The sequence below is a fragment of the Streptomyces telluris genome (assembly GCF_024519335.1).
In the GTDB taxonomy this organism is placed as follows: Bacteria; Actinomycetota; Actinomycetes; order Streptomycetales; family Streptomycetaceae; genus Streptomyces; species Streptomyces telluris.
In genome coordinates this window covers 55,029-111,021 of the sequence record NZ_JANIID010000014.1, presented here as the reverse complement: position 1 = coordinate 111,021, position 55,993 = coordinate 55,029, and the positions used below count along the sequence as shown (strand labels likewise).

The following is a 55,993-nucleotide window of genomic DNA, read 5'->3' as shown; positions in this document are numbered from 1 at the left end:
GGCCGTTGTCATGCGGACCGTCAGGGTGAAGCCGGGGGGTACAGCCCCCGCGGCAGGCGGGACGCCGCCGTCGCGTCGAGCAGCCACAGCGTGCGGCTGCGTCCGTACGCCCCGGCGGCCGGCGCCTGGATCTCGCCCGCACCGCTCAGCGCGAGCGCAACCGCGTTGGCCTTGTCCTCGCCCGCGGCGAGGAGCCAGACCTCCCGGGCCGCCCGGATCGCCGGCAGCGTCAGGGAGACGCGGGTCGGCGGCGGCTTCGGCGCGCCGTGGACGCCCACGACCGTGCGCTCGGTCTCCCGGACGCCCGGGAGCTCGGGGAAGAGCGAGGCGACGTGGGTGTCCGGGCCGACGCCCAGCAGGAGGACGTCGAAGGACGGCACGGGACCGTGGTCCTCCGGGCGCGCGGCCGCGGCCAGCTCCGCCGCGTAGGCCTCGGCCGCCGCGTCCGCGTCGTCGTGCCTCCCGTCCGCCGCGGGCATGTAGTGCACCCGCGCCGGGTCGAGGTCCACGGCGTCCAGCAGGGCCTCGCGGGCCTGCGTGGCGTTGCGCTCGGGGTCGCCCTCGGGCAGGAAGCGCTCGTCCCCCCACCACAGGTCGAGCCGGGACCAGTCGACCGCGTCCCGGGCGGGCGCGGCGGCGAGGGCCGCGAGCAGCCCGTTGCCGTTGCGCCCGCCGGTGAGGACGACGGAGGCCGAGCCGCGGGCGGACTGGGCGTCCACGATCTTCGTGATCAGCCGGGCCGCCGCGGCGCGGGCCATCAACTCCTTGTCCCGGTGGACGACAATCTGCGGGGTGCTCACTTGCCGGCCGCCTTCTTGCCGCCGGTCTTCTTGGCGGCGGCCGGAGCGGACTTCTCCCCGGCCTCCGGCGCCTCGGAGGCGGCCGGCGCATCGGCGGCGGCCGGCGCATCGGCGGCGGCCGGAGCCTCGGCGGCCTCGGCGGCCGGGGCCTTCGCGGCCGGCGCCGTGGCCGGCGCGTCGTTCAGCCGGTCCACGCCGTACTTCAGCGCCGCCTCGTAGATGTCGTCCGGGTCGAGCCGCCGCAGCTCCTCCGCGAGGAGCTCCGCCGTCTCGCGCCGCTGGAGCGCGACGGCGCGGTCGGGCTGGCCGGGCATGGAGAGCGTGGCCAGGGAGCCGTCCGGGCGGTCCAGGACGACGGGGCCGTTCTTGGTCTCCAGGCGGACGGCGGTGAGGCCGGGGCCGTCGGAGACGGTGCGCCGTACCGGGACGCCGAGGCGGTCGGCGAGCCAGAGGGCGAGGAGTTCGGCGCTGGGGTTGTAGCCCTCGCCCTCGACCTCCGCGGAGACGACGTCGGCGTGCTGCTGGTCCAGGGCGGCCGCGAGCATGGAGCGCCACGGCGTGATCCTGGCCCAGGCGAGGTCGGTGTCGCCGGGCGTGTAGTGCGCCGAGCGGGCCGCGATCTCCTTGACCGGGTCCTCGGCGGCGTACGCGTCGGTGACGCGGCGCTGGCCGAGCGCGCCCAGCGGGTCCTTGTCGGGGGCGACCGGGGAGCCGACCGGCCACCAGACCACCACGGGGGCGTCGGGCAGCAGCAGCGGCAGGACGACCGACTGGGCGTGGTCTATCACCTCGCCGTACAGCCGCAGCACGACGGTCTCGCCGGTGCCCGCGGAGGTGCCGACCCGGACCTCGGCGTCGAGGCGGGCCTTGGCGCGGTCGCGCGGGGAGCGGCTGACGCGCTTGATGACGACGAGCTTGCGCGAGGGGTGCTCGCGGGACGCCTCGTTGGCGGCCTTGAGCGCGTCGTAGGCGTGCTCCTCGTCGGTGACGATGACCAGGGTGAGGACCATGCCGATGGCGGGGGTGCCGATGGCGCGGCGGCCCTGGACCAGCGCGTTGTTGATCTTGCTGGAGGTGGTGTCCGTAAGGTCGATCTTCATGGCCGGCGCCAGCTCCGTCCGTCTCGTGCGAGCATCTCGTCCGCCTCGACCGGGCCCCAGGTGCCGGCCGGGTAGGACGCGGGCTTGCCGTTGCTCTCCCAGTACTGCTCGATCGGGTCGAGGATCTGCCAGGAGAGCTCGACCTCCTTCAGGCGCGGGAAGAGGTTGGCGTCGCCCAGCAGCACATCGAGGATGAGCCGCTCGTAGGCCTCGGGGCTGGACTCGGTGAAGGACTCGCCGTAGGCGAAGTCCATCGAGACGTCCCGGACCTCCATCTGGGTGCCGGGCACCTTGGAGCCGAACCGCAGGGTGACGCCCTCGTCCGGCTGCACCCGGATGACCAGGGCGTTCTGCCCCAGCTCCTCGGTCGCGGTGTGGTCGAAGGGGGAGTGCGGGGCGCGCTGGAAGACGACCGCGATCTCGGTGACGCGGCGGCCCAGGCGCTTGCCGGTGCGCAGGTAGAAGGGGACGCCCGCCCAGCGGCGGTTGTCGATCTCCAGCTTGATCGCGGCGTAGGTGTCGGTCTTGGAGTTGGGGTCGATGCCCTCCTCCTCCAGGTAGCCGACGACCTCTTCGCCGCCCTGCCAGCCGTGCGCGTACTGGCCGCGGACGGTCTCCTTGCCGAGGTCCTTGGGCAGCCGCACGGCGCCCAGCACCTTGGTCTTCTCGGCGACCAGCGCGTCCGCGTCGAAGGAGGCGGGCTCCTCCATGGCGGTCAGCGCGAGCAGCTGGAGCAGGTGGTTCTGGATGACGTCACGGGCGGCGCCGATGCCGTCGTAGTAGCCGGCGCGGCCGCCGATGCCGATGTCCTCGGCCATGGTGATCTGCACGTGGTCGACGTAGGACCGGTTCCAGATCGGCTCGAAGAGGGTGTTGGCGAAGCGGAGCGCCAGGATGTTCTGGACGGTCTCCTTGCCCAGGTAGTGGTCGATCCGGAAGACCTCTTCGGTCGGGAAGACCTCGTGGACGACCTTGTTGAGCTCCTGGGCGCTGGCCAGGTCGTGGCCGAAGGGCTTCTCGATGACGGCGCGCCGCCAGGAGCCCTCCTTCTGGTCGGCCAGCCCGTGCTTCTTCAGCTGCTGGACGACCTTGGGGAACCACTTGGGCGGCACCGAGAGGTAGAAGGCGAAGTTGCCGCCGGTGCCCTGCTGCTTGTCGAGCTCCTGGATGGTGCTCTTGAGCGTCTCGAACGCGGCGTCGTCGTCGAAGTCGCCCTGCACGAAGCGGCAGCCCTGCACCAGCTGCTGCCAGACCTCCTCGCGGAAGGGTGTGCGGGAGTGCTCCTTGACCGCGTCGTGGACGATCTGGGCGAAGTCCTCGTTCTCCCAGTCGCGGCGCGCGAAGCCGATGAGCGAGAAGCCCGGCGGCAGCAGCCCGCGGTTGGCGAGGTCGTAGACCGCCGGCATCAGCTTTTTCCTGGACAAATCGCCCGTGACGCCAAAGATGACCAGGCCCGACGGCCCCGCGATACGCGGGAGCCGTCGGTCCAGAGCGTCACGCAGCGGATTGCTGCTTGTGCTCAATTCACGCCTCCGGAGCGAGGCGCTTGAGCTCCGCCTCGGTGGACTTCAGCAGGTCGTTCCAGGACTGCTCGAACTTGTCGACGCCCTCGTCCTCCAGGAGCTGCACGACGTCGTCGTACGAGATCCCGACCTTGGCGATCGCGTCGAGCTCGGCCTTGGCCTGCTCGTACGTGCCGCGCACCGTGTCACCGGTGATCTGCCCGTGGTCGGCCGTGGCCTCCAGGGTGGCCTCCGGCATGGTGTTGACCGTGTTCGGGGCGACCAGGTCGTCCACGTACAGCGTGTCCTTGTAGGCCGGGTCCTTGACGCCGGTCGAGGCCCACAGCGCACGCTGCTTGTTGGCGCCGGCCTTCTCCAGGGCGGCCCAGCGGTCCGAGGAGAAGACCTCCTCGTACGCCTGGTAGGCCAGGCGGGCGTTGGCGAGGGCGGCCTTGCCGCGCAGCGCCTTGGCCTCGTCGGTGCCCAGGGCGTCCAGGCGCTTGTCGATCTCGGTGTCCACGCGGGACACGAAGAAGGACGCGACCGAGTGGATCAGGGACAGGTCCAGGCCCGCGGCCTTGGCCTGCTCCAGACCGGTCAGGTAGGCGTCCATGACCGCGCGGTAGCGCTCGAGGGAGAAGATCAGCGTGACGTTGACGCTGATGCCCAGGCCGATCACGTCGGCGATGGCCGGCAGGCCCGCCTTGGTGGCCGGGATCTTGATCAGCGTGTTGGGGCGGTCCACCAGCCACGCCAGCTGCTTGGCCTCGGCGACGGTGGCGGCGGTGTTGTGCGCGAGGCGCGGGTCGACCTCGATGGAGACCCGGCCGTCCTGGCCGTCCGTCGCGTCGAAGACCGGGCGCAGGATGTCGGCGGCGTCGCGGACGTCCGCCGTGGTGATCATGCGGATGGCCTCGTCCACGGTGACCTTGCGGGCCGCGAGGTCGGCGAGCTGCGCCTCGTAGCCGTCGCCGCCCGAGATCGCCTTCTGGAAGATCGACGGGTTGGTCGTGACGCCCACGACGTGGCTCTGGTCGATCAGCTCGGCCAGGTTGCCGGACGTGATGCGCTTGCGGGACAGGTCGTCCAGCCAGATCGCGACGCCTTCGTCGGAGAGGCGCTTGAGTGCGTCTGTCATGGGTTCTGCATCTCCTACTTGCTCGTAAAGGGGCGTCAGCGGCGGTTGGCGTCGGCGTGCTCGATCGACTCGCGCGCGGCCGCGACGACGGCCTCGGTGGTCAGACCGAACTCGCGGTAGAGCACCTTGTAGTCGGCGGAGGCGCCGAAGTGCTCCAGCGACACGATGCGGCCGGCCTCGCCGACGTAGCGGTGCCAGGTCAGGCCGATGCCGGCCTCGACGGCCACGCGGGCCTTGACGTCCGGCAGCAGCACGCCGTCGCGGTACGCCTGGTCCTGCTCCTCGAACCACTCGACGGACGGCATGGAGACCACGCGGGTCGGGATGCCCTCGCTCTGGAGCTGCTCGCGGGCCTCGACGGCCAGCTGGACCTCGGAGCCGGTGCCGATCAGGATCACCTGCGGACGGCCGCCCTCGGCCTCGAACAGGACGTAGCCGCCCTTGGCGGCGCCCTCGTTCGCCTCGTACGTCGGGACGTTCTGGCGGGTGAGGGCCAGACCGTGCGGCGCGGGCTTGACGGTGTGGCGCTTGGTGATCTCGCGCCAGGCGATCGCCGTCTCGTTGGCGTCGGCCGGGCGGACCATGTTCAGGCCCGGGATGGCGCGCAGGGCGGCCATGTGCTCGACCGGCTGGTGGGTCGGGCCGTCCTCGCCGAGGCCGATGGAGTCGTGCGTCCACACGTAGGTGACCGGCAGCTTCATCAGGGCGGCCAGACGCACGGCCGGGCGCATGTAGTCGGAGAACACCAGGAAGGTGCCGCCGTAGACGCGGGTGTTGCCGTGCAGCGCGATGCCGTTCATGGTCGAGCCCATGGCGTGCTCGCGGATGCCGAAGTGGATCGTGCGGCCGTAGGGGTTCGCCTCCGGCAGCGGGTTGCCCTTCGGCAGGAAGGACGACGACGGGTCGATCGTGGTGTTGTTCGAGCCGGCGAGGTCGGCGGAGCCGCCCCACAGCTCGGGGATCACGCCGCCCAGCGCCTTGAGGACCTCGCCCGACGCCTTGCGGGTCGCGACGTCCTTGCCGGCCGGGAAGACCGGGAGGGCCTTCTCCCAGCCGTCGGGCAGCTCGCCCGAGGCGATGCGGTCGAACTCCGCGGCGCGCTCCGGGTTGGCCTCGCGCCACTCCTGGATGCGCTTGTCCCACGTGGCGTGCGCCTCGCGGCCGCGGTCGACGACCTTGCGGACGTGGCTGAAGACGTCGTCCTCGACCTGGAAGTCCTGCTCCGGGTCGAAGCCCATGACGCGCTTGGTCGCGGCGACCTCCTCGGCGCCCAGCGCCGAGCCGTGCGAGGCCTCGGTGTTCTGGGCGTTCGGGGCCGGCCAGGCGATGATCGTGCGCGCGGCGATGAGCGAGGGGCGCTCGGTCTCCTCCTGCGCGGCCTTCAGCGCGGCGTGCAGGGCGTGGACGTCGAAGTCGCCGTTGGCGGCCTGCTCGATGCGCTGGACGTGCCAGCCGTAGGCCTCGTAGCGCTTGAGGACGTCCTCGGAGAAGGCGGTCTCGGTGTCGCCCTCGATCGAGATGTGGTTGTCGTCGTAGAGCGCGACGATGTTGCCGAGCTTCTGGTGGCCGGCGAGCGAGGAGGCCTCCGCGGAGATGCCCTCCTCCAGGTCGCCGTCGGAGACGATCGCCCAGATGGTGTGGTCGAACGGGGAGGTCCCCTCGGGGGCCTCCGGGTCGAACAGACCGCGCTCGTAGCGGGCGGCCATGGCCATGCCCACGGCGTTGGCGATGCCCTGGCCCAGCGGGCCGGTCGTCGTCTCGACGCCACGGGTGTGACCGTGCTCCGGGTGGCCGGGGGTCTTGCTGTCCCAGGTGCGGAAGGACTTCAGGTCCGACAGCTCCAGGCCGTAGCCCGCCATGAACAGCTGGACGTACAGCGTCAGGCTGGTGTGGCCGGGGGAGAGGACGAACCGGTCGCGGCCGGTCCAGTCGGCGTCACTGGGGTCGTGGCGCATCATCTTCTGGAACAGCAGATAGGCGGCGGGGGCCAGGCTCATGGCCGTGCCCGGATGGCCGTTGCCGACCTTCTGCACGGAGTCCATGGCCAGGACGCGGGCGGTATCGACGGCCCGCTGGTCCAGTTCGGTCCATTCGAGGTCTGTGGTGGTCGGCTTGGTGCTCACCCTTGGATCAGGGCTCCTCTCCACATGGTCTTATCTGCCGGGGGCGGTATGTTCCGCCACGACGCGGCGTGGTCGAGCCTACCCCTGCGGGGACGTGCATCTTTTCGACGTACAGTCGGCTGCCCGCTTACGGGCAGCCGAATCGCGGCGGCAGGGATTCCCGCCGCGGGTGCGGCGCCCTGTTCACAGCCTGCCGGGCGGGGCGGCCGCCCGCCTCCCGAACGCGACCGTTCCGTCATGTCCGGGGGCTCCGCGGTCGCGTCCGGGTGGTGCGGGGGCGCTTTCTTGATCCCTTCGGTGCGCCCTCAACACGACCCACCCCGGCGGAGGCCGCGCCATGCCCTGCGTCTAAAGTGGCGTGGTACGCGCAAGTCTTTACCGGGCTTTCCGTCCCGGATGTGCTTGCTGGCCTTATCTCTGTCAGGGGTGTGCGTGACGGCCGTCGAATCCCGTCCTGCGGGGGTGCTTACCGAAAGCCCCGGTCACCGGCCGTTCGGAGCCCGTGCCAAGGCGTTCGTGGCGCTGACCAAGCCGCGTGTCATCGAGCTGCTGCTGATGACGACCGTGCCGGTGATGTTCCTCGCGGCCGAGGGCGTGCCCGACCTGTGGCTGGTCCTGGCCACCTGCATCGGCGGCTACCTGTCCGCGGGCGGCGCCGGTGCGTTCAACATGTGGTACGACCGCGACATCGACGCCCTGATGGACCGCACGTCCCAGCGCCCGGTGGTGACCGGCATGGTCTCGCCGCGCGAGTGCCTGGCCTTCGCCACCGCGCTGACCGTGGGCTCGACCCTGTGGTTCTGGTTCCTGGTCAACCCGCTGTCGGCGGTGCTCTCCCTGGGTGCCAACGCCTTCTACGTCGTCGTCTACACGATGATCCTCAAGCGCCGCACCGCGCAGAACATCGTCTGGGGCGGCATCGCGGGCTGCATGCCGGTCATCATCGGCTGGTCGGCCGTCACGAACTCCGTCTCCTGGGCCGCACTCGTCCTCTTCCTGGTCATCTTCTTCTGGACGCCGCCGCACTACTGGCCGCTGTCGATGAAGGTCAAGGACGACTACGAGCGCGTCGGCGTGCCGATGCTCCCCGTCATCGCGGGCAACAAGGCCGTCGCCAAGCAGATCGTCGTCTACAGCTGGGTGATGGTCGCCGTCTCCCTCGCGCTGCAGCCGCTCGGCTACACCGGCTGGTTCTACACGGTGGTGGCGGCCGCGCTCGGCGGCTTCTGGCTGAAGGAGGCCCACGCCCTGCAGGCCCGGGCCAAGGCCGGCATCACGGGTGCGAAGCTCAAGGAGATGCGGCTGTTCCACTGGTCCATCACCTATGTGTCGCTGCTGTTCGTGGCGGTGGCCGTGGATCCCTTCCTTCGCTAATTACTGGTGGGTAGCATCTGCGGTATGGCAGATGACACCACCCCGCAGGACGGCCCGGCCGAGAAGGCCGCGCCCTCGGACGCCCGGGCGGACCGCAAGGCCGCCCGGCTCGAACGCCGGCTCGCTCAGCAGATGAGGGACTTCGCCAAGAGTCACGGCGGCTCCGCCGAGGGCCAGCTGGCCCACATCGCCCGTGGCACCGCCCGCATCGCCCTGGTGGGCGCCAACGGCGAGTGGGGCAACCTCGTCGCCCCCTCCATGGACATCGCCCGCAAGGCCGCCGAGAAGGCCGGGCTCACCCTCCACGACGACTTCGACGGCGAGCTCGCCGCCAAGGTCCGCACCGGCCCGTACGAGTGGTCGCGCATGGCCGGCATCCAGATCGGCGGCCCGGCCAACCCCGCCGATAACTGACGGGCCCCTCGGCCGTTAGACCCGCGGGGAGCGGCCGCACACGCGCCGCTCGGGGGGTACGGCACGAGGGGGGCGGATGGACGGCTTGCCGCTGCTCGTCGACCAGCACAGTCACGGCGCGGTCCACGCGGAGCTGGGCCTCGGCGGGTTCGAGGCGCACCTGGCCGCGGCCGCCGGGGCCGCGGGCCCCGCGCCGCCCGGCACCACCTTCTTCGACAGCCGCACCGGGCTCGCCCTGCGGCGCTGGTGCCCGCCCCTGCTGGGCCTGGACCCGCACTGCCCGCCCGTGCGCTACCTGGCCCGCCGCCGCGAGCTGGGCGCCTACCGAGCGGGGCGGCTGCTGCTGCGCGGCGCGGGCATCGGCACCTTCCTGCTGGAGACCGGGGAGCCGAGCGGCCTCACCTCGGCCGCCGAGCTCGCCGGGGCCGCGGACGGCAGCGCCTACGAGGTCGTCCGGCTCGAACCGCTCGCCGAGCAGGTCGCCGACACCTCCGGAAGCGCGGACTCCTTCACGGCCAACCTGGCCGAGGCGCTCTACGCGGCCGCTCTGAGCGCCACCGCGTTCGCCTGCGGCGTCCCCTTCTGCGACGGCAGCCCGCCGGGTCTCGCGGAGGTGCGCAAGGCCGCGGGCCACTGGCTGCGGACGCGCCGCCCGGGCGGCCGGCTGGACGATCCGGTGCTCGCCCGCCATCTGCTGTGGAGCGCGCTCGCCGCCGGGCTGCCCGTCCAGCTGCACTGCCCCGACCCGCTGCGGCTCTCCCGCTTCCTGCGGGCCACCGCGGGCCTGGGCGCCGATCTGGTGCTGCTGCCGGACCCGTGGCACCACCGGGAGGCCGCGCAGCTCGCGGGGGCCTTCCCGCACGTGTACGCGGACGTGGGCGCCCGGCCCGAGGTGACGCTGCGCGAGGCGCCCTTCGGCAAGCTGCTGTTCTCCAGCGGCGCGCGCGGCCCGGCCGAGCTCTACGTGGTCGCCGCCCGCTCGTTCTCGCAGGCCATGAACCGGCTGATGAACGACTGGGTCGCCGACGGCTGGTGCCGGTGGGCGGACGCGCGCAGGATCGCCTCGCTCGTCGCCTCCGGCACCGCCCGCAGGGTCTACCGGCTGGACGCGGAGGCGGTCTGAAGCGCCTCGTGCTCGCCCGAGGGAGCGGGCAGGGCGGCCGCCTCGCCCCGCTCCCGCAGCGACAGGGAGACCCGCAGCACGGCGATCCACACCAGGCAGGAGCCGAACATGTGGGCGCCGACGACCAGCTCCGGCTCGTCGTTGAAGTACTGCACGTAGCCGATGACGCCCTGGAACATCAGCACGGCGAACAGCTCGGCCACGCGGCGGCGCGGCACGGCCGGGGCCTTCACGGCCCGCAGTACGAACCACAGGGCGATGGTCAGGCCGACCACGATGTAGACGAAGTCGACGTGCAGCTGGGTGACCTCGCGCCAGTCCAGCGGGATGCGGTGGACGTCCTTCTTGGCGTCTCCGGCGTGCCGCCCGGAGCCGGTCACCACCGTGCCGACGAGGATCAGCAGGACGGTCGCCCCGACCAGCACCCAGCTGAGCTGCCGCACCGGACGCGCCACCAGGTCGCGCGGCTCGTCGTCGCCCTCGGCCGAGCGGTGCCACATCACCACGGCCACCGTCAGCAGCGCGGTCGCGGCGAGGAAGTGCAGGGCCACGATGTACGGGTTGAGGCCCGTCAGGACGGTGATGCCGCCGATGATGCCGTTGCTCGCGATGAGCCAGAACTGGGCCCAGCCCAGACGCGTGAGGGAGCGGCGTCGCGGGGTACGCGCGCGTGCCGCCACGATCGCGACGCCGACGAACACGCACAGCACGTACGTCAGCATGCGGTTGGTGAACTCGATGACGCCGTTGATGCCCATCTCCGGGGTCGGCGTCAGGCTGTCCTCGGTGCAGGTGGGCCACGTCGGGCAGCCGAGCCCGGACTGGGTGAGCCGGACCGCGCCGCCCGTGACCACGATGACCACGGCCATCACCACGGCGGCGAGGGCCGCCCGCCGGACGAAGCGCGCGGAGGGCTGCCAGCGGTCGGCGGCGATCTGGAGGGGGTTCAGCGTTTTCGGCACGGGCTCATCGTAAAGGGGAGCTTGTGCACGGATTCACGAGGGGGCGGCGTGACGTGCATTCATGCAGCTCACCGCGCTCGCTTCCGGCAGGGCGCTCATTCCCAGCGGAAGAGCTTCGCCGCCGCTCCGAGGCCCAGCACCGCCCACACGGCGAGGATGGCGAGGTCGCGCCACGGCATGCCCGCGCCGTCCTGCAGCACGTCCCGCAGGCCGTCCGAGAGCGCCGAGATCGGCAGCAGCTCCAGCACCGCCCGCACCCCGCCGGGGAACTTCTCCAGCGGCACGATCACTCCGCCGCCGACCAGCAGCAGGAGGAAGACCAGGTTCGCCGCGGCCAGCGTCACCTCGGCCTTGAGCGTGCCGGCCATCAGCAGCCCGAGCCCGGAGAAGGCCGCCGTGCCCAGGACGAGCAGCAGCAGGACCGCGAAGGGGTTGCCCTGCGGCGACCAGCCCAGCGCGAAGGCGATCACGGTCAGCAGCACGATCTGCAGCACCTCGGTGACCAGCACCGAGCAGGTCTTCGCCGTCATCAGCGCCCAGCGCGGCAGCGGCGTGGCGCCGAGGCGCTTGAGCACGCCGTAGCGGCGCTCGAAGCCGGTGGCGATGGCCTGGCCGGTGAACGCCGTGGACATCACGGCCAGCGCCAGCACGCCCGGGGCCAGGAAGTCGACGGCCTTCCCTTCGCCCGTGTCCACGATGTCGACGGCGCTGAAGAGGACGAGCAGCAGCGTGGGGATGACGACGGTCAGCAGGAGCTGCTCGCCGTTGCGCAGCAGCATGCGCGTCTCCAGCGCGGCCTGCGCGCGGATCATCCGGGAGAGGGGCGCGGCGCCGGGCCGCGGGGCGAACGTCCCGTTGCCCGTCGAGGTCACATCGCTCATGCCCGCAGCTCCTTACCGGTCAGCTCCAGAAAAACGTCCTCCAGCGTGTGCCGCTCGACCGCGATGCGGTCCGGCATGACGCCGTTCTGCGCGCACCACGTGGTCACCGTGGCGAGCAGCTGCGGGTCGATGCGGCCGCCGACGCGGTACGTGCCCGGGGTGAGCTCCGCCGCCGTCGAGTCGGCGGGAAGGGCCTTCAGGAGCGAGTTGAGGTCCAGCCCGGGCCGGCCGCTGAAGCGCAGGGTGTTCTCCGCGCCGCCGCGGCACAGCTCCTCGGGGCTGCCCTGGGCGATGACCCTGCCGCTGTCGATGATGGCGACGTCGTCGGCCAGGGCCTCGGCCTCGTCCATGTAGTGCGTGGTGAGGACGACGGTGACGCCGTCGGCGCGCAGCTCGCGCACCAGGTCCCAGGTGGCGTGCCGGGCCTGCGGGTCGAGGCCGGCCGTCGGCTCGTCGAGGAAGACCAGCTTGGGGCGGCCGACGACGGCCATGGCGAGCGCCAGGCGCTGCTGCTGGCCGCCGGACAGCCGCCGGTAGGCCGTGCGGCCGCAGCCGCCCAGGCCCAGCCTGTCTATGAGGGAGGGAACGTCGAGGGGGTGGGCGTGCAGGGAGGCGACGTGGCGCAGCATCTCCTCCGCGCGCGCCCCCGCGTACACCCCTCCGCTCTGCAGCATCACGCCGACGCGGGGCCGCAGGGCCGCGGAGTCGGCGACGGGGTCGAGCCCGAGGACGCGGACGGTGCCGGCGTCGGGGCGGCGGTAGCCCTCGCAGGTCTCGATCGTGGTGGTCTTGCCGGCTCCGTTGGGGCCGAGGACGGCGGTGAGGCCGCCGCGGGCGACGGACAGGTCGAGCCCGTCCACCGCGGCCTTCTGTCCGTACCGCTTCACCAGCCCGCGGACCTCGACCGCGGGCGGGCCGGGGGCCTCGGGGGTGTCCCCCGGGAAGACGCTGCGCATGGCGGGAAGTCTACGAAGCCCGGCGTGTCCCCGGGTGCCCCGGGGTGGAACCCGCTTCCGGACGGGCGGCCTCCGACCGGGGAAAACCAAGATCGACGGGTGGCGGTTAGGTAACCCTTAGTGATCGAGGACACCGCCGAGTGGGCCCGACCGGGCTTGTCCGGCTCCCGGCAATTACGCAACAATGGTGTTGTGAAATACCCGCGCGAGGTCCCGCAGGGCCCCGCGGCCAGTACGGACGGATCCGTGGCCGCCGGGCCGCAGCAGGCTGCGCCCGCGCCCGCCCGCACCGACGAGCGAGGTCACGACGAGCAGCGCGGCACCCGCAATCGCGTCGCCCGCTCCATCCTCGATCACGGTCCGTCCACCGCGGCCGACCTGGCCGTGCGCCTGGAGCTCACCCAGGCCGCCGTCCGCCGCCACCTCGACACCCTCGTCGCCGAGGGCGTCGTCGAGCCCCGCGAGAAGAGGGTCTACGGCGCGCGCGGCCGCGGCCGCCCCGCCAAGGTCTTCGCCCTGACCGACTGCGGCCGGGACGCCTTCGACCAGGCCTACGACCAGCTCGCCGGGGACGCCCTGCGCTGGATCGCGCAGGCCGCCGGGGGCGGGGAGATGGGCGAGGCCGCCGTCGCCGCCTTCGCCCGGGCCCGCATGGCCGCCCAGGCCGAGGGCTACCGCAAGGCGCTCGAGGCCGCCGCGCCCGAGTCGCGCACCGAGGCCCTTGCCAGGGCATTGACCGCGGACGGGTACGCTGCTACGGCGCGTAGCGCGCCGGTCGGCGAACAGCTTTGCCAGCACCACTGCCCGGTCGCCCATGTCGCCGAGCAGTTCCCGCAGCTGTGCGAGGCGGAGACCGAGGTCTTCTCCCGCCTGCTCGGGACTCATGTGCAGCGTCTTGCCACCATCGCCCACGGCGACGGGGTGTGCACGACGTTCATCCCGAAGAGCAAGACCAAGACCACCACAGCATCCGCCAGCACGGCCGGGAGGAACCCCGCATGACTCTCCCCACGGAGACTGCCCACCCTGAGCTCGAAGGCCTGGGCACGTACGAATACGGCTGGGCCGACTCCGACGTGGCCGGTGCCGCCGCCAAGCGCGGCCTCTCCGAGGCGGTCGTCCGCGACATCTCGGCCAAGAAGTCCGAGCCGGAGTGGATGCTCAAGCTGCGCCTGAAGGGCCTGAAGCTCTTCGACAAGAAGCCCATGCCGACCTGGGGCTCCGACCTCTCCGGCATCGACTTCGACAACATCAAGTACTTCGTCCGTTCCACGGAGAAGCAGGCCGCCACCTGGGAGGACCTGCCCGAGGACATCAAGAACACCTACGACAAGCTGGGCATCCCGGAGGCCGAGAAGCAGCGCCTGGTCGCCGGTGTCGCCGCGCAGTACGAGTCGGAGGTCGTCTACCACCAGATCCGTGAGGATCTGGAGGAGCAGGGCGTCATCTTCCTGGACACCGACACGGCCCTGAAGGAGCACCCCGAGCTCTTCCAGGAGTACTTCGGCACGGTCATCCCGGTCGGTGACAACAAGTTCGCCTCGCTGAACTCCGCCGTGTGGTCCGGCGGCTCCTTCATCTACGTCCCGAAGGGTGTCCACGTCGACATCCCGCTGCAGGCCTACTTCCGTATCAACACGGAGAACATGGGCCAGTTCGAGCGGACGCTGATCATCGTCGACGAGGACGCCTACGTCCACTACGTCGAGGGCTGCACCGCCCCGATCTACTCCTCGGACTCGCTGCACAGCGCCGTCGTGGAGATCATCGTCAAGAAGGGCGGCCGCTGCCGCTACACGACCATCCAGAACTGGTCGAACAACGTCTACAACCTGGTCACCAAGCGGGCCGTGGCCTACGAGGGCGCGACCATGGAGTGGGTCGACGGCAACATCGGCTCCAAGGTGACGATGAAGTACCCGGCCGTGTACCTGATGGGCGAGCACGCCAAGGGCGAGACGCTCTCCATCGCCTTCTCCGGCCAGGGCCAGCACCAGGACGCCGGCGCCAAGATGGTCCACATGGCGCCGAACACCTCCTCCAACATCGTCTCCAAGTCGGTGGCGCGGGGCGGCGGCCGTACCTCCTACCGCGGTCTGATCGAGATCGGCGAGGGCGCCCACGGCTCCAAGTCGAACGTGCTCTGCGACGCCCTGCTCGTGGACACCATCTCCCGCTCGGACACCTACCCCTACGTCGACGTCCGTGAGGACGACGTCTCCATGGGCCACGAGGCGACCGTCTCCAAGGTGAGCGACGACCAGCTCTTCTACCTGATGAGCCGCGGCCTCTCCGAGGACGAGGCGATGGCGATGATCGTGCGCGGCTTCGTCGAGCCGATCGCCCGCGAGCTGCCCATGGAGTACGCGCTGGAGCTCAACCGGCTGATCGAGCTGCAGATGGAAGGCTCCGTCGGCTGACCCTCCCCCCGCCCCGGAGGCGGGGGAGGGGCACGGACGCCCCCGACCGCAGCAGCGAACCCTTTGTGACAGGAAGAGAGCACGACGACAGCCATGGCTGACAACACCCCCGCCGGCAGCACGACCGACGGCGCCATCCAGGTGGGCGGGCCCCGCCAGCCCATCGACGCGCGCGTGAGCGCCCCCGCCTCGTACGACGTGGCGGACTTCCCCGTGCCGCACGGCCGCGAGGAGGAGTGGCGCTTCACCCCGCTGGAGCGCCTGCGCGGTCTGCACGACGGCACCGCCGTTGCGAACGGCGGCGGCGTCAAGGTCGAGGTCAGCGCCCCCGCGGGCGTCACCGTCGAGACCGTCGGCCGGGACGACGCCCGCCTCGGCCGCTCCGGCAAGCCGGTCGACCGCGTCGCCGCCCAGGCCTACACCTCCTTCGAGAAGGCCTCGGTCGTCTCGATCCCCAAAGACACCGTCCTCACCGAGCCCGTCACGATCTCCGTGCAGGGCGAGGGCGGCGTGGCCTTCGGCCACCAGGTGATCGAGGTCGGCGCCTTCGCCGAGGCCGTCGTCGTCCTCGACCACACCGGTGACACCACGCTCGCCGCCAACGTCGAGTTCCTCATCGGCGACGGCGCCAAGCTCACCGTCGTCTCCGTCCAGGACTGGGACGCCACCGCCGTGCACGCCGCCCAGCACACCGCGCTGGTCGGCCGCGACGCCTCCTTCAAGTCCGTGATCGTCACCTTCGGCGGCGACCTGGTCCGCCTCCACCCCCGGGTCGTCTACGGCGCCCCCGGCGGCGAGGCCGAGCTCTACGGCCTGTACTTCACGGACAAGGGCCAGCACCAGGAGCACCGCCTCTTCGTCGACCACGACACCCCGCACTGCCGCAGCAACGTCGCCTACAAGGGCGCGCTGCAGGGCCAGGACGCCCACGCCGTCTGGATCGGCGACGTCCTCATCCGCGCGGAGGCCGAGGGCACCGACACCTACGAGCTCAACCGCAACCTCGTCCTCACCGACGGCGCCCGCGTCGACTCCGTGCCCAACCTGGAGATCGAGACCGGCGAGATCGTCGGCGCCGGCCACGCCTCGGCGACCGGCCGCTTCGACGACGAGCAGCTGTTCTACCTGATGGCCCGCGGCATCCCGGCCGACGAAGCCCGCCGCCTGGTGGTCCGCGGCTTCTTCGCCGAGCTGGTCCAGCAGATCGGCATCCCGGAACTCGAGGAGCGCCTCATCGCCAAGATCGAGGCCGAGCTGGAGGCGTCGGTGGCATGAGCGAGACCCCGTACATCCGCGCGGCCGCGCTGAGCGACCTGGAGGAGGACACCCCCAAGCGGGTCGAGATCGACGGCGTCCCCGTCTCCCTCGTCCGCACCGAGGGGGAGGTCTTCGCCATCAACGACATCTGCTCGCACGCGAACGTCTCGCTCTCCGAGGGCGAGGTGGAGGACTGCGCCATCGAGTGCTGGCTGCACGGCTCCAGCTTCGACCTGCGCACCGGCAAGCCCTCCGGCCTGCCCGCCACGCGCCCCGTCCCCGTATACCCCGTCAAGATCGAAGGGGACGACGTGCTCGTCTCCGTCACCCAGGAGTCCTGAGTTCCCCATGGCAACGCTTGAGATCCACGACCTGCACGTCTCCGTCGAAGCCGAGAACGGCCCGCGCGAGATCCTCAAGGGCGTCGACCTGACCGTGAAGCAGGGCGAGACCCACGCCATCATGGGCCCCAACGGCTCCGGCAAGTCGACCCTGGCGTACTCCCTCGCGGGTCACCCCAAGTACACGATCACCGGCGGCACCGTCACCCTCGACGGCGAGGACGTCCTGGAGATGTCCGTCGACGAGCGCGCCCGCGCCGGCGTCTTCCTCGCCATGCAGTACCCCGTCGAGGTGCCCGGCGTCTCGGTCTCCAACTTCCTGCGCACCTCCGCCACCGCCATCCGCGGCGAGGCCCCCAAGCTGCGCACCTGGGTGAAGGAGGTCAAGGAGGCCATGGAGCGCCTCAACATGGACCCCGCCTTCGCCGAGCGCAACGTCAACGAGGGCTTCTCCGGCGGTGAGAAGAAGCGCCACGAGATCCTCCAGCTCGAGCTCCTCAAGCCGAAGATCGCGATCCTCGACGAGACCGACTCCGGCCTCGACGTCGACGCCCTGCGCCAGGTCTCCGAGGGCGTCAACCGCGTCCGCGAGACCGGTGAGGTCGGCACCCTGCTGATCACGCACTACACGCGCATCCTGCGCTACATCAAGCCGGACTTCGTCCACGTCTTCTCGGGCGGCCGCATCGTCGAGTCCGGTGGCGCCGAGCTCGCCGACAAGCTCGAGGCCGAGGGCTACGAGGCCTACCAGACGAAGGGTGGCGTAACCGCGTGACCATACTGCCGGGCCTCCTCGACACCGAGGCGATTCGCAAGGACTTCCCCATCCTGGACCGCACGGTCCACGACGGTAAGAAGATCGTCTACCTGGACTCCGCGGCCACCTCCCAGAAGCCGCGCCAGGTGCTCGACGCGCTCAACGCGTACTACGAGCGGCACAACGCCAACGTCCACCGCGGCGTCTACACCATCGCCGAGGAGGCCACGGCGCTGTACGAGGGCGCGCGCGACAAGGTCGCCGCCTTCATCAACGCCCCCAGCCGCGACGAGGTGATCTTCACCAAGAACGCCTCCGAGTCGCTCAACCTCGTGGCCAACATGCTCGGCTGGGCCGACGAGCCCTACCGGGTCGACCACGACACCGAGATCGTCATCACCGAGATGGAGCACCACTCCAACATCGTGCCGTGGCAGCTGCTCTCGCAGCGCACCGGCGCGAAGCTGAAGTGGTTCGGCCTCACCGACGACGGCCGGCTCGACCTGTCCAACATCGACGAGATCATCACCGAGAAGACCAAGGTCGTCTCGTTCGTGCTGGTCTCCAACATCATGGGCACCGTCAACCCCGTCGAGACCATCGTCCGGCGCGCCCAGGAGGTCGGTGCGCTCGTCGTCATCGACGCCTCCCAGGCCGCCCCGCACATGGTGCTGGACGTCCAGGCCCTCCAGGCCGACTTCGTGGCCTTCACCGGCCACAAGATGTGCGGCCCGACGGGCATCGGCGTCCTGTGGGGCCGCCAGGAGCTGCTGGAGGACCTCCCGCCGTTCCTCGGCGGCGGCGAGATGATCGAGACCGTCTCGATGCACTCCTCCACCTACGCCCCCGCGCCGCACAAGTTCGAGGCCGGGACGCCCCCGATCGCCCAGGCCGTCGGCCTCGGCGCAGCGGTGGACTACCTGTCGTCGATCGGCATGGAGAACATCGCCCGGCACGAGCACGCCATCACGCAGTACGCCGTGCGCCGCCTCCAGGAGGTGCCGGACCTGCGCATCATCGGCCCCACCACGGCCGAGGACCGCGGCGCCACGATCTCCTTCACGCTCGGTGACATCCACCCGCACGACGTGGGCCAGGTCCTCGACGAGCAGGGCATCGCGGTGCGCGTGGGCCACCACTGCGCGCGGCCCGTCTGCCTCCGGTACGGAATTCCTGCGACCACGCGGGCGTCGTTCTATCTGTACTCCACCCCCGGTGAGGTCGACGCCTTGGTCGAGGGTCTGGAGCACGTCCGGAACTTCTTCGGCTGAGAGCTGCTGACTGTGAAGCTTGATTCGATGTACCAGGACGTCATCCTGGACCACTACAAGCACCCGCACGGCCGGGGCTTGCGGGACGGCGACGCCGAGGTGCACCACGTCAACCCGACCTGCGGCGACGAGATCACGCTGCGGGTGCGCATGGCCGGCGACACCATCGAGGACGTCTCGTACGAGGGCCAGGGCTGCTCCATCAGCCAGGCCAGCGCTTCCGTGCTCAACGAGCTGCTGGTCGGCAAGGAGCTGGAGCAGGCGCAGAAGATCCAGGAGACCTTCCTGGAGCTGATGCAGTCCAAGGGCCGTATCGAGCCGGACGACGCGATGGAGGAGGTGCTGGAGGACGCGGTCGCGTTCGCCGGCGTCTCCAAGTACCCGGCGCGCGTGAAGTGTGCTCTGCTGAGCTGGATGGCGTGGAAGGACGCGACCGCCCAGGCAGTGGGCGAGGGCGCTGAAAGGAAGACCGCATGAGTGACAACGCAGAGGTGACCACCAAGCCGGCCACGGAGGAAGAGGTCCGCGAGGCCCTCTACGACGTGGTCGACCCCGAGCTGGGCATCGACGTCGTCAACCTCGGCCTGATCTACGGCATCCACATCGACGACGCCAACATCGCCACCCTCGACATGACCCTGACGTCCGCGGCCTGCCCGCTGACCGACGTCATCGAGGACCAGGCGAAGTCGGCCACCGAGGGCATCGTCAACGAGCTCCGGATCAACTGGGTCTGGATGCCGCCGTGGGGCCCGGACAAGATCACGGACGAGGGCCGCGAGCAGCTCCGGGCGCTCGGCTTCAACGTCTGAGCCGCACCCCGTACGAGCCGTACGACCCCGTACGACAGCAGCAGCCCGCCCCCTGACCCCCGGTCAGGGGGCGGGCTGCTGCTGTGTGGCGCAGTGGATGCCGCCACCGCCCTCCGCCAGGTCGTGGATCTCCACCTGGCGGACCGTGCGGCCGGGGTGGAGGTCGCGCAGGAGGGACGCCGCGTGGTCGTCGGCGCAGCGGTCGCCGAAGCGGGGGACGAGCACGGCGCCGTTCGCCACGTAGTAGTTGGCGTAGCAGCCGAGGAAGTCCTCGCCGCGCCTGCCGAGCTCCGCCGGGTCCGGCTCGGGGAGGTCCACGATCTCCAGGCGGCGGCCGTGGGCGTCGGTGGCCGCTTCCAGAGCGGCGCGCGCCTGTTCGTACACGCGCGTCCAGACGTCCGGCCGGGCCCCGGGCGGCGGGCTGCTCAGCAGGACCGTGCCGGGGGCGGCGAAGCGGGCCAGGGCGTCGACGTGGCAGTCGGTGACGTCCTCGCCGCGCACGCCCTCCAGCCAGATCACCTTGCGGACGCCGAGCAGCTCCCGCAGGGCCTTCTCGATGTCGTCGCGCGAGCGGCCCGGGTTGCGGTTGTCGTTCACCAGCGAGCTCTCGGTGACCAGCAGCGTGCCCTCTCCGTCGGTCTCCAGCGAGCCGCCCTCGGCGACGACCGGCGCCTCGGTGCGGGGCACCCCGAAGGCCTCCAGCACCCGGCGCGCGACCAGGCCGTCCCGGGGGTGCTCCTGCTTGCCGCCCCAGCCGTTGAAGCCGAAGTCCACGCCCGCGGCCGCCCCGCCGGGCCCGGTGACGAAGACGGGGCCGGAGTCGCGCAGCCAGAGGTCGTCGACGGGCAGGGGGACGACCTCGACGCCCCCGCCGCACGCCTTCCGCGCCGCCGCGGCGTCCTCGGGGGCCGCGAGCAGCACCACGGGCTCGTACTCCGCGATCGTCCGGGCGACCGCGGCGACGTCCCTGCGCACCGCGGCGGTGTACCGGCCCCAGACGGAACCGGCCGGCGGCCAGCCCATGAAGGTGCGCAGGTGGGGCTGTGACTCGGCGGGCATCTGATGCATCGACGGGATTCCTCGGAGCTGCTCGGACGGATGGACTGCGGGGACCGCGGCCAGGGTTTCTCCACCACCATGACGCGGAAATCGCCGTCGGCGTTGAGGGTGGCGCGGTGCCTCGTGGCCATGAACGCCGGAACGGCCTACGCCATCCGGTCCTGCGCCGGCACCACCGCCGTGGCCGCCGCGAGGGCGACCGGTTCGCCTTGAGAGGGCCGGTCCGGTTAGGTTTTCGAGCATGACCGATGCTGTTGCCCCCCGTACCACCGGCGCCGTCGCCGCCGGCCTTGCCACGATCACCGAGGACGGGACCGTCCTCGACACCTGGTTCCCCGCCCCGGAGCTCACCGAGGCCGCCGGCCCGGCCGGCACCGAGCGGCTGAGCGCCGAGCGCGCCGCCGAGCTGCTCGGCGAGAACGCCCTCAAGGCCGTCGGCCCGGACCCGCGCCGGGGTGTCGAGGTCGTGGCCGTCCGTACGGTCATCGCCTCGCTGGACGACAAGCCGCTCGACGCGCACGACGTCTACCTGCGCCTGCACCTGCTCTCCCACCGTCTGGTCAAGCCGCACGGCCAGAACCTGGACGGCATCTTCGGGATGCTCGCCAACGTCGCCTGGACCTCGCTCGGCCCCGTCGCCGTCGACCGCGTCGAGACCACGCGCCTGGCCGCCCGCGCCGAGGGCCTGCACCTGCAGGTGACCAGCATCGACAAGTTCCCGCGGATGACGGACTACGTCGTCCCGTCCGGCGTGCGCATCGCCGACGCCGACCGCGTCCGCCTCGGTGCCCACATCGGCTCCGGCACCACCGTCATGCACGAGGGCTTCGTCAACTTCAACGCCGGCACGCTGGGCACCTCCATGGTCGAGGGCCGCATCAGCGCGGGCGTCGTCGTCGGCGACGGCACCGACATCGGCGGCGGCGCCTCCACCATGGGCACGCTCTCCGGCGGCGGCAAGCAGATCATCTCCATCGGCGAGCGCTGCCTGCTCGGCGCCGAGTCGGGCATCGGCATCGCGCTCGGCGACGAGTGCGTCGTCGAGGCCGGCCTGTACGTCACGGCCGGCACCCGCGTCACCCTGCCGGACGGCGAGATCGTCAAGGCGCTGACGCTCTCGGGCGCGGACAACATCCTCTTCCGCCGCAACTCCACGACGGGCGCCGTCGAGGCCCGCCCCTACAAGAGCACCTGGGGCGGCCTGAACGAGATCCTGCACAGCCACAACTGACCCCCGGCGGTCACCTGCGCACGAGCGCCCTCCCGAGGCCGGAAGGCCCCGGGAGGGCGCTCTGCCGTGCCTGCCCGGGCCGACGCGGAGGCGATCGGCCCGGTCCGCTAGAGCCCCAGTTCCGCGTACGCCTTGAGGAGGGCCTCCGTGCGCTCGGGGGCCGCCGGGCGCAGGGGCGCGCGGACCGGGCCGGCGGGCAGGCCCCGGGCGTTCAGGAGGGCCTTCGCCGTGACCGTGCCCGGCAGGCCGGAGGCCATCATCAGCTCGGTCAGGGGCAGTACCTGCTGGTGCAGGCGGGTGGCCTCCGCCGGGGCGCCGCGGTCGAAGGCGTCCAGGGCCGCGGCCAGCAGCGGGCCCGCGACGTTGGCGACCGTGCTGACGTAGCCGGTCGCGCCCACGGCGCGCAGCGGAAGGTTGAGCTCCTCGCAGCCCGAGTAGTACGCGAGGTCCGTGGCCGCGATGACCTTCGCGCTGCCCAGGAGGTCGTACGCGCAGTCCTTGACTCCCGCGATGCGCGGGTGCCCGGCCAGGCGCAGCATGGTGCCGGGTTCGATGCGGGTGCCGGTGCGGCCGGGGATGTCGTAGAGCATCACGGGCAGTCCGGTGGCGTCGGCCACGGTCAGGAAGTGCTCGGCGACGTCCTCCTGCGGCGGCCGGCTGTAGTAGGGGGTCACCACCAGCAGGCCGTGCGCGCCCGCCGCCTCGGCGGCGCGGGCGAGTTCCACGGTGTGCCGGGTGTCGGCCGAGCCGACGCCCGCCGTGATGCGCGCCCGGTCGCCGACGGCCTCCGCCACGGCCCGCACGAGCGCGCTCTTCTCCGCGTCGCTCGTGGTCGGCGACTCGCCGGTGGTGCCGTTGAGGACGAGGCCGTCGCAGCCGCCGTCCCCGACGAGGCGGTCGGCGAGGGCCTGTGCCCCGTCGAGGTCGAGCTCCCCCTCCGGGGTGAAGGGGGTGACCATCGCGCAGACGGTACGGCCGAAGGGGCTGGTGGGAGTGGGCGTCATGGACGCGATTCTCGGCCCCTTCGACCGTACAGGTCTATTTAATTGTTCTCGGGTCAACCGATAAGCACTGCTACGGCTTCACGGCTTCACGGCTTCACGGCTTCCAGCGCAGCACCTGCGGGTCGTGGTCGCTCGCCTGGTCGGCGAACTCCGCGTTGATGTGCACGATGTCGTAGTCGACGCGGCGCACGTGAGGGCTGGTCAGGATGTGGTCCAGCACCTGGGAGTTGCCCTGGTAGACGTAGCCGTAGCGCTCGTTGCGCGGCAGCCGGTCGATCTGGTCGGTCAGCACCTTGCCCGCGGTGAGGGTCTTCACGGCGGACGAGAACTGGAAGTCGTTCAGGTCGCCCGCGACGATGACGTTCGCGTGCCGGTCGGCCGCCAGCAGCTGCTTGACGAAGGCGTTCACCGACTTCGCCTGCTCCTTGCGCTGCACCTCCGACGGGCGGGCCGGGGGCTGGAAGCGGCTGTCGAGGCCCTGGTCGCCGCCCTTGGAGTTGAAGTGGTTCGCGACGACGAAGACCCGCTGACCCCGGAAGGTGAACTGGCCCGCGAGGGGCTTGCGGCTGTTCGCCCACGCGGCGTTGCCGGGGTCGATGCGGCCGGGGGAGGCGGTCAGCGCGGCCTTGCCGCCCGCGCGGACGGCCTTGACGGCGGTGGTGGAGTCGCCGCCGGGGGTGTCGGTGAAGGAGACCCGGGCGGGGTTGAAGAGGAACGCGGTGCGGATGTTGCCGCCCGGCTGGCCGCCGTCCTGACCGTTGACGGGGTTGATCTGCCGCCACTCGTACGCCGGGCCGCCGGCCGCCTTGATGGCGTCCGTGAGCTTCCGCAGCGTGTGGCCGGCGTCCACGGTGCCGTCGTCGGTGGTGCCGTTGTCGTCCTGGACCTCCTCCAGGGCGACGATGTCGGGCGAGGCGAGGTTGGTGACCAGCGCGGCCGCCAGCCGGTCGAACTTCGCCTGCGGCGTCCGGGGGGAGAGGTTCTCCACGTTGTACGTGGCGACCGCGAGCTCGTCGCTGCGCTGCTTGCGCGTCGTCTCGCGCTTCAGGCCGCGGTCGGCGAGCTTGCCGAGCTCGGTGGCCTGCAGCGTGTAGCCGCCGAAGTTGTCGTAGTCCAGCGGGCCGGCGGTGGTGCCGGTCAGCTCGTCGCCGACGTTCGCGACGGGGAAGGGGCGCTGGGCGAAGGGCATCAGCGAGACCACCTTGACCCGGCCGGCGTTCGGGTCGCCGTAGGAGCCGTAGAGGGTGCCGCCGCGGGCGGTGCGGTTGTGGCGCGGCTCGGCGGTGACCCACAGGTCCTTGTGCTCGCTGGTCGCACCCACGACGGGGGCGTCCTGCACGGAGACGCGCATGCCCTCCAGCGACTCGTAGCGGTCCAGGGCGTACGAGCCCGGCCGCAGCGCGAGCTTCTCGACGGAGCCGCCGCGCGCGTCGGGGGCGTAGCGGTCGGGGATCTGCGACGGGCGCAGCCTGACCGGGGCGGGCAGGGCGTTGCCGGAGGAGCGCACCGTCCACGTGGCCTTGGTGAGCTGGGTGACCGACTGCAGGCCGGCCTTCTCGCCGCCCGGGTAGTACTCGGTGACGGTGCCGGAGACGGCCACGTCGTCGCCCACGGCGACGGACGGCGCGGTGGAGCCGGTGAAGACGAAGATGCCCTCGCTCGTCGCGTCGTTGCGGTCCGGGCGGGTGTCCTGGATCCAGAAGCCGCGGGCCGAGCCGAAGGCGCGCACGGCCGTGACGACGCCGGGGACGCCGGACACCTGCTGTCCGGCGAGCGGGGACACCCGGGTCCGGCCCTGGATGTCGTGGATGCGCAGGCCCTCGGCGTTCGCCTGCTGCGGGGCGGCGAGCAGCCCCCCGGCGAGTGCGGCGGCGACGAGGGAGCCGAGGGCCGCGGGTCTGCGCAGGGAGCGGCGGGCGGACGGGCGAGCGGGCACGGGTGCCTCCGGTGGGAATGCGAGGGGGGTATGACGTGGAGGAATCGTCGTTGACGCGATCCTGACGATCTCTACGCGCGTCAATGTCTTGCGAGCCCGGGGAAGTTGTCAAGGTTCCGTGGGTAACCGTCAGCCATATGTCCGTCGGCGGTTCGGCGAACCGGGCGGCAAGGCGGAAATCCCGTCTACGCTTGGGCACCGCGCCCGGTCCGCGGCGCCGCACGGCCACACTGCGCATCGCTGCACGTCACCGTACGTGCCACGACGCATGTCACGACGAGGAGAGACCCCCCTGATGTCCGCAGACCGCCCGACCATGCCGCCGGTGCGGCTCCCCTCCGACGCGGAGCTCGCGCGCGACGCGCTGTCCGCGCCGCTGCTCGCCCGCGCCGCGAAGCTCGCGCGCTGGGCCGGCGAGGAGGGCATCCCGGTCGGGGTCGGCGGCGAGCTGCTCGTGGAGCAGCTGCGGGCGGCCACCGAGCTCCTCGGGCTCGCGGGCGACGAGGACGGCGACGCGTACGCCATGGACGCGTGGCAGCACGCGCTCGACACCGGGCTCGTGGACTTCGAGGAGCACGAGGAGGCCGAGGCGGCCGAGGCGGGCGAGGCGGGAGACGAGGAGCCGGAAGCGGGCGAGGACGAGCCCCGCGGCACGGCCGTCGCCGGCGAGGAGCTCCCCACGCTGACCTCCGGCAGCCCCGCCGACGTCCTCGAACTGTTCCTCGGCGGCTTCGAGAGCGTCCTCGCCGACGCCGCCGCGCCCGACCTCGGCGACATCGCCGACCGGATCGCCGAGGGCGAGGACCTCGGCCTCGACTCCCTCGACTGGGACCCCGAGGGCGAGGCCGACTTCCTCGACGGCGTCCTCGGCAACCTCTACCTGCTGACCGCGCTGGAGCAGAGCGACGCGCAGCACCCCGTACCGCTGCCGGCGCTCGCCGCGTCCATGATCGTGCCCGACGACATGGACGAGCCCACGGACGACATCCTCGAAGAGGTCTCCGACGCGATGATGCGCCTGGACGACCAGTTCCGGCTGCTGGCGCCCACCGGGATCATCGAGTACCGGCCCGTCGACGAGTCCCTCATCGAGGAGGTCGACGGGGAGGGCCACATCCGCGAGTCCGTCGACGGCGTCGCCTCCGACGTCCCCGAGGACGAGGATGTCAGCCGCTACGGCATGGTCTCCCTCACCCCCCTCGGCCTCTTCGCCGTCCGGACCCGCATGGCGGAGGCGGGCATCGACGCCCCCGCCGTCGGCGACCTCGCCGACAAGGGCGCCGACGTGCTCCTGGCCGCCCTTCCCGGCCACCCGGAGACGGCCGCCCGCGCGGAGGCCGGCCTGTGGCTCGCGCGCCGCACGCCGGAGGACGCCGCCCGCGAGCTGCTCGCCGCCGGGCGCGGCGACGACATGGACGCGCCCTCGCGCCGCCTCGCCTGCCAGGAGACGCTCTCCCTCCTCGGCACCGGGGCCGAGCCGGCCGTGCGCGAGGTCCTCGACGACCGCGAGCTGGGCGGGCTCGCCCGCGTGTGGCTCGCCGAGCACGGGGCGAGCGACGTGCCCGAGCCGGGCGAGGACATGGTCTTCTGGCTGACGATCGACACGATCGCCGCGCAGCTGGCCGCCTCCGGCGACACGGACGAGCTGCGCGGCCTCGTGGAGGGCCTGGTCGGCCAGCACGGCGGGTTCTTCGAGACGGCGTGGCGGGTGGACCACCCGGCGACGGCGGAGGTCCTGGAGGCCATGGGCCGCCTCCACCCGGAGAAGAAGATCGCCAAGGAGGCCCGCAAGGCGGCGTTCAAGGCCCGCTCCAAGCGGTGACCGCTGCGCCGGGCCCGGCGGTGACGGTTCGCTGCGCGTTGCGCACTGCGGCCGGGCGCCGGCCCGGCACCGCCGGATTCCGCCGTGGTGGTTGCACGCCGCTGCGGCGGAAGTGAAGGGCCGGGCCGGCCGGTTCCGGGCGCACCGTGCCTTGCCGGGCGCAGGCCGTGACCTGGGTGGCGTGCGGGAGGGTTCTCGCGCTCCCGTGGTGCTAGGGGTTCCGCCCCGTGCGCTTCGTGTGGTGTTCATACGGTATTCGGCGGGGAACGGGAACGTAAGCGCGTGAGCCTGCGGACCCTGGAGATCAGATGACCCTCAGCCGAAGAGACTTCGCGAAACGATCCGCCGTCGCCGGAGCCGGGGTGGCGCTGACCGGCAGTGTCGGCGTGCTCGCCAGTGCCCCCGGAGCCCTGGCGGGCGCCGTGCCGGAGCAGTCCGGCGCCCGCCCCCGCCCCCGGCCCGGCTACGGGCCCCTCGTGCCGGACCCGAAGGGTCTGCTGGCGCTGCCCGCCGGGTTCTCCTACCGCGTCGTGACCCGCGCCGGCGTCACCAAGCTGGAGTCCGGCGAGCCCACGCCCTCGCACCACGACGGCACCGCCGCCTTCGCAGGCCCCCGCGGCGCCACCGTCCTCGTCAACAACCACGAGCTCAGGGGCCCCCGGGCCGGCTGGAAGCACCCGGTGCCCCTCACCGAGGGCCTCGTCTACGACCCGGCCGCGTCCGGCGGCTGCACGGTCGTCGAGGTCTCCCACGACGGCTCGCACGTCGCCGAGCGGGTCGGCATCGCGGGCACGTCCACCAACTGCGCCGGCGGTGCCACCCCGTGGGGCACCTGGCTGACCTGCGAGGAGACCGAGGACAAGGCCGGTCAGAACGGCATGACCAAGGACCACGGCTACGTCTTCGAGGTCGACCCGCACGACCGCCGCGCCAACCGCGCCCCCAAGCCCGTCAAGGCGCTGGGCCGCTACGCCCACGAGGCCGTCGTCACCGACCCCTCCCGAGGCCACCTCTACCTCACCGAGGACGCCTCGGGCCCCAACGGCCTGCTCTACCGCTGGACCCCGCCGAAGGGCTTCCGGCACGGCCGCGGCAGGCTGCGCACCCTCGCCGACGACGCGGGCGCGCTCCAGGCCTTCAAGTGCTTCGACTCCGGCGGGCGCTTCGTCGACGACCTCTCCCGCGCCACCCGGACGGGCACGGTCTACGGCATCGACTGGGTCGGCGTGCCCGACCGCGACGCCCGGTCGGTGCCGGTGCGCAAGCAGTTCAAGGACGGCGAGGTCACCCGGGCCCGCAAGCTGGAGGGCATGTGGTGGGCGGACGGCGGCGCGTACGTCGTCGCGTCCTTCGCCCGGGAGGAGAGCCCGGTCCAGCACGACGGCCAGGTGTGGTTCTACAACCCGGGGCGCCGCACCCTCACCCTGAAGGTGCGCCTCGGCGTCAACAAGGACCCGGGCCGGGACGGCGCCTTCGACGGCCCGGACAACATCACCGTCTCGCCGCACGGCGGCCTGGTGGTGGCCGAGGACGGCGAGGGGATCCAGCACCTCTTCGGCGCCCTCGACGACGGCCGCACCTACCCCATCGCCCGCAACGAACTGAACATCGGGACTCCGCAGAAGCCCGAGTACAGCGAGTTCACCGGTGTCACCTTCTCGCCCGACGGCAGGACGCTTTTCGCCAACCTCCAGGATCCCGGCATCATGCTGGCGATCACCGGTCCCTGGCGCCGTCAGGGCAGGTGACCGGAGACTTCGGTACCCGGTGGGCCCCGGGAATCATGGCCGGCTGCCCTTGTTGAAGGAGAGGTGACGATCCGGCTCTCCGTACTCGACCGCTCCCGCACCCGCCGGGACCGCCCGCAGGGCGAGGCACTGCGCGACACCGTGCGGTTCGCGCAGCAGGCCGAGGCGCTCGGCTACCACCGCTTCTGGGTATCGGAGCACCACAGCGTGCCCGGCGTGGCGGGCTCGGCCCCGACGGTGCTCGCCGCGGCGGTGGCGGCCGCGACCTCGCGGATCAGGGTGGGCACGGGCGGGGTGATGCTGCCCAACCACCGCACGCTCGTCGTCGCCGAGCAGTTCGGGGTGCTGGAGTCCCTCTTCCCGGGCCGCATCGACATGGGCCTGGGCCGCTCGGTCGGCTTCACGGACGGCATCCGCAGGGCCCTGGGCACGGACAAGGACGCCATGGCCGACTTCGCCGGGCAGCTCGCCGAGCTGGAGGGCTGGTTCACCGGGGGCCCGCGCCCGTACGACGGGGTGCACGCCCGCCCGGCGGAGGGCCTGCGGGTCCCGGCGTTCGTCCTCGCCAACGAGGCGGGCGCGGACCTGGCGGCCGCCGCGGGGGCGGCCCTGGTGATCGGCGGCCTGAGCGGCGAGGAGCGGATGCTCGCCGCCGTCGCCCGCTACCGGGCGGCGTTCCGGCCCTCGGCCTGGTGGCGGCGCCCGTACGTCGTGGTGGCGGGGAACGTGGCCGTCGCCGCCACCCGCGAGGAGGCCCGCAGGCTGCTCGTGCCCGAGGCGTGGGCGCTGGCGCACGCGCGGACGCACGGCGCCTTCCCGCCGCTGGAGCCCGCCGAGGAAACCGAGGCGCGGGCGATGGGCGAGCGGGAGCGCCGGCTGTACGAGGACGGGCTGCGCGGGCACATCCACGGCACGGAGGACGAGGTGTCCGCCGCGCTCGGGGCGCTGGTCGAGCGCAGCGGCGCCGACGAGGTGCTCGTCACCACGTCCTCGTACGACCGGGAGGCGCTGCTGGACTCCTACGGCCGGCTGGCCCGGCTCGCCGGGCTGACCGCGGGCCCGGCGGGCCGGGAGCGGCTCACAGGGCCTGCGCGGCGGGCTTGACCAGATCGCGCACGGTGCGCGACTTCACGAACTCGCCCAGGGCCGTCATCTCCCACTCGCCCGAGTACTGCCGGATGAACTTCGCCATCAGCACACCGGTCTTGGGCTCCGCGCCGGTCAGGTCGAAGCGCACCAGCTCCTCGCCCGTGCGGCCGTCGAGCAGGCGGCAGTAGGCCTTGGCGACCTGGTTGAACTTCTGGCCGGTGAAGGAGCTGACGGTGAAGACCAGGCCGGTCACCTCGGGCGGCAGGCCCTCCATGTGCACGGTGATGGTCTCGTCGTCGCCGGAGCCCTCGCCGGTGAGGTTGTCGCCGGAGTGCTGGATGGCGCCGTTGAGGATCTGCAGCTTGTTGAAGTAACAGGCGTCGATCATATTGCGGTCGGGGCCGTAGGCGATGACGGAGGCGTCCAGGTCGATGGCGGGGGCGCCCCAGGCGGGCTCCCAGCCCAGGCCCATCTTCACCGAGTGCGTCAGCGGCCGGCCGCCCTTGACCAGGGACACCGTCTGGTTCTTCTGCAGGCTGACCCGGCCCTTGTCCAGGTTGATCTTCCCGGTGCCGGGGGCGGCGGCGGGCGGCGCCGGGGGAGCGGCGGGCGCGGGCGGGGCGGCCGCGGGCATCGGCGGCACGGGGGCGGCCGGCTGCACAGGCGCGGGGGCCGCGGGAGCGGGTGCAGGGGCGGGGGCAGCGGGCTCCTCGACGCTCACGCCGAAGTCGGTGGCGATGCCCGCCAGGCCGTTCGCGTACCCCTGGCCGACCGCGCGCACCTTCCAGGCGCCCGCCCGCCGGTAGACCTCCACGACCACCAGGGCGGTCTCGGCGCCCAGCCGGGGCGGGGTGAACGTGGCGAGGACCGAGCCGTCGTCGGTGCTGCGGACGGTGGCCGTCGGCTCGATGCCGGCGAAGCTCGCGCCCTGGGCGTCGGGGCTGGCGGTCACCACGATCTTCTCGATGCCGGCCGGGACGGCGGCGGTGTCCACCACGATGGCGTCGGGCGAGCCGCCGGACGCGGCGCGGTGGCTCACGCCCGGACCGGAGGGCTGGTTGTAGAAGACGAAGTCGTCGTCGGAGCGCACCTTGCCGTCGGCGGTGAGCAGCAGGCCCGATACGTCGAGCCGCACCGGGGCGGTGACGTCCACCGTCACGCGGGCGACGGAGAGGGGGATGTTCGAGCCGGGTGTCATAGCGGTCATGCCCCGGGTAACGAGTGGCTGCTCTTTGCGGTTCCATTACCGAGCCGCCGGTTCCGCCCGGCTCCGTGCGGGGGAGGCCGGGGCCGCAGGGCTGCCGCGGCCCGGCCGGTGTGCCGTCGCCGCAGGTCAGCCCGGGTTCCAGCGGGGCGGCTCGGCCGCGCAGAACTCGCCGCCGATGCGGTCGTGGCCCTCCCGCCGCGTTCCGCTCTCCGCGGCGAGCAGGGCGGGCGCGTACGGCTCGGAGTCGTCCTGGGGCTCGTAGCCGAGGGCGCGGGCGGCGGACAGGTCCCACCACAGCCTGGTGTTGGCGGAGCTGCCGTAGGCGACGGTGTGGCCGACGCCGTCGGCCGTCAGGGCGGCGTGCACGAGCCGGGCGCAGTCGCCGGGGCTCAGCCAGACCGACAGCATGCGCACCGACACGGGCTCGGGGAAGCAGGCGCCGATGCGCAGGGAGACGGTCTGGATGCCGTGCCGGTCCCGGTAGAGGGAGGCCAGGTCCTCGCCGAAGCACTTGGAGAGGCCGTAGAAGGTGTCCGGGCGGTGCGCGGTCTCCACGGGCAGGAGCGGGGCGCCCTCCGCGGGGACGGGCGCGAAGCCGACGGCGTGGTTGCTGGAGGCGAGGACCACGCGCCGGACGCCCGCCTCCCGCACGGCCTCGTACAGGCGGTACGTGCCCTCGACGTTGGCGCGCAGGATGTCCTCGAAGGACGCCTCCAGGGGGATGCCCGCCAGGTGGACGACCGCGTCCACGCCCTCGACGGCCCTCCGCAGCGCCTCGCGGTCGGCGAGGTCCGCGGTGATCGCGTCCGGCTCGCCCGGCACCGGCCGGGCGTCGAACAGGCGCAGCCGGTGCCCGAGGGCGGGCAGCCGGGCGCGCAGGTGGGTGCCGATGCGGCCGGCCGCGCCGGTGAGGAGGACCGTGCGGGATGCGGGCATGGTGCCTGGGCCTCCTGAGGCGGTCCGGAATCCGGAAGAGGAAGCGCACACGCTAAGGAGCCGGTGCGGGGCGGTCAAGGAGGCGCGGGCGGCTTTCGGCGGGTGGTGCCCTTCCAGGTGCCTCCCGGTGGGCTTCCCGGTGGCCTCTCGGGAGGCCGCCCCCGTCGGAACGTTTCAATCCGCTTATTCCGGCGGCGAGATGACGATCGTCACGAAATATCGGCGGCCCCCGCTCTGCTGCACCCACCGGAGTCATCGATGATCACAGGGAGCACCCACATGCCGAGCCCCACTGCCGCGCAGGAGACCGCGCAGGAGACCGTCGTCCGGGGAACCGTCGCCGAGGGCTACGAGGGCGTCCGCGAGGAGTTCGAGGCCACCTTCGCCGAGGAGCGGGCCGGGCACTCCGCCCAGCTCGCCGCCTACGTCGACGGCGAGCAGGTCGTCGACCTGTGGGGCGGCCCCGGCATGGAGGGCGACTCGCTCACCGGCGTCTTCTCCTCCACCAAGGGCGCGGCCCACCTCGTCGTCGCCCTCCTCGTCCAGGAAGGCGTGCTCGACCTCGACCGCGAGGTCGCCCACTACTGGCCCGAGTTCGCCGCCGCCGGCAAGGAATCCGTCACCCTGCGCGACCTCCTCGCCCACCGGGCCGGAGTCGTCGGGGCCGAGGGCGGCTTCACCCTGGAAGAGCTCGCCGACGACCGCGCCATAGCGGAGAAGCTGGCCGGTCAGCGGCCCCACTGGCGCCCCGGCACCGCCTTCGGCTACCACGCCCTCGTCATCGGCGCCCTGACCGGCGAAGTCGTCCGCCGCGCCACCGGGCGCACCATGCAGGAGACCTACGAGGAGCGCATCCGCGCGCCCTACGGCATCGACTTCTACATGGGCCTGCCCGAGGAGCACGAGCCCCGCGTCCTCGACATCCAGCCCATGGACCCGACGCCCGGCCAGAAGCGCGCCCTGCTCGAAGGGGCCTTCGGCCCGCGGAGCCTGACGGGCATCGCCTTCAACCTCAACCACGCCCGGCCCACCGTGCTGGAGGACCTGCCGAACCACCGCGTCATCCGGGCGGGCGGCCCCGCCTCCGTCGGCGGCATGGCCTCCGCGCGCGGCCTGGCCCGCATGTACGCGGCCGCCATCAGCGGCGTCGGCGGCAAGGAGGCGCTGCTGACGCCCGCCACCGCCGCCGACTTCGCCCAGATCCACTCCGTCGGCTACGACGTGGTCGCGCGCCAGCACCAGGCCTTCGGCCTGGGCTTCGGCGCCCTGGGGGACAAGTACCCCTTCCTCGGCGCCCGCGCCTTCGGCCACGGCGGCGCCGCCGGCTCCCAGGCCTTCGCCGACCCCTCCAACGGCCTGGCCTTCGGCTTCAACCGCCGCCGGTACGGCTTCCGGGACGACAACGACCCGCAGGTCGCGCGCCTGGCCAGGGCGGTCGCCGAGGCGGTGGGCCGCTGACCCCCGGGAGCCTTCCCTCCGCCACCCCTCAGCGGGGGGAGACGAAACCGCATTCGTAGGCCGCGATGACCGCCTGGGTGCGGTTGCGGACGCCCAGTTTGGCCAGGGCGCCCGCCACGTGGGTCTTCACCGTCGCCGCGCCCAGGACGAGCTGTTCGGCGATCTCGGCGTTCGACAGGCCCCGGGCCATCAGGCGCAGGACCTCCGCCTCCCGGTCCGACAGCTGCGCGCGCAGCTTCCCGGCGGCCGTCCTCGCCCGGCGGGCCTGCGCGTGCTCCGCCGCGAGGGCGCGCACGGCGGCGGGGAAGAGCAGCGAGTCGGTGCGGGCGACGAGCCGGACGGCCTGGACGAGTTCGTCGGCGCCCGACCGCTTCAGGAGGAAGCCGCTGGCGCCGGCGCGCAGCGCGTCGTACACGTAGCTGTCGTTCTCGAACGTGGTGACGACGATGACGCGCGGCGGGGAGTCCATGCCGCCGAGCAGCTGCTCGGTGGCCCGGATCCCGTCGACCTCGGGCATCCGTACGTCCATCAGGACCACGTCGGGGCGCAGTTCGCGGACGACGGAGACCGCTTCCGCGCCGGTCGTGGCCTCGCCGACGACCTCCAGGTCCTCCTCGGCGCCCAGGATCGCCCGCAGGGCGGTCCGCACCATGCGCTCGTCGTCGGCGAGCACGATCCGCAGGGGCGCCGTCACCGGCCCGCACCCCCGCCCAGCGGCAGGCGGACGGCGAGCCGCCACACCCCGTCCCGCTCGCCGGAGCTGCTGCTGCCGCGCAGCAGCCGGGCCCGTTCGGCTATGCCCGTCAGACCGCGGCCGCCGCCGGTGCGGCGGTGCGCGCGGCCGGGGGCCTTGTCGGGGTTGACCGGATTCTCCAAGGCGACCTCCACGGCGTCGTCGTGCACGGTGATTTGCAGCAGCACGGGCACCCGGCCCGCGTGCCGCAAGGCGTTGGTGAGGCCCTCCTGCACGATCCGGTACGCCTCGCGGGAGACGACCGGCGGCACGCCGTCCAGGGCCGGGGGCGCGGCGAGGGTGACGGTGCCGCCCGCGGCGCGGGTGCGCTCCAGCAGCCCGTCCAGGTCGGCGAGGGTCGGCGCCGGCGCGGCGGACGCGGCGCCGTCCTCGCGCAGCAGGCCCAGCACGGTGTCGAGTTCGCCGACCGCCTCGCGCGTCGTCTCCTCGATCGCGGCCAGCGCCTGCCGCGCGAACTCCGGGTCGGCGTCGAGGACCTTGCGCGCCGCGCTCGCCTGCAGGGTGACGGCGCTCAGTGCGTGCCCCACGGAGTCGTGCAGCTCGCGGGCCAGCCGGTTGCGCAGGGCCAGCCGCATGGCGTGCTGCTCGGCCTCGGCCAGCCGGTCGGCGGCCGTCGGGCCGAGCAGGAGGGGTGCGCAGCGGGCCAGGAGCGCGCCCGCGGCCCCGGACACCGCGGCGAGCAGGACCAGGACCAGCAGGCCGGCGGGCAGCGCCAGCAGCGTCCACGGGAAGGCCAGGTCCCCCAGCCCGTACGGGGCCTCGTCGCCCCCCGGGACGCCGGTGAACGGCAGGGCCATCAGCATCAGCGCGAACGGGGGCGTGGCCAGCGACATGCCGCTCACGATCCCGCCGGCCAGCAGGTGCAGGGTGTACCACAGGGCGGTCCGCCCGCGCGCGGCCCGCGAGTCTCCCGGGCCTGTCGCGAGGGCCTCCTCCGGCACCCCGCACAGGGCGCGTGCCGCCGCCGACTCCAGCGCCCGTACGAGGGGCACCAGCGCGGTCACCGCCGCCGGCACCAGCGCCAGCGCGAAGACGCCGAACTGCCGGCCGACGGTGGAGGGGAACAGGATGTCCGTGTCCCTGACGAAGACCGCCGTCAGCGTGCTCGCCAGCAGGTAGTACGGCATCAGCAGCGCACCGCCGAGCAGCAGGTGCACCCACCGCAGCCGGGCGCGGCGGCCCACCAGGGCGCCGGCACCGCGCCGGAGGAGAGTCGTCACAGCGCGGCGGCCCGGGCGGAGCGCTGGGCGAAGAAGCGGGCGCCGGCGGCGAGGACGAGCAGACCGATGATCACTTGCATAGCGTAGGCGACGGCCATCGTGGCCGTCGGTCCCCGGCCGTCGTCGGCCAGGGACGTCAGCGTCGCGAGCAGCTGCCAGCCTCCCCACGCGGCCGAGGCGGCCGAGCCGACGCCCGCCAGGAGCAGCGGCACGCGCAGCGGCAGCCGGCCGCCGCGTCCGGACGGCGCCCGGCCGGACAGCAGCAGGACGGCGCCCGCGATCGTCGCGGCGGCGTACAGCACGTAGCCCGACTCCCCGGCCGCGAAGGTGCCGCTGTACATCCGGGCCGTCTCCGGCGAGAGGCCCGCAGGCACCCCGCACGTCCACATCAGGTGGACCGCGCCGGGCAGGACCGCCAGGACGCCTGCCGCGGTCAGCGCGGCCCGCGGCCCGCGGCCGAGCGGACGGTCCGCCAGGTCCCCGACGCGGCCCCGCCACAGGTGGCCCCAGCGCTCGCGGGCGTACAGCACGAACAGGGTGCCCAGGGCGAGCCCCTGGACGATGAACCCCGTGTAGACCACGGCGAAGACCCACTCGTCGAGGAACGGCTCGTGGGCCGCGCTCCCGGAACCGGACGCCGAACCGCCGAGGGCGCGGACGATCAACTGCGCGGGAAAGCCGTACATGATGGGCGTCAGCAGCCCCACCGCGCCCCACACCGGCAAGGCGAGCAGCCGGGCGGGGACGCGCTTGCCCCAGGGCCGGGTCAGCAGCAGGGCGAGGACCACGACCGCGGCGTCCATCAGGATGGTCACGGCGTTCGCCACGACCAGGCCCGTGCCGGCATCCCGCAGGCCGCTTCCCTCCGGGATGCCGACGTGACTGCCCGCCACCCAGGCGACCTTGAGGCCGAGGTAGGGCAGGCAGGCGGCGATGGTCACCGCGCGGAGCACGTGGCGCTTGGTGGCGTGGTCGTCCGGGACGGTCGTCGTACTGGTCATGTGAACAGCCTTCCGCCCGGCGGGCGCCGGCGCGTCGCCCTGCCCGGCGGACTTCCTCCGCCGCGAGGCGGAGGAACCGCTCGTCCTCAGGCAGGGGAAGGAGGCCCCGCGAGGACGGAACGGCGGATGGACCGGCAGACGGACCGGTAGACGGACCGGCGGACGGGCCGATGGACGGACCGATCGCCGGGCGCGCATAGTGGGTGGGCATGGAGAGCCTCGCCCCCGCACACTTCGCGCCCGAGACCGTCTACCTCAACACCGCCGCCACCGGGCTCGTGCCCGCGCCCGCCGTCGCCGCCATGACCGAGGCCGCCACCGCGTTCTCGCTGGGCCGCCCCGGCGCGGAGGACCACTTCCCGGTCGTGGAGGCCGTCCGCGCCGCCTTCGCCCGGCTCGTCGGCGTGCCCGCCCGGCAGGTCGCCACCGGGGGTTCGGCCGCCGTCTTCTGCGGGCTCGTCGCCCAGTCGCTGCCCGAAGGGTCGGAAGTCGTGTGCGTGGAGGGGGACTTCAGCTCCCTCGTCAACCCCTTCCACGTGCGGCCCGGGCTCGCCGTCCGCACCGTTCCCCTGGAGAAGGCCGCGGACGCGGTGGGGCCCGGGACCGCGCTCGTCGCCGTCAGCGCCGTCCAGTCGGCCGACGGCCGCCTCGCCGACCTCGCGGCGATCGGCGAGGCCGCCCGCGCCCACGGCGCCCGCACGCTCGTCGACGTCAGCCAGGCCGCGGGCTGGCTGCCCGTCGACGCGGGCGCCCACGACTTCACCGTCTGCGTCGGCTACAAGTGGCTGATGGGGCCCCGCGGCACGGCCTACCTCACCGTCCCCGAGGACCTCGGCGGCCTCACCCCCGTCTTCGCCGGGTGGGTGGCCGGGGAGGACCCCTGGGACAGCACGTACGGACAGGTGTCGCTCGCCCGCTCGGCCCGCCGCTACGACGAGAACCCCGCCCTCCTGCCCTACACCGGCGCCCTGGCCGGCCTCCGGCTCGTGGAGGAGCTCGGGCCGGAGCGGATCGCCGCGCACGACCGGGCCCTCGCCGGCCGCTTCCGCGCGGGGCTCGCCGCGCTCGGGCACCGGCCCGCCCCGGCGGAGGACTCCGCCGTCGTCTCGGTCCCCGGCCTCGGCCGCGCGGCGGAGCGCCTCGCGGCGGCGGGCGTACGGGTCAGCGCCCGCGCCGGAGGACTGCGGGCGTCCTTCCACCTCTACAACAGCACGGCCGACGTGGACCGTCTCCTGGAGGCGCTGGCCTGACCGGGCGGTGACGCGGCGGCCCCGCCGCGCCGCCGCCCGGACCGGCTACCCCACCGGCGTGAAGTCCCGTGCCCCCACGAACTCCGGGCGGCGGGACGGGGCCGCGAACGGCTCGACCGCCGTGTTCTCCACGCTGTTGAAGACGATGAAGACGTTGCTGCGCGGGAAGGGCGTGATGTTGTCGCCCGACCCGTGCATGCAGTTGCAGTCGAACCACGTCGCCGATCCGGCCGGGCCCGTGAACAGCCGGATGCCGTGCCGCCCCGCCAGCGCGGAGAGCGCGCTGTCCGACGGCGTGCCGGCCTCCTGCATCCGCAGGGACCGCTTGTAGTTGTCCCGCGGCGTCACGCCCGCGCAGCCCAGGAACGTGCGGTGCGACCCCGGCATGATCATCAGGCCGCCGTTGGTGTCGAGGTTCTCCGTCAGCGCGATCGACACCGACACCGTCCGCATCCGCGGCAGCCCGTCCTCCGCGTGCCAGGTCTCGAAGTCCGAGTGCCAGTAGAAACCGGAGGCCCCGAAGCCCGGCTTGACGTTGACCCGCGACTGGTGGACGTAGACGTCCGAGCCGAGGATCTGCCGGGCCCGGCCCACCAGCCGCGGGTCGCGCACAAGGCGCGCGAACACCTCGCTGATCCGGTGCACTTCGAACACCGACCGCACGTCCTGCGCGTGCGGCTCCACGACCGCTCTCTCGTCGGCCCGCACCGCCGGGTCGGCGACCAGCCGGTCGAGTTCGGCGCGCAGGACCCGCACCTCGTCCGGCGTGAGCATCTCGTCGACGGTGAGGAACCCGTCGCGTTCGTAGTCCGCCAGACCGGCCGCGTCGATCGGTCCGGGCGCGGCGGCGCCGGATCCGCAGGCGGGCCCGGGCCACACCACGGGGTCACGGCGCGGGACGGCCTCCTCGTGCGTGCCGCGCGTGGGGTAGAGGTCGGTGACCGCGGCCATGGTTCAGCCCTCCTCCGTCAGCAGCGGGTAGACGCCGTTCTCGTCGTGGTCCTCCCGTCCGGTGACCGGCGGGTTGAAGACGCACACGCAGCGGAAGTCGGTCCTGGGGCGCAGGGTGTGCCGCTCGTGGCCGTCGAGCAGGTACATCGTGCCGGGCGAGATCCAGTGCTGCTCGCCGGTCTCGTCGTCGGTGAGCTCGGCCTCGCCCTCCACGCACAGCACGGCTTCGATGTGGTTGGCGTACCACATGGAGGTCTCCGTGCCGGCGTAGAGGACGGTCTCGTGCAGGGAGAAGCCGACCCGCTCCTTGGCGAGCACGATCCGCTTGCTCTCCCACGTACCGGACTTGGCCTTGACGTGGCGGTCGGTGTTCTCGATGTCCCGGAGGGAACGGACGATCACGGGTTGTGCCTTTCTTCGGGGATCAGTTCTTCCGGTGTCAGTGGTGGGCGTCAGGCCGTCTCGCGGACCGCGCGGGCGAGGATCCGCAGGCCCTCGTCCAGCTCCTCGGGGGAGATCGTCAGCGCGGGCAGCAGCTTGAGGACCTCGCCCTCGGGGCCCGACGTCTCCACGAGCAGGCCGAGCTCGAACGCCCGCCGGGCGACCTCCGAGGCCCGGGACCTGTCGGCGAACTCCAGTCCCCACACGAGCCCGCGGCCCCGGTGGTGCGCGCCCAGCTCCGGGTGTTCGGCGCAGATCGCGCGCAGCGCCTCCTCGGCCTGCTGCCCGCGGGCGAAGGTCTGCTTCTCCATCTGCCCGTCGGTCCAGTACGCGTCGAGCGCCGCGGCGGCGGTGACGAAGGAGGGGTTGTTGCCGCGGAAGGTGCCGTTGTGCTCGCCGGGCTCCCAGACGTCGAGCTCCGGGCGGAAGAGGGTGAGGGACATGGGCAGGCCGTAGCCGCCGATGGACTTCGAGAGGGTCACGATGTCCGGGGTGATGCCCGCCTCCTCGAAGGAGAAGAAGGCGCCGGTGCGGCCGCAGCCCATCTGGATGTCGTCCACGATCAGCAGCATGTCGTGGCGCTCGCACAGCGCGGCGAGCCCGCGCAGCCACTCGGGGCGGGCCACGTTGATGCCGCCCTCGCCCTGCACCGTCTCGACGATGACGGCGGCCGGCGTGTTCAGGCCCGAGCCCTGGTCGGCCAGCAGCCGCTCGAACCACAGGAAGTCCGGCACCCGGTCGTCGAGGTAGTGGTCGAACGGCATCGGCGTGCCGTGCACCAGGGGGATGCCCGCGCCGGCCCGCTTGAAGGCGTTGCCGGTGACGGCGAGCGAGCCCAGCGACATGCCGTGGAAGGCGTTGGTGAAGGAGACGATCGCCTCGCGGCCCTTGACCTTGCGGGCCAGCTTCAGCGCGGCCTCCACGGCGTTGGTGCCCGTCGGGCCGGGGAACATCACCTTGTACGGCAGGTCGCGCGGGCGCAGCACGACGTCCTGGAAGGCCTCCAGGAACGCGCGCTTGGCGGTGGTGCCCATGTCCAGGCCGTGGGTGACGCCGTCGCGTTCGATGTAATCGATCAGGGCGCGTTTGAGGACCGGGTTGTTGTGCCCGTAGTTGAGCGCGCCGGCGCCGGCGAAGAAGTCGAGGTACGTGTGGCCGTCCTCGTCGTACATCCGGCTGCCCTGGGCCCGGTCGAAGACCGCGGGCCAGCTGCGGCAGTAGCTGCGCACCTCCGACTCCAGGGCCTCGAAGACGCTGAGTGCGGGCGGGGTGATGGTCATGGAGGTGCTCCTGTCAGTACGTGAGGGGGCCGATGCGGTGCAGGACCTCGGGGTCGTGCCCCGGCTCGGGGAACAGCCCGCCGGGGAAGAGGACTTCGTGCTCCACGGGCGCGCGGTGCCGCTCGGCGAAGGAGGCGAACAGGCGGTTGGAGGCGGTGTTGCCGGGCGTCACGGTGGTCTCGATCCCGTCGATGCCGCTCTCGCGGGCGACCCGTGCGACGAGGCCCTCCAGCAGCGCGGCGGCCAGGCCGCGGCCGCGGTGCGGGCGGTCCACGGCGACCTGCCACACCACGAGGGTGCGGGGGCGGGCGGGCCGGACGTAGCCGGTGATGAAGCCGGCGGGCTCCCCGTCGCCAGCGCGGCGGGCCACGGCCGAGGTGGCCGCGAAGTCGCGGCACCACAGCAGGTAGCTGTACGAGGAGTTGAGGTCCAGGGTTCCCGAGTCGCGGGCGATGCGCCAGATCGCGGCTCCGTCCTCGACGCGCGGGACGTCGAGCGCGAGGTCCTCCGGCATTTCCGGGAATTCCCGGAGAGGGGCGGAACGGGCACGTGCAAGGTCTGCTTGTGCTGCGGTCATGCGGAGGGAATTTACCGATGCGGATCGGAAATCGCATCGGGGGCCCGGGTTACCCGGGGGTGGGTGGTCGTGTTATCGCGCGGAGGCGCGGGGGCGCGCAAAGCGGGTGGGAGATGGGGCGGTTTGCCCGCTTATATCCGGGCAAATCAAAGGCTGTGTGGAGTACGTCACAAGTGATCGCGAGGGGTCGTGAATTCCCTTGCCGAAGCGTAAGGAAAATGCTGCGTTTAGGGTGCTGAAAAGCGGGCATGAGAATGCGCGGAGAGTTGTCTCCGGAATTATCGGAGAAGGGTTCCGGGGAATTGCCTCGGGCGGCGGCCCGATGTGCCGGCCGCGCATCGGCCGGGGCGTGGCCGCGCCCCGGCGACGGCCCCTTGGCGGGCGGGAGGAGCGGGCTCGTACAGTGCGGTCCATGAGCGACAGTGGGGTGCTGCACATCAAGGGGCGGGTGCTCGTCGGCGCGGACCCGGACGGCGGGGTGCGCGACGAGCTGTGGGCCGTCGACGGCCGGATCACCTTCGAACGGCCGGTGGGGGCGCGGGACGTCACCACCGTCGAGGGCTGGGCGCTGCCCGGCCTCGTGGACGCGCACTGCCACGTGGGCCTCGACGCCCACGGACCGGTCGACGCGTCCACCGCCGAGAAGCAGGCGCTCACCGACCGGGACGCGGGAGCGCTGCTGCTGCGCGACGCCGGCTCCCCCTCGGACACGCGCTGGATCGACGACCGCGAGGACCTGCCGCGCATCATCCGAGCCGGGCGCCACATCGCGCGCACCCGCCGGTACATCCGCAACTACGCGCACGAGATCGAGCCGGACGACCTCGTCGCGTACGTGGCGCGGGAGGCGCGGCGCGGGGACGGCTGGGTCAAGCTCGTCGGCGACTGGATCGACCGCGAGACGGGCGACCTGTCCTCCTGCTGGCCGCGCGGGGAGGTCGCGGCGGCGATCGCCGAGGCGCACCGCCTCGGGGCGCGCGTGACCGCGCACTGCTTCGCGGAGGAGTCGCTGGCGCCGCTCGTGGAGGCGGGCATCGACTGCATCGAGCACGCCACCGGGCTCACCGAGGAGACCATCCCGCTCTTCGCCGAGCGCGGGGTCGCCATCGTGCCCACGCTCGTCAACATCGCGACGTTCCCGCGGCTCGCGGACGGCGGCCAGGGGAAGTTCCCGCGCTGGGCGGACCACATGCGGCGCCTGCACGCCCGGCGCTACGAAACGGTGCGGGCGGCGTACGACGCGGGCATCCCGGTCTTCGTCGGCACGGACGCGGGCGGCTCCCTGGCCCACGGCCTGGTGGGCCAGGAGGTGGCCGAGCTCGTCAGAGCCGGCCTGCCCCCGCTCGCGGCCCTCTCGGCCACCACGTGGGCGGCCCGGTCCTGGCTCGGCCGCCCGGGCCTGGAGGAGGGCGCCCCGGCGGACGTCGTCGTCTACGGGACGGACCCGCGGGCGGACGTCAGGGTCCTGGGCTCACCGAAGCGGGTGATCCTGCGGGGGAAGGTGATCCGCTAGGGCCCGGCCGTCTCGACATCCAGGCCGCCACCGCCGCGCCCGACACGTTGTGCCAGACCGAGAAGACCGCCGCCGGCAGCGCCGCCGCCGGGCTGAAGTGGGCCGTGGCCAGCGACGCCGCCAGGCCCGAGTTCTGCATGCCGACCTCGAAGGCCATCGCCCGGCTGGCGGGGCGGCCGAGCCGGGCCAGGCGGCCCGCCGCGTAGCCGAGGGCCAGGCCGAGGCCGTTGTGGAGGACGACGGCGAGGAGGACGAGCCCGGCCGCGTCCTTGATGCGGGAGGCGCTGCCCGAGACCACGATGAGGACGAGGACGGCGATCGTCAGGGCCGAGAGCGCCGGCAGGGCGCGCAGCACCTTGCCGACCCACCGCCCCGCGGCCATCCGCACGAGCGCCCCGCCGAGCACCGGCACGAGCACGGTCTTGAGGATGTCGGTGAGCATCGCCCCCGCGTCCACGTCCAGGAACCGGTCCGCCAGCAGCAGCGTCAACGGCGGGGTGACGAGCGGCGCGACGAGCGTGGAGACGGTGGCGACGGACACGGACAGGGCGACGTCCCCGCGCGCGAGGTACGTGACGACGTTGGACGCCGTGCCGCTCGGTGCGCAGCCGACGAGGATCACCCCGGCGGCCAGCTGCGGCGGCAGCCCGAGGACCGTGGCGATCAGCCACCCCAGCCCCGGCATGATCACGTAGTGGGCGACGAGGCCGAGCCCGACCGCCCAGGGCCGCTTGGCGACGGCGCGGAAGTCGTCGCCGGTGAGCGTGAGGCCCATAGTGAACATCACGACGCCCAGCAGCCAGGGCACGGCCGGCGCCCAGCCGGTGAAGTGGGACGGGGCGGCGAGCCCCACCCCTCCGGCGGCGACGACGAGCAGGGGGAACACGGTGACGGCCAGCCGCGCCGTCCGGTCGGCGGCTGTCGGGGCTGTCGGGGCTATCGGCGGGGTCGGCATACGGCGGCACCTTAGCGATCAAGTCCCCTTCCCGAACAGGGGGTGACGCCGCCTCAGCTCTCGGCCAGCGCCTTGCCGAGGGCCTCCGCGAAGCGGTCCGTGGTCGCCCGGTCCCGGACCGCGAGGCGCAGGTAGTCCGGGCCGAGGCCCGGGAACGTGTCGCCGCGGCGCACCGCGAACCCCAGTCCCCGCAGCCTGCCCCGCACGGCCGCGGCGCCCCGCACCCGGATCAGCAGGAACGGCCCGGCCGCCGGACCGTGGACCCGGACCCCCTCGAACTGGCCCACCGCGGCCGCGAGATAGGTCCGGTCCTCGGCGAGGCGGTCCGCGGCGCGCGCGGCCTCCGCGAGCGCCGGGGGAGCGCTGCACGCCTCCGCAGCGGCCAGCGCCGGCGACGACACCGGCCACAGCGGCTGGGCCCGCTCCAGCCGGGCTATGGTGCCGGGCGACGCGAGCACGTAGCCGATCCGCAGCCCCGCCAGCCCCCAGGTCTTGGTGAGGCTGCGCAGCACGATCAGCCCCGGCAGGTCCGTGACGGACGCCAGCGACTCCGCCTCGCCCGGCACCGCGTCCATGAACGCCTCGTCGACCACCAGCGTCCGCCCCGGCCGGGCGAGCCGCGCCAGGTCCCGCGCCGGGTGGAGGACGGACGTGGGGTTGGTCGGATTGCCGACGACGACCAGGTCCGCGTCGCCCGGCACCGCGCGCGGGTCCAGCCGGAAGCCGTCCGCCTCGTCCAGCAGCACCCGCTCCACCCGGTGCCCGGCGTCCCGCAGCGCCGCCTCCGGCTCCGTGAACTGGGGGTGCACCACCACCGGCCGCCGCACCCGCAGCGCCCGCGCGATGAGGACGAACGCCTCCGCGGCCCCCGCCGTCAGCAGCACCCGCTCCTCCGGCAGCCCGTGCCGCTCCGCGACCGCCCGCCGGGCGGCGCGCCCGTCCGGGTAGGCGGCGAGCCCGCCGAGCGACGCGGCGATGTGCTCGCGCAGCCACACCGGGGGCGTGCCCGCCCGCACGTTCACCGCGAGGTCCGTCAGCTCCGCGCCGGCACCCCGCACTTCGGCGTCACCGTGGTGGCGCAGGTCGGGTTCGCTGGGATTGTGCATGGCCGCGGGCCGCCTTCTCTCGTCCGTTTGCTGCTGGTTGTCGTTCACACGTCTGCGGGCACGTGAAGCCGCCCGCCCCAAGACCGTACTGACGCCTGCGGAACGGCCGTCAAGCGGGTCTGCACGTCGGCCCGTACGTCGGCGCGCACGCCGCCCGTGCGCGTCACGCACGCCCGTACGCCACCGCGCACGTCACCCGCGCCGACTTCCGCTTCCCCACGGCCAGCACCCCGCCCTCCCCGGCCGCCAGCAGCGCCGCCGCCTCCGCCACCGAGGGCGTCCCCACGGCGGCCAGCGCGGCGGCCGAAGACTCCGCCACCGCGACCCCGGCCAGCGCACCGGCCCCGTACGCCCGCAGCGGCACGCCCAGCTCGGCCGCCGCCTCCACCAGGCCGCCCTCGCCCGCCTTCGCCTCGGCCGTCGCCAGCGCCGCCGGCCGCAGCCCTCCCACCCCGGCCTCCGCCAGCGTCCGCTCCACCAGCTCCAGCACCTCCGCGGCCGCCACGCCGCGCCGGGCGCCCACACCCACGTACACGGCGGGCGCCACGGCGGGTACAGGTGCGAGGGCCACAGCCGCGGGGGATACTGCAGCCGCGAGAAGGGTGGAACCGTGCCGGTCGTGATCGCCATGGGCGCGTTCCTGATGACGCTGCTCGGCGGCTGGGCCGCGCACCGCATCACCGACCGCAGACACCTCGTCCTGGGGTTCGCGGGCGGGCTGATGCTCGGCGTCGTCGGCCTCGACCTGCTGCCCGAGGCCCTGGAGGCCGCCGGCCGGGACGTCTTCGGCGTGCCGGCCGCCCTGCTGTGCTTCGTCGCCGGCTTCCTCGCCGCCCACGCGGTCGAGCGGCTCCTCGCCGTCCGCAAGGCCGCCCACGGCGTCAGCGCCGCCGAACGCACCCCGCAGGTCGGCCTCACCGCGGCCGCCGCCCTCGTCGGTCACAGCGCCATGGACGGCGTCGCCATCGGCGCGGCCTTCCAGGTCGACCACGGCGTGGCGGTCGCCGTCGCCGTGGCCGTCATCGCGCACGACTTCGCGGACGGCTTCAACACGTACACGATCACCGACCTGTACGGGAACGACCGGCGCCGCGCCCTCCTGATGCTCGCCGCGGACGCCGTCGCCCCCCTCGTCGGCGCGGCGTCCACCCTGCTGTTCACCCTTCCGGCCGGATTCCTCGGCGTCTATCTCGGATTCTTCGGCGGCGTCCTGCTCTACCTGGCCACGTCCGACATCCTCCCCGAGGCCCACCACACCCACCCGGCCGTCTCCACGCTCGCCTGCACGGCGGCCGGAGCGGGCTTCATCTGGCTGGTCGTGGGCCTCGCTCACTGACGCTCGCCGGCACCGCCCGCGGCCGCCGCCGCGGCCGCCACCAGGCGGGCGGCCGTGCCCGGGGCGCCCGCCCAGTGCACGTGCAGGTACGAGGCGTGCACCCCGGCATGCGCGAAGCCCTCCGTACGGCGCTGCGGGTGGGTGAACCCCCACGCGGGGGTCCCGCCCGCGCCCGGCTCGGTCACCGTGCGGTGGAACTCGTGCCCCCGGACGCGGGTGCCCGCCGGCGCCAGCACGTTGTCCGCGATGGCCACCGCCTCGCGGTAGCCGAGGGTGAGGCGGCCGGACATGCGGGCGTCCGCGGGGAGCACGCCGCACATGGGCCTGCCGTCCAGCGAACGGGAGAGGTAGAGCAGGCCCGCGCACTCGGCGACGACCGGGGCGCCGGTCGCCGCGAGGGCGGCGACCTCCTTGCGGAGGGGTTCGTTCGCGGACAGCTCCGGGGCGTAGACCTCGGGGAATCCGCCGCCTATGACGAGGGCGGCGGTGCGCTCGGGGAGGGACTCGTCGCGGAGGGGGTCGAAGGGGACGACCTCCGCGCCGGCCGCTTGCAGCAGCTCCGTGTGCTCGGTGTACGCGAAGGTGAACGCCGGGCCGCCGGCCACGGCGACCACCGGGTTGTTCTTCGGGTGCGGCCCGGTGGCCGGTTTGTGCCCACCCGTCCCGCCCTGCGGGACGCCTGCCCACAAACAGGTGGGGGTGGGGTAGGAAGCCGGGACGCCTGCCCACGAACCGTGGGGAGCCCATGGCTCGTCCACCAGCGGAGGCGCGCTGCGCGCCAGGGCCAGCAGTCCCTCCAGGTCGCAGCCCTCCCTGACCCTTGCCGCCTGGGCCGCCACCGCGTCCGTCGCCTCCGTGCTGCGTTCGGCGACCGGGACCAGGCCCAGGTGGCGCGAGGGCGTGTGGACCTGCTCGGCGCGGCGCACCGCGCCCAGGACCGGCACGCCCGACTCCGTCAGCGCTTCCCGCAGGAGCGCCTCGTGCCGGTCCGAGCCGACCTTGTTGAGGATGACGCCCGCGACCCGCACCTCCGGGTCCCAGGACGCGAAGCCGTGCACCAGCGCGGCCACCGACCGCGACTGCGACGACGCGTCGACGACCAGGACGACCGGGGCCTTGAGCAGCTTGGCCACGTGTGCCGTCGACGCCAGTTCGCCCTGCCCGCTCGCCCCGTCGTAGAGGCCCATCACGCCCTCGACGACCGCGACGTCGCAGCCCGCGGCCCCGTGCAGGAACAGCGGGGCGACCCGGTCCGGGCCGCACATGTACGCGTCCAGGTTGCGGCCGGGGCGGCCCGTCGCGAGCGCGTGGTAGCCCGGGTCGATGTAGTCCGGGCCGACCTTGTGCGGCGACACGGCCAGCCCCGCGTCCGCGAAGGCCCGCATCAGGCCGGTGGCCACCGTGGTCTTGCCGCTGCCGGAGGCCGGGGCGGCGATGACCAGGCGGGGGATGTGCGTACTCACCACTTGATGCTCACCACTCGATGCCCCGCTGACCCTTCTGCCCGGTGTCCATCGGGTGCTTGACCTTGGACATGTCGGTGACCAGGTCGGCGAAGTCGACGAGCGCCTGCGGGGCGTTGCGGCCCGTGATCACCACGTGCTGGGTGCCGGGGCGGTTGCGCAGCACCTCGATCACCTCGTCCGTGTCGATCCACCCCCAGTGCAGGGGGTAGGCGAACTCGTCCAGCACGTAGAGCTTGTACGCCTCGGCCGCCAGGTCGCGCTTGACCTGCTCCCAGCCCTCGCGCGCCTTGTCCTCGTTGCTCTGCTCGCCGTCCTTGGGGTCGCGCTGGATCCACGACCAGCCCTCGCCCATCTTGTGCCAGGCGACCGTGCCGCCCTCGCCCGACGCTCCGAGCACCCGCAGCGCGTTCTCCTCGCCGACCTTCCACTTCGCCGACTTCACGAACTGGAACACCCCGACCGGCCAGCCCTGGTTCCACGCCCGCAGCGCCAGGCCGAAGGCGGCCGTGGACTTGCCCTTGCCGAGGCCGGTGTGGACGAAGACCAGCGGCCGGTTGCGGCGCTGACGCGTGGTGAGTCCGTCGTCGGGAACGACGGTCGGCTGTCCCTGGGGCATTACGCGGCCTTCCTGGTGTGTGAGGTCCGTACGGTGCGTACGAGCGCGGAGACGCTGTCCGCGCGCAGCTCGTCCAGTGTCACGACCGGGCCGCGCAGCTCCCGGCCCAGCTCGGCGGCGAGCCCGAGCCGCACCGGCCCCTGCTCGCAGTCCACGACCACCGACGCCGTGCCCTCGCCGGCCAGCAGCCGGGCGGCGCGCGCCGCCCTTGCCAGCGGCTCCGGGCCGCCGGTGGCCCGGCCGTCGGTGACGACGACCAGCAGCGGGCGCCGGGACGGGTCGCGCAGCCGCTCCACCCGCAGCACCTCGTGCGCCTGCAGGAGACCGGCCGCCAGGGGCGTGCGCCCGCCGGTCGGCAGCTTCTCCAGCCGGGCCGCGCCCGTGTCCACCGAGGACGTCGGCGGCAGCGCCACGTCCGCGCCGGCGCCCCGGAACGTCACCATGCCGATCTTGTCCCGGCGCTGGTAGGCGTCCAGCAGCAGGGACAGCACCGCGCCCTTGACGGCGCTCATCCGCTTGCGGGCGGCCATGGAGCCGGAGGCGTCCACGACGAACAGCACGAGGTTGCCCTCGCGGCCCTCGCGCACCGCCTCCCGCAGGTCGTCGCGGCGGACGACGAGCCCGGCGCCGCTGCGCCCGCGCGCCCGCTGGTGCGGGGCGGCGGCCTGCACCGTGGCGGCCAGGTGGAGTTTGGACAGGGCGCCGCGGGGGCGGCGGGCCCCGGTCGTCCGGCCGTGGGCCGTCCGGGCCCGCGAACGGCGGCCGTCGGCGCCCTCCCCGAGCCCGGGGACGTCGAACTTGCGGGTGCGGAAGGGGTCGGCCGCGGCGACGGCCGGCGCCTCGGGGGCCTCCCCGCGGGCGGGGGCACCCTCGGGGGCGTCCGGGCTCTCCGGGGACGCGGGCTCGGGGCCGGCCGGCCCCGGCTCCTGGCGCTGCTGCGGGACATCGGGGGTGCCGTCGGGGCCCGTGCCGTCCTGCGGGGGCTGCCCGCCGCCGTCCGGACCGCCGCCCTCGGGACCGCCGTCGGGACCGTCGTCGTCCGGGCCCTCCGGCTCCGGCTCCGGCTCGGGCTCCGGCTCGTCGTCCTCGAACCGGCCGAGGATCTCGTCGAGCTTGTCCTCGTCCAGGCCCGGCGCGTCGAAGGGGTTGCGCCGGCGCCGGTGCGGCAGCGACAGCAGTGCCGCCTGCCGCACGTCGGCCGTCGTCACGTCCGTGCGGCCCGCCCACGCGGCGAGGGCGGTCGCGGTGCGCGCGGTCACGATGTCCGCGCGCATGCCGTCCACCTCGAAGCCCGCGCACACGGCGGCGATCCGGCGCAGCGCGCCGTCGCCCAGGCGCACGGACGGCAGCAGCGCGCGGGCGGCGGCGATCCGCTCCCGCAGCGTTTCCTCCTCGGCGGCCCACTTCGCGGCGAACGCGGCCGGGTCCTCGTCGTAGGCGAGGCGGCGGCGCACGACCTCGACGCGCTCGTCGGGCTCGCGCGAGGCCGCGACCTCGACGGTCAGGCCGAAGCGGTCCAGGAGCTGCGGGCGCAGCTCGCCCTCCTCGGGGTTCATGGTGCCGACGAGGAGGAAACGGGACGCGTGACGGACCGACACTCCCTCACGCTCTACGTAGGAGGCGCCGGTGGCGGCCGCGTCGAGGAGGGCGTCGACCAGATGGTCGCCCAAGAGGTTGACCTCGTCGACGTACAGCACGCCCCGGTGCGCGTCGGCCAGCAGACCGGGCTCGAACGCCTTCACGCCCTCGCCCAGCGCCCGTTCGATGTCGAGCGCCCCCACGAGCCGGTCCTCGGAGGCGCCGACCGGCAGCTCGACCATGCGGGCCGGACGGGCGGCGTGCGCCGCCCCGTCCTCGTGCGGGCCGTCCGGGCAGCGGGCGTCGGGGGATGCCGGGTCGCACGCGAACCGGCATCCGGCGACGGCGTCGATCCACGGCAGCAGCGTGGACAGGGCGCGGACGGTCGTCGTCTTCGCCGTGCCCTTCTCACCCCGTACGAGCACCCCGCCGATGGACGGCGAGATGGCGTTGAGGAGCAGGCCCAGCCGCATGTCGTCCATGCCGACGACCGCGGTGAACGGATAGGTGGCCGAGGCCGTCAACGGGTACCCCCTGTGTTGTCGTTCCGCGCGAGCGGAGCCGGTGCACCCGGCGGTATGAACGGAACCCCCGGAGGGACCCCGTCCTCGATCAGCCGCAGCAGCGCGTCCGTGTCCGCGTGTTCCTCGATCAGATCGCCCAGCCGGTCCAGCTGTTCCTCCCGCAGCGCCGCGAAGCTCGTGTCTGGTGCCGGGACGAACGCCCGGCCCGCCGCCTCCGCGACGCGCCGCAGGAAGGCCCGCCGGAAGCCGTCGCTCTCCAGTGAACCGTGCCAGTGCGTGCCCCACACGGCGCCCACCCGGCAGCCGTCAAGGAACGCCTCGTCCCCGCCGCGGACGTCGGCCACGCCGTGGTGGATCTCGTAGCCCTCGACGGGCTCGCCCAGGGCCGTGCCCACCGGCCGCGCCAGGGTCTTCTCCGCGGCGAAGCGGATGCGCACCGGAAGCAGGCCCAGGCCCTCCACCACGCCCGCCCGGGACTCCACCTCGTCCTCGATGCGCTCGCCCAGCACCTGGAAGCCGCCGCAGATGCCCAGGACGGGGCGGCCCTCGGCGGCGCGCCGCGCCAGCGCGTCCGCGAGGCCGCGCTCCCGCAGCCAGGTCAGGGCCCGCACGGTGCCGCGGGTGCCCGGCACCACGACCAGGTCCGCGTCGGCGAGCTCCTCGGGGCGGTCCACGAAGCGGACGACCACGCCCGGCTCGGCCGCCAGCGCGTCCACGTCCGTGAAGTTGGACATCAGCGGCACCGCGCACACCGCGACCCGCAGCACGTCCGCCCCGTGCGGCGGGGCCACCACCGACTCCCGCACGGCGCCGCGCAGCGAGACGCGCAGGCCGTCCTCCTCGTCTATGCCGAGGCCGTGCGCGAACGGCAGGACGCCGAACGTCCGCCGGCCCGTCAGCTCGTACAGCATGTCCAGGCCGGGCTCCAGCAGCGTCACGTCGCCCCGGAACTTGTTGACGACGTAACCCGCTATCAGCTCCTGGTCCTCGGGCGAGAGCAGGGCCGTCGTGCCGAAGAACGACGCGAAGACGCCACCGCGGTCGATGTCGCCGACCACGACCACGGGCAGCCGGGCCGCCCGGGCGATGCCCATGTTCACGATGTCGCTGCGCCGCAGGTTGATCTCGGCAGGGCTTCCCGCGCCCTCGCAGATCACCGCGTCGTGCGTGCGCCGCAGCTCCTCCAGGCACTCCGTCACCGTTCCGAACAGCTGCTCCTGGCGGCCCGCGTGATAGCCGCGCGCACTGAGCTCGCCCACCGGCTTGCCCATCAGCACGACCTGGCTGCTGCGGTCGCCGCCCGGCTTGAGCAGCACGGGGTTCATGAGGGCGCTCGGCTCCACGCGGGCCGCGGCCGCCTGCATGGCCTGGGCCCGGCCAATCTCCGCGCCCTCGCGCGTCACGAACGAGTTGAGCGACATGTTCTGCGCCTTGAACGGCGCGACCTTGACGCCCTTGCGGGACAGCCAGCGGCAGATGCCGGCCGTCACCACGCTCTTGCCCGCGTCCGAGGTGGTGCCGGCCACCAGCAGGCCCCCGCCCAGCGGGCCCGCGGACCCGCTCCTGTCAGCCGTCACCGGCTCCTCCTCCGTGCGTACCGTGCGAAGCTTCCGACAGAGAGCCTGCCCACCACGGCCGTTCCCAGGGCCAGCAGGGACACCCGGCGCGAGAGGCGTACCGCGCGCTCGATGTCGTCCGTCGCCACCGGGCGGTTCTCCGCCCCCAGCACGGGCCGGTGCTCGACGCGGCCCGCGTACGCGAGGGTGCCGCCGAGCCGCACGCCGAGGGCGCCGGCGAACGCGGCCTCCACGGGGCCCGCGTTGGGGCTGGGGTGGCGGGACGCGTCCCGCCGGGCCACCCGCCAGGCGCCGCGCGGATCCGGGCCCGCGAGGACGGCGAGGGCCGCGGTCAGGCGGGCGCCGGGCCAGCCGGCGACGTCGTCGAGACGGGCCGAGGCCCAGCCGAAACGGCGGTAGCGGGGGGACTTGTGGCCCACCATCGCGTCGAGGGTGTTCACCGCCCGGAAGGCCACCAGCCCCGGCACGCCCCCGACGGCGCCCCACACCAGCGCGCCGACGACGGCGTCGGAGGTGTTCTCGGCCACGGACTCCACGACGGCGCGCGCGATCTGCTGCCCGTCCAGGGCCTGCGGGTCGCGCCCGCACAGGTGCGGCAGGCGCTCGCGGGCGACGTCCACGTCGCCGGCGGCGAGCGCGCCGCCGATGGCACGGGCCTCGCGGCCCAGGGAGGTGCCCCCGAGCACGGCCCAGGTGGCGGCGGCGGTCAGGGCGATGCCGGCGGGGCGGGAAGCGCGCGCGGCGCGCGACAGCAGCGCGGCACCGGCGGCGGCGCCGCCCGCGCACAGCAGGGCGTGCGCGGCGCCGTGGCCGCGGTGGTCGCGCCACAGGCGCCGCTCGACGGCCTGGGCGGCGCGGCCGAACGCGGCCACGGGGTGGCCGCGGCGGGGGTCGCCCAGGACGCGGTCACCGAGGAAGCCGAGGGCGGCGCCGCACGCGAAACCGATCGGATCGGCACGCATCGGATCAGACCGCCGTCACGCCTCGGCGGGGGGAGAGAAGTGTGCGGGGCGTTCGGTGGCGGGCGCCGGGCATGACGATGTGTCCTCACTCAGGGTCCGCGCCCTGGCTCGACGTGGCCGGCGACCAGAGTCTCCTGGCTCCCGGATCCGCGCCGCCCCGGCCTTCCGGCTCGCCGCCGTGGCATCGCGTGGGGGAGACGCTCCCCGGTGACAGTGGCGGGACCGCGCCGGATTCACACCGGCTTCCTCTGCTGTCGCCGTTTGGCTCCGGAAGTCCACCATGCGCCGCGGGCGCCGTCAACTCACCTCTGACCTGGCCGGACCCGCCGTCCCGGCTGCGCCGGGCAGCCTGGAGAGCACGGCACCGCCGGACTCCGCCGTGCCGGTCGCCCACCGTGGCGGCGGATCTTCGCGTGCGGAGGGAGCGAGGGCCCCGGCCTTCGCCGCCCGGGCCGAGCGGAACCTTCTGCAGCCGCCGCGGCGCGCAACCGTGACGCGCCTGCCCGGCGGTGCCGTGCCGCCCGCACCCGGAGGCTTCCTGCGACCCCCGGCGGGAAACGCAGCGGCCGGGACCCCCGTGGGGATCCCGGCCGGACGAGGCGGATCGCGGGGCTACACCACGATCAGGTAGATGCCGTACCCCACGGCCGCCGCGCACAGTGCGAAGCACGCGTACGCACCGGAGCGCCGCGCGAGCGCCCCCGCGCCCGCCGCCGAGTCCGCCGAACCCGCCGCCGAGTCCGCCGAACCGGCCGCGCGGGGCGACGTGCCGACGATGCCGAGGGTGAAGATGCCCACCAGGCCGACCGTCACCACGAGGCTGACGCCGAAGACCTGGCCGAGGGCTGCCCAGTCGATGTGCATGCTGTTTCTTCCTTAAGCCTTAGCTCGCCGTGGCGGCGGCAGGAGCCCGCCCGGCCTCGGGGGAGGGGGAGACCGCGGCGGCCAGGGGGCCGGCCGGCGGCGGGGCGACGGCCTGCAGGGCCGCGGTGACGACACCCGCCGGCTCGGCGTCGGTGCCGGCCTCGCGCGAATCCAGGTCCTCGTGGGTGACGGGCTTGCGGCGCGAGGCCAGCCAGATCGCGCCGGAGACGGCCAGGCCGAGGACGGCGACCGCCGCGACGCCCCAGTCGCCCTGGTCGGCGAGGAGGGCGGCGCCACCGGCGACCAGGCCCGCGGCCGGCAGGGTCAGGCCCCAGGCCATGATCATGCGGCCGGCGGTCGACCAGCGCACGACGCCGCCCTTGCGGCCGAGACCGGCGCCCATGATCGAGCCGGAGCAGACCTGCGTGGTGGAGAGGGCGAAGCCGATGTGCGAGGAGGCGAGGATCACGGTCGCGGCGCCGGTCTGCGCGGCGAAGCCCTGCGCGGGCTTGATGTCGGTGAGGCCCTTGCCGAGGGTCTGGATGATGCGCCAGCCGCCCAGGTACGTGCCGAGCGCGATGGCCAGGCCCGCGGAGACGATGACCCACATGGGCGGGTCGGCGTGCGGGGCGACGACGCCGCCGGCGACGAGGGCGAGGGTGATCACGCCCATGGTCTTCTGGGCGTCGTTGGTGCCGTGGGCGAGGGAGACCAGGGCGGCCGAGGCGATCTGGCCGGCGCGGTAGCCCTTGGCGGTCTCGCGCTCGTCGCGGCCCTTGGTGAGCCGGTAGGTGAGCCGGGTCGCGCACCAGGCGGCGATGCCGGCCACGAGCGGCGCGGCGACGGCCGGGATCAGGACCTTCATGACGACCTTGTCGGTGTTGACCGCGTCGAAGCCGACGGCGACGACCGTCGCACCGATCAGACCGCCGAAGAGGGCGTGGGAGGAGCTGGAGGGGAGCCCGGCGAGCCAGGTCAGCAGGTTCCAGACGATGGCGCCCACCAGACCGGCGAAGATCACTTCGGGTCTGATGCCGGCGGTCTCATCGATGATTCCCCCGGAGATGGTCTTGGCCACCTCGACGGACAGGAATGCCCCGACGAGGTTCAGGACCGCCGACATCGCCACCGCGGTCTTGGGCTTGAGCGCCCCGGTGGAGATGGTGGTGGCCATGGCGTTGGCCGTGTCGTGGAAGCCGTTCGTAAAGTCGAACACCAAGGCCGTGACGATCACGATCCCGATGAGAAGCGTGATGTGTTCCATTCACCCAGGCAATCAGCTCGATGGTCAGTACAGCGTGGACCGTAAAGACCCTTGGTGAACGGAAGGTGAACTGGGCCGGACTGATCAATGACGCGAACCGGAGGCGGAGCACGGATGGCGGGGCGGAAGCAAGGACGGACGGAGGGACGAATGAGAGAGAGCGAACAGATCCGCCGGGCGTGGGACGGCGTCGTGGCCACGGCCCGGCGCACCACGGCCGACGGCCTCGTGGTGGGCACCTCGGGCAACGTCTCCGCGCGCGTGGGGGACGCCGTCGTCGTCACCCCGAGCGGCATCCCGTACGACCGGCTGACCCCGCGCGACCTGGTCGCCGTCGACCTGGAGGGGCGTCCGCTCCTGGGCGACCTGGCCCCCACCAGCGAGCTCCCCCTGCACCTCGCCGTCTACCGCGCCACCGGCGCCGCCGCGATCGTGCACACCCACGCCGTGCACGCCACGGCCGTCTCCACCCTCGTCGAGGAGCTGCCGCTGATCCACTACATGGCCGGCGCGCTCGGCGGCCCGGTCCGCGTCGCCCCCTACGCCCTGTACGGCAGCGACGAGCTGGCCGCGCACGCCCTGGAGGCCCTCGCCGGCCGCACCGGCTGCCTCCTGCGCAACCACGGAACCCTCACCTACGGCGCGAGCCTGGACCAGGCGTACGACCGCACCGCCCAGCTGGAGTGGATGTGCCGGGTCTGGCTCACCGCCTCCTCCCTCCCCGGCCGCACCCCCACGCTCCTCACTCCCGCCCAGGCAACCGAGGCCATGGAGAAGCTCCGCGACTACGGAAGGCCGCAGGCCGCCCGGCCGTGACCTACGCCACACGGCAAAACTCCGCCGCGCGGCGAGCAGCCACAGCGGCGGAATCCGGCGGTGCCGAGCCGACGGCGAGTCCGGCACCGCCGGGACGGCGCGTCCCGGTTGCGCGCCGTGGCGGTGGCAACAAGATCGGGCGCCGCCGGCAGGCAACCCCCACTGGCCGCCGCCGCCCCCGCCGCCCACACTGGAGAGCATGGGCATACGGACCACGGCGGCCGTGGCCGCCGTCACGGCTTTCGGTGCCGGTGCGGCCGCCCTGGCGGCCGGACGGTACGCCTCCGACGCCGCTCTCCGGGCTTCCCCGGGCGGCCCGCCGCCCGACCAGCCGCGGCTCGCCGTCCACGCCGTCGACGGCGACCTGATCACCCTCACCCGCGACCGGGCCTCGCTGCGCCCGGGCACCTACGGGCTGACCGGAAGCGGCCTGCACGCCGTCGTCGGCGCCGTCGTCCACGACGCGCCGCACGCCGCCGACGCCGTGGTGCGCCGCCTGGAGGGCGTCACGCGCGGCGTGCCCGAGCCGGGCGACCGGGTGTGGATGACGCCGCAGCTGCACGCCGGGAACCCCCGCGACGCCCTCGGCCTGGACCACGCCGACGTCATGGTCCCCGGCGAGCTCGGGCCGCTGCCCGCCTGGTTCCTGCCCGCCGCCCGCGAGACCTGGGTGATCACCGTGCACGGCCTGGGCGCCACCCGGGAGCATCCGATGGTCGTCATGCCGCTCCTGCACCGCCTCCGGTTGCCGGTCCTCGACCTGGCCTACCGGGGCGATTCCGGAGCCCCCGGGCCACCGGACGGAATCAGCCGTTTCGGGCTGGCCGAATGGCATGATCTCGCCGCTGCTGTCCGCTATGCCCTGGCCCAGGGTGCCCGCCGCATCGTCCTCCACGGCTGGTCCACCGGCGCCACCATGGCGCTGCTCGCCGCAGGCGACCCCGCCCTGCGCCCGCACATCAGTGGCCTGGTCATGGATTCGCCGGTGCTCGACTGGCCGGCCGCCCTGCACTCCCTGGCCGCCGCCCGCGGCGTGCCCGCCCCGCTGCTCCCGCTCGCCCTGCACGCCGCCCGTGGCCGGACCGGAATGGCCCCCGACGGGCTCGCCCGGGTCCGGGACCCGGCCCGGCTGACCCTGCCCGTGCTCCTCGCCCACGGTCCCGACGACACCGTCGCGCCGTGGCGCACGTCACGCGAACTCGCGGCCGCCCGCCCCGATCT

General features: G+C 73.4%; 51 protein-coding genes and 1 riboswitch (1 of these 52 running past the window's edge). Of the genes, 21 read left to right on the top strand and 30 right to left on the bottom strand.

Going from position 1 to position 55,993, the window contains the following annotated elements; all coding sequences use genetic code 11:
* Positions 1-20 precede the first annotated feature (20 nt).
* Genes pgl through tkt form a run of 5 tightly spaced genes read right to left on the bottom strand, consistent with a single transcriptional unit; the run spans position 21 to position 6,663 of the window.
* On the bottom strand, positions 21-800 hold the full coding sequence (gene pgl / locus NQU55_RS17275) for a 6-phosphogluconolactonase (protein ID WP_168095177.1): 780 nt from the start codon (positions 798-800) through the stop codon (positions 21-23).
* Positions 797-1,900 carry a glucose-6-phosphate dehydrogenase assembly protein OpcA gene (gene opcA, locus NQU55_RS17270; RefSeq protein ID WP_168095176.1) on the bottom strand — a complete coding sequence of 368 codons (1,104 nt, stop codon included), beginning with the start codon at positions 1,898-1,900 and terminating at the stop codon, positions 797-799. Before opcA ends, pgl begins: the two co-directional genes overlap by 4 nt.
* Positions 1,897-3,423 carry a glucose-6-phosphate dehydrogenase gene (zwf, locus tag NQU55_RS17265; RefSeq protein WP_256790800.1) on the bottom strand — a complete coding sequence of 509 codons (1,527 nt, stop codon included), beginning with the start codon at positions 3,421-3,423 and terminating at the stop codon, positions 1,897-1,899. The genes opcA and zwf overlap by 4 nt, the downstream gene beginning before the upstream one ends.
* Position 3,424: 1 nt before the next feature.
* Positions 3,425-4,540 carry a transaldolase gene (gene tal, locus NQU55_RS17260; RefSeq protein ID WP_168093271.1) on the bottom strand — a complete coding sequence of 372 codons (1,116 nt, stop codon included), beginning with the start codon at positions 4,538-4,540 and terminating at the stop codon, positions 3,425-3,427.
* Positions 4,541-4,575: 35 nt separating this feature from the next.
* Positions 4,576-6,663 carry a transketolase gene (gene tkt / locus NQU55_RS17255; RefSeq protein WP_168093270.1) on the bottom strand — a complete coding sequence of 696 codons (2,088 nt, stop codon included), beginning with the start codon at positions 6,661-6,663 and terminating at the stop codon, positions 4,576-4,578.
* 432 nt (positions 6,664-7,095) lie between these two features.
* Between tkt and NQU55_RS17250 the strand changes: the two genes are divergently transcribed.
* The 3 genes from NQU55_RS17250 (at position 7,096) to NQU55_RS17240 (ending at position 9,574) form a co-directional block, all read left to right on the top strand.
* The gene (locus NQU55_RS17250) at positions 7,096-8,037 is read left to right on the top strand and encodes a heme o synthase (RefSeq protein ID WP_256790799.1); all 942 of its coding nucleotides are present in this window, start codon (positions 7,096-7,098) and stop codon (positions 8,035-8,037) included.
* A gap of 24 nt (positions 8,038-8,061) precedes the next feature.
* On the top strand, positions 8,062-8,451 hold the full coding sequence (locus tag NQU55_RS17245) for a hypothetical protein (RefSeq protein WP_168093268.1): 390 nt from the start codon (positions 8,062-8,064) through the stop codon (positions 8,449-8,451).
* A gap of 76 nt (positions 8,452-8,527) precedes the next feature.
* Complete coding sequence (locus NQU55_RS17240) at positions 8,528-9,574, top strand: amidohydrolase family protein (protein ID WP_168093267.1); 1,047 nt, start codon at positions 8,528-8,530, stop codon at positions 9,572-9,574.
* On the opposite strand, the gene NQU55_RS17235 is transcribed toward NQU55_RS17240, so the two are convergent.
* The 3 genes from NQU55_RS17235 to NQU55_RS17225 all read right to left on the bottom strand — a co-directional run bounded on the left by NQU55_RS17235 (position 9,547) and on the right by NQU55_RS17225 (position 12,373).
* Positions 9,547-10,536 (bottom strand): COX15/CtaA family protein, encoded by a 990-nt coding sequence (locus tag NQU55_RS17235; RefSeq protein ID WP_168093266.1) that lies wholly within the window; start codon positions 10,534-10,536, stop codon positions 9,547-9,549. The genes NQU55_RS17240 and NQU55_RS17235 overlap by 28 nt on opposite strands.
* A 95-nt stretch (positions 10,537-10,631) precedes the next feature.
* Positions 10,632-11,417: an ABC transporter permease gene (locus NQU55_RS17230; protein ID WP_168093265.1), complete on the bottom strand. Its 786-nt coding sequence runs from the start codon at positions 11,415-11,417 to the stop codon at positions 10,632-10,634.
* Positions 11,414-12,373 carry an ABC transporter ATP-binding protein gene (locus NQU55_RS17225; RefSeq protein ID WP_168093264.1) on the bottom strand — a complete coding sequence of 320 codons (960 nt, stop codon included), beginning with the start codon at positions 12,371-12,373 and terminating at the stop codon, positions 11,414-11,416. Before NQU55_RS17225 ends, NQU55_RS17230 begins: the two co-directional genes overlap by 4 nt.
* 192 nt (positions 12,374-12,565) lie before the next feature.
* On the opposite strand from NQU55_RS17225, the gene NQU55_RS17220 reads away from it, so the two are divergent.
* From NQU55_RS17220 to NQU55_RS17185, 8 genes are all read left to right on the top strand, one after another.
* On the top strand, positions 12,566-13,375 hold the full coding sequence (locus NQU55_RS17220; protein ID WP_372504735.1) for a helix-turn-helix transcriptional regulator: 810 nt from the start codon (positions 12,566-12,568) through the stop codon (positions 13,373-13,375).
* A complete protein-coding gene (sufB, locus tag NQU55_RS17215; RefSeq protein WP_058044943.1) occupies positions 13,372-14,793 on the top strand; it encodes a Fe-S cluster assembly protein SufB in 1,422 nt (473 codons plus the stop codon). Before NQU55_RS17220 ends, sufB begins: the two co-directional genes overlap by 4 nt.
* 93 nt (positions 14,794-14,886) lie before the next feature.
* Positions 14,887-16,068: a Fe-S cluster assembly protein SufD gene (sufD, locus tag NQU55_RS17210; RefSeq protein WP_256790798.1), complete on the top strand. Its 1,182-nt coding sequence runs from the start codon at positions 14,887-14,889 to the stop codon at positions 16,066-16,068.
* On the top strand, positions 16,065-16,391 hold the full coding sequence (locus tag NQU55_RS17205; protein ID WP_058044945.1) for a non-heme iron oxygenase ferredoxin subunit: 327 nt from the start codon (positions 16,065-16,067) through the stop codon (positions 16,389-16,391). Before sufD ends, NQU55_RS17205 begins: the two co-directional genes overlap by 4 nt.
* A 7-nt stretch (positions 16,392-16,398) precedes the next feature.
* Positions 16,399-17,166, top strand: a complete 768-nt coding sequence (gene sufC / locus NQU55_RS17200; protein WP_256790797.1) for a Fe-S cluster assembly ATPase SufC — start codon at positions 16,399-16,401, stop codon at positions 17,164-17,166.
* Positions 17,163-18,419, top strand: coding sequence for a cysteine desulfurase (locus NQU55_RS17195; RefSeq protein ID WP_168092261.1), 1,257 nt, complete (start codon positions 17,163-17,165; stop codon positions 18,417-18,419). Before sufC ends, NQU55_RS17195 begins: the two co-directional genes overlap by 4 nt.
* 12 nt (positions 18,420-18,431) lie before the next feature.
* Positions 18,432-18,896, top strand: coding sequence for a Fe-S cluster assembly sulfur transfer protein SufU (gene sufU / locus NQU55_RS17190; protein WP_168092262.1), 465 nt, complete (start codon positions 18,432-18,434; stop codon positions 18,894-18,896).
* Positions 18,893-19,231: a metal-sulfur cluster assembly factor gene (locus NQU55_RS17185; RefSeq protein ID WP_058044949.1), complete on the top strand. Its 339-nt coding sequence runs from the start codon at positions 18,893-18,895 to the stop codon at positions 19,229-19,231. The genes sufU and NQU55_RS17185 overlap by 4 nt, the downstream gene beginning before the upstream one ends.
* Before the next feature lie 63 nt (positions 19,232-19,294).
* Here NQU55_RS17185 and NQU55_RS17180 read toward each other — a convergent pair whose 3' ends face one another.
* Entirely contained in the window at positions 19,295-20,299 is a 1,005-nt protein-coding gene (locus NQU55_RS17180) for an agmatine deiminase family protein (RefSeq protein WP_168092263.1), read from the bottom strand.
* A 232-nt stretch (positions 20,300-20,531) separates the two neighbouring features.
* Here NQU55_RS17180 and dapD point away from each other — a divergent pair, with 232 nt between their 5' ends.
* A complete protein-coding gene (dapD, locus tag NQU55_RS17175) occupies positions 20,532-21,521 on the top strand; it encodes a 2,3,4,5-tetrahydropyridine-2,6-dicarboxylate N-succinyltransferase (RefSeq protein ID WP_168092264.1) in 990 nt (329 codons plus the stop codon).
* Positions 21,522-21,628: 107 nt separating this feature from the next.
* Here dapD and dapA read toward each other — a convergent pair whose 3' ends face one another.
* Both dapA and NQU55_RS17165 read right to left on the bottom strand, forming a co-directional pair.
* Positions 21,629-22,525 carry a 4-hydroxy-tetrahydrodipicolinate synthase gene (dapA, locus tag NQU55_RS17170; protein ID WP_168092265.1) on the bottom strand — a complete coding sequence of 299 codons (897 nt, stop codon included), beginning with the start codon at positions 22,523-22,525 and terminating at the stop codon, positions 21,629-21,631.
* Positions 22,526-22,619: 94 nt separating this feature from the next.
* A complete protein-coding gene (locus tag NQU55_RS17165) occupies positions 22,620-24,461 on the bottom strand; it encodes a DUF8508 domain-containing protein (RefSeq protein WP_256790796.1) in 1,842 nt (613 codons plus the stop codon).
* 295 nt (positions 24,462-24,756) lie between these two features.
* On the opposite strand from NQU55_RS17165, the gene NQU55_RS17160 reads away from it, so the two are divergent.
* The 3 genes from NQU55_RS17160 (at position 24,757) to NQU55_RS17150 (ending at position 29,135) form a co-directional block, all read left to right on the top strand.
* The gene (locus NQU55_RS17160) at positions 24,757-26,283 is read left to right on the top strand and encodes an amino acid adenylation domain-containing protein (RefSeq protein WP_168092266.1); all 1,527 of its coding nucleotides are present in this window, start codon (positions 24,757-24,759) and stop codon (positions 26,281-26,283) included.
* Positions 26,284-26,591: 308 nt separating this feature from the next.
* On the top strand, positions 26,592-28,031 hold the full coding sequence (locus tag NQU55_RS17155; RefSeq protein WP_168092267.1) for an alkaline phosphatase PhoX: 1,440 nt from the start codon (positions 26,592-26,594) through the stop codon (positions 28,029-28,031).
* Positions 28,032-28,094: 63 nt separating this feature from the next.
* Complete coding sequence (locus tag NQU55_RS17150; RefSeq protein WP_168092268.1) at positions 28,095-29,135, top strand: MsnO8 family LLM class oxidoreductase; 1,041 nt, start codon at positions 28,095-28,097, stop codon at positions 29,133-29,135.
* Here the strand turns inward: NQU55_RS17150 and NQU55_RS17145 are convergent.
* The gene (locus NQU55_RS17145) at positions 29,110-30,318 is read right to left on the bottom strand and encodes a TerD family protein (protein WP_206329185.1); all 1,209 of its coding nucleotides are present in this window, start codon (positions 30,316-30,318) and stop codon (positions 29,110-29,112) included. The genes NQU55_RS17150 and NQU55_RS17145 overlap by 26 nt on opposite strands.
* 135 nt (positions 30,319-30,453) lie before the next feature.
* Entirely contained in the window at positions 30,454-31,263 is an 810-nt protein-coding gene (locus tag NQU55_RS17140) for an NAD-dependent epimerase/dehydratase family protein (protein ID WP_168092270.1), read from the bottom strand.
* Between the two features lie 279 nt (positions 31,264-31,542).
* Here NQU55_RS17140 and NQU55_RS17135 point away from each other — a divergent pair, with 279 nt between their 5' ends.
* Positions 31,543-32,721 carry a serine hydrolase domain-containing protein gene (locus NQU55_RS17135; protein WP_168092271.1) on the top strand — a complete coding sequence of 393 codons (1,179 nt, stop codon included), beginning with the start codon at positions 31,543-31,545 and terminating at the stop codon, positions 32,719-32,721.
* Between the two features lie 28 nt (positions 32,722-32,749).
* Here the strand turns inward: NQU55_RS17135 and NQU55_RS17130 are convergent, their stop codons facing one another.
* From NQU55_RS17130 to NQU55_RS17120, 3 genes are read right to left on the bottom strand one after another with little or no spacing between them, the layout of a single operon-like run.
* Entirely contained in the window at positions 32,750-33,373 is a 624-nt protein-coding gene (locus tag NQU55_RS17130) for a response regulator (protein WP_240976263.1), read from the bottom strand.
* 38 nt (positions 33,374-33,411) lie between these two features.
* Positions 33,412-34,695 carry a sensor histidine kinase gene (locus NQU55_RS17125; protein WP_256790795.1) on the bottom strand — a complete coding sequence of 428 codons (1,284 nt, stop codon included), beginning with the start codon at positions 34,693-34,695 and terminating at the stop codon, positions 33,412-33,414.
* On the bottom strand, positions 34,692-35,696 hold the full coding sequence (locus NQU55_RS17120; RefSeq protein ID WP_168092273.1) for a hypothetical protein: 1,005 nt from the start codon (positions 35,694-35,696) through the stop codon (positions 34,692-34,694). The genes NQU55_RS17125 and NQU55_RS17120 overlap by 4 nt, the downstream gene beginning before the upstream one ends.
* Positions 35,697-35,905: 209 nt before the next feature.
* On the opposite strand from NQU55_RS17120, the gene NQU55_RS17115 reads away from it, so the two are divergent.
* The gene (locus NQU55_RS17115) at positions 35,906-36,946 is read left to right on the top strand and encodes an aminotransferase class V-fold PLP-dependent enzyme (protein WP_168092274.1); all 1,041 of its coding nucleotides are present in this window, start codon (positions 35,906-35,908) and stop codon (positions 36,944-36,946) included.
* A gap of 45 nt (positions 36,947-36,991) precedes the next feature.
* Here the strand turns inward: NQU55_RS17115 and thpD are convergent, their stop codons facing one another.
* Genes thpD through ectA form a run of 4 tightly spaced genes read right to left on the bottom strand, consistent with a single transcriptional unit; the run spans position 36,992 to position 40,195 of the window.
* Positions 36,992-37,897, bottom strand: a complete 906-nt coding sequence (thpD, locus tag NQU55_RS17110; protein WP_168092275.1) for an ectoine hydroxylase — start codon at positions 37,895-37,897, stop codon at positions 36,992-36,994.
* Positions 37,898-37,900: 3 nt separating this feature from the next.
* Positions 37,901-38,299: an ectoine synthase gene (locus tag NQU55_RS17105; protein WP_168092276.1), complete on the bottom strand. Its 399-nt coding sequence runs from the start codon at positions 38,297-38,299 to the stop codon at positions 37,901-37,903.
* Positions 38,300-38,349: 50 nt separating this feature from the next.
* Positions 38,350-39,618, bottom strand: a complete 1,269-nt coding sequence (ectB, locus tag NQU55_RS17100; RefSeq protein ID WP_168092277.1) for a diaminobutyrate--2-oxoglutarate transaminase — start codon at positions 39,616-39,618, stop codon at positions 38,350-38,352.
* A gap of 13 nt (positions 39,619-39,631) precedes the next feature.
* On the bottom strand, positions 39,632-40,195 hold the full coding sequence (gene ectA, locus NQU55_RS17095) for a diaminobutyrate acetyltransferase (protein WP_256790794.1): 564 nt from the start codon (positions 40,193-40,195) through the stop codon (positions 39,632-39,634).
* 412 nt (positions 40,196-40,607) lie between these two features.
* Here ectA and NQU55_RS17090 point away from each other — a divergent pair, with 412 nt between their 5' ends.
* Positions 40,608-41,708, top strand: a complete 1,101-nt coding sequence (locus NQU55_RS17090; RefSeq protein ID WP_206329366.1) for an amidohydrolase family protein — start codon at positions 40,608-40,610, stop codon at positions 41,706-41,708.
* Here the strand turns inward: NQU55_RS17090 and NQU55_RS17085 are convergent.
* The 3 genes from NQU55_RS17085 to NQU55_RS17075 form a co-directional block, all read right to left on the bottom strand.
* Positions 41,653-42,663, bottom strand: a complete 1,011-nt coding sequence (locus NQU55_RS17085; protein ID WP_168093103.1) for a bile acid:sodium symporter family protein — start codon at positions 42,661-42,663, stop codon at positions 41,653-41,655. The genes NQU55_RS17090 and NQU55_RS17085 overlap by 56 nt on opposite strands.
* 53 nt (positions 42,664-42,716) lie before the next feature.
* Complete coding sequence (gene cobC, locus NQU55_RS17080) at positions 42,717-43,769, bottom strand: Rv2231c family histidinol phosphate aminotransferase CobC (RefSeq protein ID WP_168093104.1); 1,053 nt, start codon at positions 43,767-43,769, stop codon at positions 42,717-42,719.
* Positions 43,770-43,932: 163 nt separating this feature from the next.
* Positions 43,933-44,340: a cobalamin biosynthesis protein gene (locus tag NQU55_RS17075; protein ID WP_256790793.1), complete on the bottom strand. Its 408-nt coding sequence runs from the start codon at positions 44,338-44,340 to the stop codon at positions 43,933-43,935.
* Positions 44,341-44,397: 57 nt separating this feature from the next.
* Here NQU55_RS17075 and NQU55_RS17070 point away from each other — a divergent pair, with 57 nt between their 5' ends.
* Complete coding sequence (locus NQU55_RS17070) at positions 44,398-45,105, top strand: ZIP family metal transporter (protein WP_206329368.1); 708 nt, start codon at positions 44,398-44,400, stop codon at positions 45,103-45,105.
* On the opposite strand, the gene NQU55_RS17065 is transcribed toward NQU55_RS17070, so the two are convergent.
* From NQU55_RS17065 to NQU55_RS17035, 7 genes are all read right to left on the bottom strand, one after another.
* A complete protein-coding gene (locus tag NQU55_RS17065) occupies positions 45,099-46,571 on the bottom strand; it encodes a cobyrinic acid a,c-diamide synthase CobB (RefSeq protein ID WP_168093107.1) in 1,473 nt (490 codons plus the stop codon). The two genes, NQU55_RS17070 and NQU55_RS17065, sit on opposite strands and share 7 nt — an antisense overlap.
* A gap of 7 nt (positions 46,572-46,578) precedes the next feature.
* Complete coding sequence (gene cobO, locus NQU55_RS17060) at positions 46,579-47,187, bottom strand: cob(I)yrinic acid a,c-diamide adenosyltransferase (protein WP_168093108.1); 609 nt, start codon at positions 47,185-47,187, stop codon at positions 46,579-46,581.
* On the bottom strand, positions 47,187-49,247 hold the full coding sequence (locus NQU55_RS17055; RefSeq protein WP_240976388.1) for a putative cobaltochelatase: 2,061 nt from the start codon (positions 49,245-49,247) through the stop codon (positions 47,187-47,189). The genes cobO and NQU55_RS17055 overlap by 1 nt, the downstream gene beginning before the upstream one ends.
* 38 nt (positions 49,248-49,285) lie before the next feature.
* On the bottom strand, positions 49,286-50,833 hold the full coding sequence (locus NQU55_RS17050; RefSeq protein WP_168093116.1) for a cobyric acid synthase: 1,548 nt from the start codon (positions 50,831-50,833) through the stop codon (positions 49,286-49,288).
* Positions 50,834-50,862: 29 nt separating this feature from the next.
* Positions 50,863-51,828, bottom strand: coding sequence for a cobalamin biosynthesis protein (locus tag NQU55_RS17045; protein WP_168093110.1), 966 nt, complete (start codon positions 51,826-51,828; stop codon positions 50,863-50,865).
* 128 nt (positions 51,829-51,956) lie between these two features.
* Positions 51,957-52,076: riboswitch (cobalamin riboswitch) on the bottom strand.
* 364 nt (positions 52,077-52,440) lie between these two features.
* Positions 52,441-52,692, bottom strand: a complete 252-nt coding sequence (locus tag NQU55_RS17040; protein WP_168093111.1) for a hypothetical protein — start codon at positions 52,690-52,692, stop codon at positions 52,441-52,443.
* A gap of 19 nt (positions 52,693-52,711) precedes the next feature.
* A complete protein-coding gene (locus NQU55_RS17035; protein ID WP_168093112.1) occupies positions 52,712-53,956 on the bottom strand; it encodes an inorganic phosphate transporter in 1,245 nt (414 codons plus the stop codon).
* A gap of 150 nt (positions 53,957-54,106) precedes the next feature.
* On the opposite strand from NQU55_RS17035, the gene NQU55_RS17030 reads away from it, so the two are divergent.
* A complete protein-coding gene (locus NQU55_RS17030) occupies positions 54,107-54,772 on the top strand; it encodes a class II aldolase/adducin family protein (RefSeq protein WP_240976387.1) in 666 nt (221 codons plus the stop codon).
* Positions 54,773-54,971: 199 nt separating this feature from the next.
* On the top strand, positions 54,972-55,993 hold the 5' portion of the coding sequence (locus NQU55_RS17025) for an alpha/beta hydrolase (RefSeq protein WP_168093114.1). The gene runs 106 nt beyond the window's last position; 1,022 of the gene's 1,128 nt are visible here — the first part of the coding sequence; the start codon lies at positions 54,972-54,974; its stop codon lies beyond the right edge, outside the window.

Bases quoted from the DNA above. Each gene is read 5' to 3' on its own strand.
- opcA (WP_168095176.1), bottom strand. From the start codon at position 1,900: ATGAAGATCGACCTTACGGACACCACCTCCAGCAAGATCAACAACGCG.
- tal (WP_168093271.1), bottom strand. From the start codon at position 4,540: ATGACAGACGCACTCAAGCGCCTCTCCGACGAAGGCGTCGCGATCTGG.
- NQU55_RS17245 (WP_168093268.1), top strand. From the start codon at position 8,062: ATGGCAGATGACACCACCCCGCAGGACGGCCCGGCCGAGAAGGCCGCG.
- NQU55_RS17240 (WP_168093267.1), top strand. From the start codon at position 8,528: ATGGACGGCTTGCCGCTGCTCGTCGACCAGCACAGTCACGGCGCGGTC.
- NQU55_RS17230 (WP_168093265.1), bottom strand. From the start codon at position 11,417: ATGAGCGATGTGACCTCGACGGGCAACGGGACGTTCGCCCCGCGGCCC.
- NQU55_RS17225 (WP_168093264.1), bottom strand. From the start codon at position 12,373: ATGCGCAGCGTCTTCCCGGGGGACACCCCCGAGGCCCCCGGCCCGCCC.
- sufB (WP_058044943.1), top strand. From the start codon at position 13,372: ATGACTCTCCCCACGGAGACTGCCCACCCTGAGCTCGAAGGCCTGGGC.
- sufD (WP_256790798.1), top strand. From the start codon at position 14,887: ATGGCTGACAACACCCCCGCCGGCAGCACGACCGACGGCGCCATCCAG.
- NQU55_RS17205 (WP_058044945.1), top strand. From the start codon at position 16,065: ATGAGCGAGACCCCGTACATCCGCGCGGCCGCGCTGAGCGACCTGGAG.
- sufC (WP_256790797.1), top strand. From the start codon at position 16,399: ATGGCAACGCTTGAGATCCACGACCTGCACGTCTCCGTCGAAGCCGAG.
- NQU55_RS17185 (WP_058044949.1), top strand. From the start codon at position 18,893: ATGAGTGACAACGCAGAGGTGACCACCAAGCCGGCCACGGAGGAAGAG.
- NQU55_RS17180 (WP_168092263.1), bottom strand. From the start codon at position 20,299: ATGCATCAGATGCCCGCCGAGTCACAGCCCCACCTGCGCACCTTCATG.
- dapD (WP_168092264.1), top strand. From the start codon at position 20,532: ATGACCGATGCTGTTGCCCCCCGTACCACCGGCGCCGTCGCCGCCGGC.
- dapA (WP_168092265.1), bottom strand. From the start codon at position 22,525: ATGACGCCCACTCCCACCAGCCCCTTCGGCCGTACCGTCTGCGCGATG.
- NQU55_RS17160 (WP_168092266.1), top strand. From the start codon at position 24,757: ATGTCCGCAGACCGCCCGACCATGCCGCCGGTGCGGCTCCCCTCCGAC.
- NQU55_RS17155 (WP_168092267.1), top strand. From the start codon at position 26,592: ATGACCCTCAGCCGAAGAGACTTCGCGAAACGATCCGCCGTCGCCGGA.
- NQU55_RS17145 (WP_206329185.1), bottom strand. From the start codon at position 30,318: ATGACACCCGGCTCGAACATCCCCCTCTCCGTCGCCCGCGTGACGGTG.
- NQU55_RS17140 (WP_168092270.1), bottom strand. From the start codon at position 31,263: ATGCCCGCATCCCGCACGGTCCTCCTCACCGGCGCGGCCGGCCGCATC.
- NQU55_RS17135 (WP_168092271.1), top strand. From the start codon at position 31,543: ATGCCGAGCCCCACTGCCGCGCAGGAGACCGCGCAGGAGACCGTCGTC.
- NQU55_RS17130 (WP_240976263.1), bottom strand. From the start codon at position 33,373: ATGGTGCGGACCGCCCTGCGGGCGATCCTGGGCGCCGAGGAGGACCTG.
- NQU55_RS17120 (WP_168092273.1), bottom strand. From the start codon at position 35,696: ATGACCAGTACGACGACCGTCCCGGACGACCACGCCACCAAGCGCCAC.
- NQU55_RS17115 (WP_168092274.1), top strand. From the start codon at position 35,906: ATGGAGAGCCTCGCCCCCGCACACTTCGCGCCCGAGACCGTCTACCTC.
- thpD (WP_168092275.1), bottom strand. From the start codon at position 37,897: ATGGCCGCGGTCACCGACCTCTACCCCACGCGCGGCACGCACGAGGAG.
- ectB (WP_168092277.1), bottom strand. From the start codon at position 39,618: ATGACCATCACCCCGCCCGCACTCAGCGTCTTCGAGGCCCTGGAGTCG.
- ectA (WP_256790794.1), bottom strand. From the start codon at position 40,195: ATGACCGCAGCACAAGCAGACCTTGCACGTGCCCGTTCCGCCCCTCTC.
- NQU55_RS17090 (WP_206329366.1), top strand. From the start codon at position 40,608: ATGAGCGACAGTGGGGTGCTGCACATCAAGGGGCGGGTGCTCGTCGGC.
- NQU55_RS17085 (WP_168093103.1), bottom strand. From the start codon at position 42,663: ATGCCGACCCCGCCGATAGCCCCGACAGCCCCGACAGCCGCCGACCGG.
- cobC (WP_168093104.1), bottom strand. From the start codon at position 43,769: ATGCACAATCCCAGCGAACCCGACCTGCGCCACCACGGTGACGCCGAA.
- NQU55_RS17070 (WP_206329368.1), top strand. From the start codon at position 44,398: ATGGGCGCGTTCCTGATGACGCTGCTCGGCGGCTGGGCCGCGCACCGC.
- cobO (WP_168093108.1), bottom strand. From the start codon at position 47,187: ATGCCCCAGGGACAGCCGACCGTCGTTCCCGACGACGGACTCACCACG.
- NQU55_RS17055 (WP_240976388.1), bottom strand. From the start codon at position 49,247: ATGGACGACATGCGGCTGGGCCTGCTCCTCAACGCCATCTCGCCGTCC.
- NQU55_RS17045 (WP_168093110.1), bottom strand. From the start codon at position 51,828: ATGCGTGCCGATCCGATCGGTTTCGCGTGCGGCGCCGCCCTCGGCTTC.
- NQU55_RS17040 (WP_168093111.1), bottom strand. From the start codon at position 52,692: ATGCACATCGACTGGGCAGCCCTCGGCCAGGTCTTCGGCGTCAGCCTC.
- NQU55_RS17035 (WP_168093112.1), bottom strand. From the start codon at position 53,956: ATGGAACACATCACGCTTCTCATCGGGATCGTGATCGTCACGGCCTTG.
- NQU55_RS17030 (WP_240976387.1), top strand. From the start codon at position 54,107: ATGAGAGAGAGCGAACAGATCCGCCGGGCGTGGGACGGCGTCGTGGCC.